This is a genomic window from Tsukamurella conjunctivitidis (assembly GCF_007858475.1).
Classification (GTDB): domain Bacteria; phylum Actinomycetota; class Actinomycetes; order Mycobacteriales; family Mycobacteriaceae; genus Tsukamurella; species Tsukamurella conjunctivitidis.
Window position 1 is genome coordinate 1 of the sequence record NZ_VIGX01000024.1, and the last position, 52,693, is coordinate 52,693.

The window sequence follows — 52,693 nt, forward strand, 5'->3', positions numbered from 1 at the left end:
GAGGCCGAGCTGCAGCCGGCCGCGTTCGCGGGGCGCGAAGCCCGCGAACAGTGCGTCGGCCAAGCCCGGGCCGTCGTCCCCGCCGAGCAGCGCCACGACGCCGCCGGCGCGCTCCGCGTCCGCGACGAAGACCGGGCGGCCCGCGTCGTACAGCGCCGCCCGGACTCCGGCGACCACGACGTCCGGGTCGCCGCCGCGGATCACCAGCGCCCGCACGCCCGACGGGTCCGCCGCCTCCGCCACGAGCTGCGCCGCCTCGTCGAGCTCCGCGCCCGCGGACAGCACGAGACGCAGCGCCGCCGCGTTCATCCGCCACTGCGCGAGCCGCAGCCGCAGAGGCCGCTCGAAGTCCAGCGCCAGCAGCGAATTGGCGTGGCCGATGAGCACGTGGTCGGTGGCGAGCGGCTCGTGGGGCAGCACGACGCCGAGGTGGCCGTGCCCGCGGTCGCCCACGCGGATCGGCTGGGTCACGATCGTGCCGCGCCCGCCGGAGGTCACGGGCCCGACGGCCGACGCGGCGAGGTGGGCCCGCGCCTGCTCGCCCACCTCGCGCGAGGCGCCGGGGTCGACGTCGGCGGGGTGCGACTGCACGACCCGCCCGCTGCGGTCCAGGAGCAGCGCCGCGCCGCCGCAGCCCACGGCCAGTTCGCGCAGCATCGCCGACGGTCCGCCCGCGACCGCGGCACGGGTCATCCGCTGCTGCGCGCGGCCAGCGGCCACCTGGGAGCGGTTCGCGCGCCGGGCGATCTCGTCGATGACGGTGCGCGCGACGGCCACGAAGGGCGTGGGCAGCGGCACGTCGACGAGGGCGAGACCGACCTCGTCGGCCGCCGCCACCAGGGCCGACGGTGCGCTCGCCCGCGAGACGCCGACGCCGAAGCCCAGCGCCGAGACACCGCGCCCGATCAGCCGGCGCACGTAGTCCCGGCAGCCCTCGTCGCCGGGCGGGATGCCGATCCCGGTGGTCAGGAGCATCTCACCGCCGGTGAGCCACGGCGTCGGATCCGAGAGCTCGGTGGTCATGACGAAGGTGATCGGCACGTCGATCGCCGCTGCCCCCGCACGGAGCCCGAGGCCGAGGTCGCGCTGCGCGAGCAGCCACCGCACCGTGACCGCCATGTCGCTCCGTTCCGTCGAATCATGACCGATGATTTCGCCATTGTGGCAGATGCGACCGTCAGTGACCCAGCGCACAGTGAGAAGACCCGCCCGCCGACCGGAACGAGCCCCGATGTCCGACCGCCTCCAGAACTTCATCGACGGCGCCTTCGTCGATTCCGCCTCCCCCGACTCGATCGACATCGTCGACCCCGCGACGGAGACCGTGGTCGCCGTCTCCCCCGTCTCGACCGAGGCCGAGATCGCCGCGGCGGTCGCCGCCGCGGAGCGCGCCTTCCTCACCTGGGGCCGCACCACCCCGAGCGCGCGCCAGGCGGCCCTGCTGAAGCTCGCCGACGCCATCGAGGCGCACGCCGACGAGATCGTCGCGGCCCAGGTGCGCAACACCGGGCAGATCGCGGCCCTGGTGAAGTCCGAGGAGGTGCTGGTCTGCGCCGATCAAGTGCGCTTCTTCGCGGGCGCCGCCCGGATGCTCGAGGGCCGCTCGGCGGGCGAGTACATGGAGGGCTTCACCTCGTACGTGCGGCGCGAGCCGATCGGCGTCGTCGGTCAGGTGACCCCGTGGAACTACCCGTTCATGATGGCCATCTGGAAGATCGCCCCCGCCCTCGCCGCGGGAAACACCGTGGTGCTCAAGCCCTCCGACACCACCCCCGAGTCCACCCTGGTGCTCGCCCGGCTCACGCAGGACGTCCTCCCGGCGGGCGTCCTCAACGTCGTCCTGGGAGACGGTGCCGTCGGCGCCCGACTGGTCGGCGACCCGGCGATCGGCCTCGTCGCCATCACCGGCTCCGTCCGCGCGGGCATGGCCGTCGCGACCGCGGCCGCCGCCGACGTCAAGCGCGCCCACCTGGAGCTCGGCGGCAAGGCGCCCGCCGTCGTCTTCTCCGACGCCGACATCGCCCGCGCGGCGGAGGGCATCGCGCAGGCGGCCTTCTTCAACGCCGGCCAGGACTGCACCGCCGCGACGCGCGCGATCGTGCACGAGTCGGTGCACGACGACTTCCTCGCCGCCCTCGTCGCGCAGGCGCAGGCGCTGCGCCCCGGCGCCCCCGACGATCCGGACGCCTTCTACGGCGCCCTCAACAACAGCCGCCACTTCGCCGCCGTCCTCGACAAGCTGGCCGCGCTCCCCGCGCACGCGAGCGTCGCGACCGGCGGCGAGCGGGTCGGCGACGTGGGCTTCTACGTCGCGCCGACCGTCATCACGGGAGTGCGGCAGGACGATCCGATCGTGCAGGAGGAGACCTTCGGGCCGATCATCACCGTGCAGTCCTTCGCCACCGAGGACGAGGCCGTGGCCCTCGCGAACGGCGTGCGGTACGGCCTCGCGTCCAGCGTGTGGACCACCGACCACGCCACCGCCAACCGGATGAGCATCCGGATCGACGCGGGCGCCGTGTGGATCAACTGCCACATCCCGCTCGTCGCGGAGATGCCGCACGGCGGATTCAAGCACTCGGGTTACGGCAAAGACCTCTCGGCGTACGGCCTGGAGGACTACACCCGAATCAAGCACGTCATGAGCAGCAACGACTGACCGCCGCCCGACCGCCGATCACCGACCGCCGAGAAAGGCCCTCCCGCGATGCCGACCCCCGCTCCCACCCATCCTCTCGACCCGCTCTCCGCCGACGAGATCCGCGCCGTCACCGCCCTGCTCGCGCGGGAGCACGGCGTGAACGACGACTGGCGCTACGCCTCGATCGAGATGTTCGAGCCGAGCAAGGCCGAGATCACCGCCTTCGACACCGACGGGACGCCGTGCGAGCGCGTCGCGGTCGCGGTGCTCTTCGACCGCACCGCGAACCGCACCTACAAGGCCCGCCTGTCCCTGACCGACGGCGCTGTCACCGCGTTCGAGCACATCCCCGACGTGCAGGCGAACGTCACCGTCGACGAGTGGGACGAAGCCGATCAGGCCCTGCGCGCGCACCCCGACGTCATCGCCGCGCTCGCCGCGCGGGGCATCACCGACATGTCGCTGGTCTTCATGGACACCTGGACCTACGGCGCGGTGCTCATCCCCGAGGAGTTCGCGGGGCGCCGCATCGGCTGGTCCGACACCTGGGTCCGGGCGTCCGACGGCGCCAACCCCTACGCCGGGCCGGTCAACGGCTTCCACTGCGTGATCGACCTGAACACCATGGAGCTGCTGAAGATCGAGGACGTGTTCCACGTGGAACGGCCGCAGATCATGGGCGAGTACGTGCCACGGATGCTGCCCAGGGAGATCCGCGAGGCCTCCACCCGCCCGGAGCGCACGCCCCTGGAGATCACGCAGCCCGAGGGCCCCGGGTTCACCCTCGACGGCAACAAGCTGACGTGGCAGAACTGGTCGCTGCGCGTGGGCTTCAACTACCGCGAGGGCATGACCCTGCACGCGATCACCTACAACGACAACGGGAACGTGCGCAAGATCGCGCACCGCCTCTCGTTCGCCGAGATGATGGTGCCGTACCGCGATCACTGCGAGGACCACTACCGGCGCACCGCTTTCGACATCGGCGAGTGGGGCCTCGGCTTCATGACCACCTCGCTCGCGCTGGGCTGCGACTGCCTCGGCGAGATCCGCTACCTGGACGCCACCCTCCACAACAGCAAGGGCGAGCCCTACGACATCGCCAACGCGATCTGCATCCACGAGGAGGACAACGCCGTCCTGTGGAAGCACGTGGACCACCACGCCGGTGCCGAGGTGCGCCGCATGCGCCGCCTGACGGTCTCCTTCCACGTCACCGTCGCGAACTACGAGTACCTCACCTACTGGCGGTTCTACGAGGACGGCAACATCGAGTGCGAGGTGCGCGCCACCGGCATCATGGTGGTCAGCCACTTCCCCGAGGGCGGCTCGCACCCGCACGGCACCCTCGTGGACGAGCGCACGTACGCGCCCTTCCACCAGCACTTCATCGTCGCGCGCATGGACCTCGACGTGGACGGGGAGAACAACACCGTCTACCAGTCCGAGACGCGGATGGTGCCCACCGGGCCCGACAACCCCTACGGTCTCTCGCTGCAGCAGGTGAACACGCCGCTGCGCACCGAGGCGGAGGGCAAGCAGGACCCGCACTACCCGACGCAGCGCTCGTGGAAGGTCGTCAACGACAACGTGAAGACGGGCCTCGGCACGTCCCCGTCGTACAAGCTGGTCGCCTCCGCGAACGTCCCCGCCATGTTCGACCCGGCGTCCCCGATCCTCGACCGCTGCCGCGCCATCGAGCACACCCTGTGGGTCACCCCCAACGACCGCGACGAGCGCTGGCCCGCCGGTGAATTCGTCAACCAGGGCGGCGGCGGCATGGGCCTGCCGGCGTGGACCGCGCAGAACCGCTCGATCGAGAACACCGACGTAGTGCTCTGGTACACCTTCGGCATCCACCACATCACCCGCCCCGAGGACTGGCCGATCATGCCGGCGGACACGGTGAGCTTCTGGCTCAAGCCCTTCGGCTTCTTCGACCGCAACCCGTCGATCGACGTGGCGCCCACGCCCGCCACGACCGGGTCCTGCTGTTCCACCGAATCCGACGGCGCCGCCGCCGGTTCCGCCTGCTGTGAGGGAGAGAAATGAAGGTCTACGTCGCCTACCTCGCCACCGACGGCGGCCGCGACGCGGTCGCCCTCGGCGTGCAACTCGCCCGGACGATGGGGGCCGAGCTCGCGATCGGCATGGTCGTGCCGCCGGATCAGACCGGCGCCTTCGTCTCCGGCGACCTGGTCGATCAGGTCCTCACGGCGCAGGCCAGGACCTGGCTGAAGCAGGCCCGGGACCTCGTGCCGGACGACGTGGAGGCCTCGACCCACATCGGCGTCTACGACTCGATCGCCGGCGGCATCATCGCCGAGGCCGAGCGCCTCGACGCGGCCGTCGTGGTCGTCGGGGGCTCGGGCGGCGGCCTGCTCGGCCGCCACTCGCTCGGCCCCGTCGTCAACGCCCTGATCCACTCCTCGCCGGTCGCGGTCGCGTTGGCCCCACGCGGACAGCGGCACACCAAGGCCGCGCGCGTGCGGTCCGTGACCTGCGCCGTCGGTACCCGCGCGGGCGCCGACGAATTGCTCGACGCGGCGATCGCCGGCGCCGAACGCGCCGGGGTCCCGCTGCGCCTGGTCTCGCTCATCGCGGTCGACCTGATGCCCGGCGTGCACCAGGCCGACCAGGAGGCCATCGAGAAGGCGCGCGCGCATTCGGCCGCCGTGCTCGAGGAGGCCACCAGCCGCCTGTCGGGCACCGTCGAGGTCACCTCGGTGGTCGTGCTCGGCGACACGGTCGAGGACGCGGTGAACGGCCTCGAGTGGCAGCCGGGCGACCTCATCATGGTCGGCTCGAGCCGGCTCGCCGCGCCGAAGCGCCTCTTCCTCGGTTCCACCGCCGCCACGATGCTCCGCGTCCTCGACGTCCCGATGGTCGTCGTCCCCCGAGCCGGCCTCGCATGACCACCGCCGGCACGGGCCGCGAGGACCCCGGGGACGCGACGCCCGCGGGCGAGACCGACATCGTCGACAAGGGCCTCGCGCAGGGCAGCATCGGCACGCTCGCGGGCGCGATCCTCGGCATCTCGACGGTGGCGCCCGGTTACACGCTGACGGCGAGCATCGGCCTCATCGTCGCGTCGGTGGGCCTGAAGATGCCGGCGATCTTCATCGCCGGGTTCATCCCGATGTTCCTCACCGCGTACGCCTACCGCGAGCTGAACTCGCGGGTGCCGGATTGCGGCGCCTCGTTCACGTGGTCCACCAAGGCCTTCGGGCCGTACATCGGCTGGATGTGCGGGTGGGGCATGGTGCTCGCGACGATCATCGTGCTGTCCAACCTCGCGGCGATCGCCGTGGACTACTTCTACCTGTTCCTGGCGCAGGTGACGGGAAAGGAGTCCCTCGCGGACCTCGCGGCGAACAAGCCCGTGAACATCGCGACGACGCTGCTCTTCCTCGTCGTCGCCACGGTCATTGCGGGCCGCGGCATCACCACCAGCGCCAAGGTGCAGTACGCGCTCGTCGGCTTCCAGATGGTGGTCCTGGTCACCTTCGCCGTCACCGCGATCGTGCGGTCCGGCGGCGTGCCCACCGGGCTGTCCTTCTCGCTCGACTGGTTCAACCCGTTCACGGGCATCACCATCGCGGCCTTCGTCGTGGGCCTGACCGGATCCATCTTCGCCTTCTGGGGCTGGGACACCTGTCTCACCCTCGGCGAGGAATCGAAGGACCCGACGAAGGTCCCCGGCCGTGCCGGGCTGCTCGCAGTGGTCTCGATCCTCATCACCTACCTGCTCGTCGCAGTCGCCGTGATGATGTACGCGGGCGTCGGCACCGAGGGTGTCGGCCTGGGCAATCCGGACAACTCCGAGAACGTCTTCCGCCCGCTGGCGACGCCGGTCCTCGGCGAGGCGGGCGGCCTGCTGCTGTTCCTCGCGATCTTCGCCTCGTCGATCGCGAGCCTGCAGACCACCTTCCTGCCCGCCGCCCGCACCATGCTGGCGATGGGCTCCTACGGCGCCTTCCCCGCGAAACTCGCCGCGATCCACCCCCGGTACCTGGTGCCCACCTACGCGACGGTGGTCTCCGGCATCGTGACCGGCGTCTTCTACGCCGTGGTCAAGCTGCTCTCGGACCGCGCGCTGCTCGACACCATCGCGGCACTGGGCATCATGATCTGCTGGTACTACGGGATCACGGCCTTCGCCTGCGTCTGGTTCTTCCGCCGCGAGCTCTTCACCGGCCCGCACAACATCGTCTACAAGTTCCTGTTCCCCCTGCTCGGCGGAACGATCCTCGCCGTGGTCTTCGTGATCTCGGTCCAGGAGAGCCTCGATCCCGAGAACGGCAGCGGCTCCTCGCTGTTCGGCATCGGGCTCGTCTTCTACATCGGCTTCGGCCTGCTGCTCCTCGGCGCCGTCCTGATGCTCATCCGGCGGGCCACCCACCCCGCCTTCTTCCGCGGCGAGACCCTGCGCCGCACCACCGCCCCCGTCGACGTCGACAAGGAGACCCTCCAGTGACCACCCCGAGCTACCGCCTCCCCCAGGTGCGCAACCTCGTCACCGCCCTTCCCGGCCCGGAGTCCGCCCGGCTCGCCGAGCGCCGGCGGTCCGCCGTGGCCGGCGGCGTCGGCTCCTCGGTGCCGGTCTACGCCGCGGACGCCGACGGCGGCGTCATCGTGGACGTCGACGGCAACTCGCTGATCGACCTGGGCTCCGGCATCGCCGTCACCAGCGTCGGCGCCTCCGACGCACGGGTCGCGGAAGCCGTTGCCGCACAGGCCGGGCACTTCACCCACACCTGCTTCATGGTGACGCCCTACGAGGGCTACGTCGCCGTCGCGGAGCGCCTCAACGCGCTCACCCCGGGCGATCACGACAAGCGCACGGTGCTGTTCAACTCGGGCGCCGAGGCCGTGGAGAACGCGATCAAGGTCGCACGCCTCGCCACCGGCCGCGATGCGGTCGTCGCCTTCGACCACGCCTACCACGGCCGCACCAACCTGACGATGGCGCTGACCGCCAAGACCATGCCGTACAAGAAGGACTTCGGCCCCTTCGCGCCGGAGGTCTACCGGATGCCGATGTCGTACCCGTACCGCGACGCCGCCGCGGGCCTCGACGCCGACGGCAAGGCCGCGGCGGCCCGCGCGATCAGCCAGATCGAGAAGCAGATCGGTGGCGACGCGGTGGCCGCCGTCATCATCGAGCCGATCCAGGGCGAGGGCGGCTTCATCGTGCCCGCACCGGGGTTCCTGCCCGCCCTCGCGGCCTGGGCGAAGGAGAACGGCGTCGTCTTCATCGCCGACGAGGTGCAGACCGGCTTCGCCCGCACCGGCGCCTGGTTCGCCTGCGAGGACGAGGGCGTCGTGCCCGACATCATCACCATGGCCAAGGGCATCGCGGGCGGCATGCCGCTGTCGGCGATCACCGGCCGCGCCGACCTGCTCGACGCCGTGCACGCCGGCGGCCTCGGCGGCACCTACGGCGGCAACCCCGTCGCCTGCGCCGCGGCGCTCGCCGCGCTGGACACCATGGAGGACCTCCGTCTGCCGGCGCGCGCCCGCGCCATCGGCGAGCGCGCGGTGACCCGGCTGCGGGCCCTCGCCGAGGAGACCGGCGTGATCGGCGACGTCCGCGGCCGCGGCGCGATGATCGCGATCGAGCTGGTCCACCCCGGCACCTCGGAGCCCGACGCCGACCTGACGAAGGCCGTCGCCGCGAAGGCCCTCGCCGCCGGCGTCGTGATCCTGACGTGCGGCACCTACGGCAACGTCATCCGCCTGCTGCCGCCGCTGGTGATCGGCGACGAGCTGCTCGACGACGCCCTGTCGGTGCTCGAGACCGCGGTCCGCGAGGCGGCGGCGTGAACCTCACCGACCTCCGCACCGCCGTCCCGACCGGACTGTGGCAGGGCGGCCGCTCGACCCCGAGCGAGTCCGGCCGCACCTTCGACGTGGTGAACCCCGCCACCGGCGAGGTCCTCACCGCGGTCGCGAACGCCACGCCCGCCGACGCCCGCGTCGCCCTCGATCGGGCCGCCGCGGTCGCCGACGAGTGGGCCGCTACCCCGCCCCGCCGCCGGGCCGACATCCTCCGCGCCGCGTTCGACGCCGTGACCGCCCGCGCCGACGACTTCGCCCTGCTCATGACGCTCGAGATGGGCAAGGTCCTGCCGGAGAGCCGTGGCGAGGTCACCTACGGCGCCGAGTTCCTGCGCTGGTTCTCCGAGGAGGCCGTACGCATCGGCGGCCGCACCACGACCGCCCCCGCCGGCACCGGCGAGATCGCCGTCGTCAAGGAGCCCGTCGGGCCGTGCCTCGCCATCACCCCGTGGAACTTCCCCTTGGCCATGGGCACGCGCAAGATCGGCCCGGCGCTGGCCGCCGGCTGCACCGTGATCGTCAAGCCCGCCGAGGACACCCCGCTGACGATGCTGCTACTGGCGCAGGTCTTCGCCGAGGTCGGCCTTCCCCCTGGCGTCCTGGCCGTGCTCCCGACTCTCGACGCGCCCGCCGTGGTCGCCGAGCTCATGACCGACCCCCGCCTGCGCAAGGTCTCCTTCACCGGCTCCACCGGTGTCGGCAAGATCCTCCTCGCCCAGGCCGCGGAGAACGTCCTGCGCACCTCGATGGAGCTCGGCGGCAGCGCGCCCTTCCTCGTCTTCGACGATGCCGACCTCGACAAGGCCGTCGACGGCGCGATGCTCGCCAAGATGCGCAACGGCGGCGAGGCCTGCACCGCCGCCAACCGCATCCTGGTGCAGAACGGCATCCGCGAGGCCTTCACCGCGCGGCTCACCGAGCGGGTCGCCGCGATGCGGGTCGGCCCCGGCTGGGACGCCGACTCGGCCATCGGCCCGATCATCAACGCCAAGCAGCGCGGCTCCATCGCCGCGCTCGTCGACGAGGCCGTCGCCGCGGGCGCCACGGTGCGCACGGGCGGCGAGCAGGTCGACGGTGCCGGCTTCTTCTACCGGCCCACCGTCCTCGACGGCATCCCCGACAGCGCCCGCATCCGCCGCGACGAGATCTTCGGCCCCGTCGCCGCGATCGTCGGCTTCGACACCGAGGAGGAGGGCGTCGCCATGGCCAACGACACCGAGTACGGCCTCGCCGCGTACTTCTTCACCGAGAACGTCGGCCGGGCGCAGCGCGTCGCGCGCAGGCTGCAAGCGGGCATGGTCGGCGTGAACCGCGGCGTCATCTCCGACCCCGCCGCCCCCTTCGGCGGGATCAAGCAGTCCGGCCTCGGTTCCGAGGGCGGCAGCGAGGGCATCGAGGAGTACCTGAACACCAAGTACATCGCGCTCCCGCCCGTGTGACGGCGGCCCGGCGCCCCGCGGCTCGGCCGCGGGGCGCCGGTAGGGTGGCGGCGTGCCGCGACTGCAAAGACTCCTCTGGGGCGTGACGCTCGTCGTGGTCCTCGTCCTCGCCGCGGTCGGCGGCGTCGGCTACGCGATGTTCGGCGTCGATCGCCAGGACCCGCTGCGCAAGGTCGACGCCATCATCGTGCTCGGTGGCGAGCACGACGGTCGCGAGCAGTACGGCATCCGCCTGGCCCAGGAGGGGTGGTCGACGAACCTCGTCCTGTCGAACCCCTACGGCCACTCCGACAGCACGATGCGCGATCTGTGTAGTACCCGGATCGACGGCATCAGCGTCACGTGCCAGGTCCCGGCCCCGAGCACGACGCGCGGCGAGGCGATGTTCACCGAGAGCCTCGCGAAGCAGAACGGCTGGGCCTCGGTGATCGTCATCAGCTGGGGGTACCACCTCGCGCGATCGCGCTACATCTTCGACAACTGCTACTCGGGCGAGACCGTCATGCGGGCGGTGCCCCGCGAATACGACTACGGCCCCGCCGATTGGGAGCTGATCTATCTCTACCAGTTCTTCGGCACCGCGAAGGCCGTGGTCCAGGGCTCCTGCGGCTGACCCGAAGACCGCCGTTCCGCTTTCCCCGCACGCGTTCGGGCGTTAAGATTGCGTCAAGATCGCAGTAAGAGGTGAAAGGCCGGTACGGTTATGTCAGACGAGGCGGTGTTCCCTCGCGTCCAGATCGAGCAGGCCCGGAGCTGCGCGTGGGCGACCACGCTGGACCGGGCCCGCGTCATGGTGCCCCCGAACCCGGCCGACGCCAGCCTGGCGGACGCCGTCGACACCCTCCGTCGCCGCGGCATGACGGTGACCGACGCCCTCGCCCCACACGTGGGGCCGGAGGAGCTGGCGGCCGCCGACGTCTACGTGATCCCGCACCTCGCACGGCCCGGCGTCGAGCGGGTGACGGGCGACCTGCCGCCCGTGTACGCGCCGGACGAGCTCGACGCGATCGAGCGGTACGTGCGCGCCGGCGGCGGGCTCGTCGTGCTCGCCGAGTGCGACACGGCGACCTCGGGCAACAACCTCGACGAGCTCCTCGGCCGCTTCGGCGTGCACGTCGAGTCGGTGGTCGTGCAGGAGGCCGCGGGCGAGCGGCGGCACGGCGGTAACGCCACCTGGGTCCGCTCGGTGATCGCGCCCGAGCTCGACGGCCAGGGCATCGTCGCCGCCGTCGACGGTGCGTGCTTCTACCGGACGGGCGTCCTCGACCTCGGCGCAGCGACGGACGCCACCGTCCTCGCCCGCACCAGCGACACCGCCGCCCCCGCGGACCGCGCGCTGGCCGCCGCACTGCAGGTCGATCGCGGCCGCGTGGTGGTCTTCGCCGACTCGGACCTCTTCGGCGACGACTCGATCGACGACCTCGACCAGCGCACGCTGTGGACCAACGCGGTGACCTGGGCGGCCGGCACGCACGAGGACGCCCCCACCGAGTCCGATGCGGGTACGGCGGGCAGCGCCGACTGGATCGCGCTCAAGGGCGCGGTGGAGGACCTGCGCGGGCTCCAGGCCGAGGACGGCACGGTTGCGGAGGCCGACGACCGCCCCCGCGCCGCGGAACTGGTGGACGAGATCGTCGCCCGCATCGCAGCGCTGGCACCGCGCTTCCCGCACGACGCCGCGTACCTCGCGGCGCTGCCACGGGACTTCCGGCGCTGGGCCGACAGCGGCTTCGGCCGCCCCGAGTTCGACGAGTCGCTGGCCGCCTTCCGGCCCGACCTCGAGCGCGTCGAGGGCGCCGAGCACCTCGTGGTCTTCCCGATGTACACGCAGAACGGCAACGCGGGCAAGGTCTTCGAGGCGGTGCTGCTGCGCGTCGTCTGGCCCGAGTGGCTCGCCGAGACGGAGCGCACCTTCGACAACCGGCAATTCCTGGCCGTCGCCTTCGAGGACTTCACCCCCGGCTACGACACCCACTCCGCGGTGCTCTTCCCGGAGACCGTGACCGTCGCGCAGACCCCGGAGTTCCACTGGGGCGCCATCTTCTGCGACCGCGAGGCCGCCCGCTTCCGGCGGGTGACCGGCGCCGCCGCCGAGATCCTCTCGCTGCGTCTCCCGCCCGACGGTGATCGGCTCGTGGCCTCCCAGGGGCTGGCGCAGTCGACCTTCGCGCTGTGGGACCTGATCCACGACCGCACGCACAGCCGCGGCGACCTCCCCTTCGATCCGTTCATGATCAAGCAGCGGATGCCGTACTGGCAGTACTCCCTCGAGGAGCTGCGCTGCGACCTCACCACCTTCCGTGAGGCCCACCGGCTGCAACAGGAGGGCCACCCGTACGGCCTGCCCGTGCAGCTGGCGATCCTCTGCGACCGCCTGTTCCGGTTCCCGATCACGGGCGACCGGGTGCGCAACTACGACGGCCTCGGCGGACAGCTGCTGTTCGCCTACCTGCATCGGCACGGCGCCCTGCGGTGGCGCGACAACCGGCTCTCCTTCGACTGGAAGGAGCTGCCGCTCCAGGTGATCCGGCTCGCCGAGGAGATCGAGGAGCTGTACCGCACGGGGATCGACCGCTCCAAGGTGGGCCAGTGGCTCGCGAGCTACGAGTTCGTCTCCGGGTACGTCGCGCCCGGCCCCGGATCGACCTGGGCGAAGGGCCCGTCGGCCCTGCCGCTCGACGGTCCTCCCAAGGCCCTGGTGGACCTGGTCCTGCCCGACGAGTTCCCCCTCAACATGTTCTACGAGGCGCTCCGGCGCAAGATGGGTCCGGTGATCGAGAGCGCGAAGGGGATCACCGCGGCGACGGCGACGGAGGTCCCCGCATGAGCGGAGTGACAGGGCGCACCGTCGTGGTGACGGGCGCGAACGGGGCCCTGGGCCGCGAGGTCGTGCGGCGACTCGTGGACGCCGGCGCGAGGGTCGCCGTCATCACGCGCGGCGCCCCCGCGGAGGAGATCGCCGCCCTCGACGGCGTCAGCGCCTACCGAGCGGACCTCTCCGACCGCGCCGCGACGACACAGGCCGTCGAGCGCATCGTCACGGAGCACGACGGGGCCGACGGCCTGCTGCACCTGGTCGGGGGCTGGCGGGGCGGCACGCCGATCGCCGAGGCCGACCCCGCGGACTGGGACTTCTTGGAGGCGGGCCTGATCCGCAGCCTGCAGAACGTCTCGCAGCCGCTGTACCCGGCGCTCGCGGCGAGCGAGGACGCCCGCGTGGCGGTGATCTCCTCAGTCTCGGTGGCGAAGCCGACCGCGTCGAACGCGATGTACTCCTCCGCCAAGGCCGCGGCCGAGGCGTGGACCCTTGCGCTCGCCGACGGTTTCACCGGGACCGGGGCCGCCGCGTCCGTCCTGCGGGTCATGGCGCTGCTCACCCCGCAGATGAGGGCCGACGCCCCGCAGCGGAAGTTCCCGCGCTACACGCCCATCGGCGACGTGGCCGACCGACTCGTCGCGCTGTGGGACTCCCCCGCGGCCGAGGTCAACGGCACCGTCGAGACCCTGGTACCGGAGGTGACCGCATGACCCGCCTGCACGACCCCGCCCGCCGCGGCTTCGCGAGCGACAACTACGCCGGCGTGCTGCCCGAGGTCCTGGAGGCGATCGCGGAGGCGAACCTCGGCCATCAGGGGGCCTACGGAGCCGACGACTACACCGCCGCGCTCGGCGAGCGCGTCGTCGAGCTCTTCGGCGACGACGCCCGGGCCTTCCCCGTCTTCAACGGCACCGGCGCCAACGTGGTCGCGCTGTCCGCGGTATCCGACCGCTGGTCCGCGGTGGTCTGCGCCGACACGGGCCACATCCATGTGGACGAGGGCGGCGCGCCGGAGAAGCTCGCCGGCCTGAAACTCCTTCTCGTGCCCACCACGGAGGGCAAGCTGACGCCCGCGGCGATCACCGCCGCCGTGCCGGACCGCGCCGGCGACGTGCACTGGGCGCAGCCGCGCGTGTTGTCGGTCGCACAGTCCACCGAGCTCGGCACCGTCTACACCCCGGACGAACTGCGCGCCCTCGCCGAATACGCGCACGAGCGGGGTTGGCTGCTGCACATCGACGGCTCGCGCCTGGCCAACGCCGCGGCGAGCCTCGGGGTGAGCCTGCGCGCGATCACCACCGACGTCGGCGCCGACATCGTGAGCGTCGGCGGCACCAAGAGCGGCCTGCTCGGCGCGGAGCTCGTGGTCGTGCTCGGCACCGACGCGGCGCCCGGTATCGAGTACGTGCGCAAGCTGTCGATGCAGCTCGCCTCCAAGCAGCGCTTCCTGGCCGCGCAGTTCCTCGCACTGTTCGACGGCGACCGGTACCTGCGGGTGGCCGGCCAGGCGAACGCGATGGCCCGGCTGCTCGCCGACCTCACCGCCGGGATCGACGGCGTAACGATCACCCAGCCCGTGCAGTCCAACGCGGTCTTCGCCGAGCTTCCGCACGCCGCGGCCGAGGCCCTGATGGCACGCGTGCCCTTCTACTTCTGGGACGAGATCCGCGGCGAGGTCCGCTGGATGTGCGCCTGGGACACCACCGAGGACGACGTGCGCGCCTTCGCCGCGTCGGTCGCGGAGGAGCTCAGCCGAACCGCGGGAATTTGATGTAGGCGAGGCCGAGCAGGTCGATCGAGAGGTAGCCGAGGATCGCCGCGGCGACGCCGCCCCCGACCACGAGGACGGCGCGCCACCCGTCGCGGCGCGGCGCGGCCGTGAGCCACCAGCCGATCCCCACGAACGTGACGATCGGTCCGAACAGTGCGATCGGGAGCGTCGACCAGCCGGTGTCTCCGACGATCCGCGCCATGCGGGCCACGCCGCCCAGCACGACCGAGACGGCGATCGTCGCGCACAGCATCCGCGTCCAGTTGGGCCCGCCCGCGAGCAGCCGGTAGCCGAGCAGCGAGCCGCCGGCGCCGGCGAGGGCGACGAGCAGAGTCATCGCCGCGCCCTCCGGACGATCGCCCACCCGCCCGCGATCCCGAGGCCGGCGACGACGGGCGCGGCGAACAGGAACCGCACCCCTGCCGACGGGGGCATCGCGAGCAGCGACACGAGACCGTAGACGCCCACCGAGCTGAAGCCGGCGAGGACGCCGAAGACCAGGAATCCGAACCAGCGGTCGCCGAGACGGTCGCGGAGGACGAAGAGCGCCCCCGTCACGAAGGAGAGGAGGGCGAGGCCGACGATCCGGACGTCGAACTCCATCGCCCGCCATGCCGACGCCGACGAGATCCGGCTGGTGAGGACGGCGGCCAGTGCGCCGCCGAGCGCGACGCAGGCGAGGGTACGGCGATCGGTGGGCAGCCGCGCACCGTCGGGAGCCGGTCGATCGGGGGAGGTCTCCTGCACGCCGTCGACGATACGGCCCGTCAGTACGCGCCGTCGGAGGTGAGCACCGTGCGCACCGTCCGCGCGATGATGCCGACGTCGGCACCCAGCGACCAGTTCTCGACGTAGCCGACGTCGAGCCGGATCGACTCGTCCCAGCTGAGGTTCGACCTGCCGCTGACCTGCCACGCACCGGTCACCCCCGGCTTGACGAGCATCCGGCGGAGCATGACCGGCGGATACTGCTCGACCTCGTGCGCCAGTGCCGGGCGCGGCCCGACGACGGACATCGACCCGCCGAGGACGTTGAAGAATTGGGGGAGCTCGTCGAGGCTGTACCGCCGGATGAACCGGCCCACGCGGGTGACGCGCGGGTCGTTCTTCACCTTGAACAGCGGTCCGGCGCCCATGTTCTCGTCGGCCAGCACCGCCCGCCGGGTGTCGGCATCGACGTACATGCTGCGGAACTTGATCATGTCGAAGGCCTCGCCGCCGGCCCCGACCCGCTGGGCGCGGTAGAGGACGGGGCCACGGCTGTCGATCTTGACGGCGACGGCGATCGCGAGCATCACGGGCGCCGCGACGAGCAGGCCGGCGCCGGCCACCACCAGGTCGAGGGCCCGCTTGCCCGGGCCGTGCGAGCGCGCGGGACGCGGCGCGGCGACGTGGGTCATCGGGGTCCGGCCGACGGAGCCCGTGACCATGCGCGAACCCGCCACGTCGGGCAGGCCCGGGGCGACGACGAGCTCGACGCCCTCCGCCGCGAGCTGCCACATCAGCTCGCGCAGATCGTCGGGCCCGAGCGAATCCGTGGCGGTGAGGACCACGAGTCCGGAGCCGGTCTCCCGCACCGCGTCGAGCACCGTGCGATCCGTGCCCACCACGGGGATCCGGACGCCGGCGATCTCGAGCGCGTCGACGACGACGGCGTCGTTCGCGGGAAGGCACACGCCCACCACCCGCGCCCCCGCGGTATCGGCCCGGAGCAGGCTCCGCGCGGAGGCCGTGGCCGAGGCGAAGCCGCCGACCACGAGGGTGGGGACAGCCGCGGCGGCGGCCGCACTGCGCCGGAACCGCAGCCGGACCAGAAGCGCACCCAGGACGCCGACGGGCGCGGACGCGACGAACAGCGCGTGCGGCAACAGCTGCGGGAAGAGGAGTTCGAGGACGACCAGCGGGCCGTACACGAGCTGCGCCGTGACGAGGACGCGGCGCAGCTCGGGCGAGCCGAGGCGCAGCAGGGGGACGGCCATCGGGCGCGAGCGCCAGAGGCGGAGGAACCAGAACAGGTTCACGCCGACCACCAGCGCCGTCAGCTCGGGGACGCTCTCACCCTCGGCGTACCCGACGAGCAGGCCGGCGGCGGAGGCGATGATCGCCACGATCGCGTCCGCGACCGCGATCCGGCGCTCCAGGCGGGCGCGGTGGGATTCCGCGACGGCGCGCGCGGACGGCACCGCGGGGCGGGCGACGACCGGTTCCTCGGCGACGGGCGCGGCAGATGGAAGGGCCGCCTCCGGCGGAAGCACCGGCTCCTCGACGACGGTGACGGGACGCGGCTGCGCCGGGGCGGCCGGGGGCGCCGCCCAGGTGTCGATCGACAAAGATCCGCTCCTCACATCCGTTCGCCGCGATGAGACCCGGATGCGACGTTCCCACTGGGTCGGAATCGACAAATCTACATATTGCAGTTGCGAATATCCAATTCCGTGAGCTTCGTCTCATGCGGTGACCGCACTCGCGCGCGCACCGCCGCACCGGTCGGCGCGGCAGCACTGCCGGCGGCCGTCGGATCGGGCCGCGGAGCACGCGCTCGGTACACCGTCTCCGCTGTTCACGGCGCATGATTCCGCATTCCGGTCCGGTCTCGCCCGCGCTCGCGATCCCGGTGTGCCGGAGTCGCCGAGCAGCGGAGTACGAGCGGCCGCCGGTTGCCACGGTAGACCGCCGACATTGCAATCGCAAGATGATTGGCCGTTTGCAACCAGAAAAGATGTGAGGTCTATGCTCAATCCTTGAAGCCCCGTCGAGAGGTACGGAATACACCCATGAAATGCCGTCTCTGCGGCTCGCCGCAGCTGCGAAGTGTGGTCGACCTCGGCGCCACGCCCCCCTGTGAGTTGTTCCTCACGGAGGCGGAGCTGGACGGGCCCGAACCCACCTACCCGTTGCACCTGCGCATCTGCGAGGACTGCCTGCTGCTCCAGATCCCGGCACTGATCCTCCCGGAGGAGACCTTCTCCGAGTACGCCTACTTCTCGTCGTACTCGGCCAGCTGGGTCGAGCACGCCCGGCGGTTCGTGTCCGACTCGATCGAGCGCCTGGCACTCGACGGCGACAGCCTCGTCGTCGAGGTCGCCAGCAACGACGGGTACCTGTTGCAGCACGCCGTCGCCGCCGGGGTGCCCTGCCTCGGCATCGAACCCTCGGTCAACGTCGGGCAGGCCGCCCGCGACCGCGGTGTTCCGACGGTGACCGCCTTCCTCGGCCCGGAGACCGCCGCGCAGGTCCGCGCCGAGCACGGCCCCGCCGACCTGGTGGTCGCGAACAACGTCTACGCCCACATCCCCGACCTGCTGGGCTTCACCCAGGGGTTGCGCGGACTCCTCGCCGACGACGGCTGGCTGAGCATCGAGGTGCACCACGCGCTGGCGCTCGTCGCCGAGGGCCAGTTCGACACGATCTACCACGAGCACTTCCAGTACTACACCGTGCTCAGCGCGCAGCGGGCCCTCGCGACCGCGGGCCTGACGGTGGTCGACGTCGAGCTCATCCCCACCCACGGCGGCTCCATCCGCGTCTGGGCCCGCCCCGACGGAGTGGCGCAGGCACCGTCGGACCGGGTGCGCGAGGTCCTGCGGATCGAGGAGGAGGCCGGGCTGCACGCACTCTCCGGCTACACCGGCATGCAGTCGCTGGCCGACCGAGCCCGGCAGGACCTGCTCCGCTTCCTGCTCGAGTGCCGCGCCGCCGGTAAGCGCGTGGCCGGCTACGGCGCCCCGGGCAAGGGCAACACCCTGCTCAACTACTGCGGCATCCGCCCGGACCTGCTCGAGTACACCGTGGACCGCAACCCGTACAAGCACGGCCGGTTCACGCCCGGTACGCGCATTCCGATCCACGCGCCCGAACGCCTCGACGCCGACCGCCCCGACGTGGTCGTCGTGCTGCCCTGGAACCTCGAGACCGAGATCACCGAGCAGCTGCGCCCCCTGATCGAACAGGGCACCGAGGTGGTCTACCCGATGCCCCAGTTGCACACCGCGCGGCCGGTCGCCGCCACCACGGAGGTCTGAGCGATGAAGGTTGTCCTGTTCTGCGGCGGCTACGGCATGCGCATGCGCAACACCGCCGACGACATGGTGCCCAAGCCCATGCAGCTCGTGGGCCCGCGCCCGCTGATCTGGCACGTGATGCGGTACTACGCCCACTTCGGCCACACCGACTTCATCCTGTGCCTGGGCTACGGTGCCCAGCACATCAAGAATTACTTCCTCAACTACCGCGAGACCGAGTCGAACGACTTCGTCATCCGGGGAGGTGAGGTGGAGCTGCTCGGCGCCGACATGCGCGACTGGTCCATCACCTTCGTCGACACGGGACTGGAGTCCGCGATCGGCGAGCGCCTCCGGCGCGTGCGCCCCTACCTCGGCGACGACGAGTACTTCCTCGCGAACTACGCCGATGTGCTCAGCGATGCCCCGATGAACACCATCATCGACCGTGTCCGGGAGACCGGCTCCGCCGCGTCGATGCTGCTGGTACCGCCGCAGTCCTCGTTCCACTGCGTGGACGTGGACGGCGACGACAAGGTCACCGGCATCACGCCCGTCTCCGAGTTCCCGATCTGGGAGAACGGCGGCTACTTCGTGCTCACCCAGCAGGTGTTCGACCACCTGCCGCCCGGCGGCGACCTGGTGGCCGACGCCTGCACCGCCCTGTCGAAGCAGGGGAAGCTGCTGGGCTACAAGCACAGTGGTTTCTGGAAGCCCGCCGACACGTTCAAGGAGCGGGCCGATCTCGACGCCGGCTACGCCCGCGGTGACCGTCCCTGGATGGTCTGGAAGGACCCGGTCGGATGATCGGGCTGTCCGCCGGCCGGATCTCGGAGATCGCGGTGCTCGGGGCGCATTGCGACGACATCGCGATCGGCATGGGCGGAACGCTGCTCCAGCTGGCGGAGGCCAACCCTGGGCTCCGGGTCCGGGCGTTCGTCGGCAGCGGCGCGGGCACGCCCCGTGAGGCCGAGGAGCGCGCGGCGCTCGCCGCCTTCGCGCCCGAGGCGGAGCTGCACATCACCGTCCTGGACCTGCCCGACGGCCGCGCACCCGCGCACTGGCAGCGCGAGAAGTCCCTCCTGGCGCAGTTCAAGCGGTCCGCGTCACCCGATATCGTGTTCGCTCCGCACCGCGGCGACGCGCATCAGGATCACCGCCAGCTCGCGGAACTGGTGCCGCAGGAGTTCCGGGACCACCTGATCCTCGGCTACGAGATCCTCAAGTGGGAGACCGACACCCCGCGGCCGACCGTCTTCAATCCGCTCTCGGCGTACGCCGCGATGGCGAAGACCCGGCTGCTGACGGAGCACTACCCCTCACAGGTGGACCACGACTGGTTCGACGACGAGTCCTTCCTCGGCCTGGCCCGGCTGCGCGGTATCCAGTGCCGCGCCACCTACGCCGAGGGTTTCATGCTGGAAAAAGCGATCGTAGATCTCGGAGGAAATCGATGAAGGTCCTGCTCACGGGGAGCCAGGGGTACCTGGGAACGGTCATGGCGCCCATCCTGCGCGCCGCGGGGCACGAGGTGACCGGCCTCGACTCCGGGCTCTTCGCCGACCGGGTGCTCGGGCCCGCGGTGACCGATCCGCCGACCATCACCACCGACCTGCGCGACGTCACGGTCGAGGAGCTGCAGGGCTTCGACGCGGTGATCCACCTCGCGGCCCTGTCCAACGACCCGCTGGGCTCGCTGGCGCCGGAGATCACGTACGACATCAACCACGCCGCGTCGAGCCGCCTCGCGCGGCTGGCGAAGGAGGCGGGCGTCGCCCGATTCCTGTACGCATCCACGTGTTCGGTGTACGGCGCGGCCGGCGACGGTCTCGTCGACGAGGAGGCCCCGCTCAACCCGATCACGCCCTACGCGATCAGCAAGGTGCGGGTCGAGGACGACGCCGCCGCCCTCGCGGACGCCGACTTCACGCCCGTCTTCCTGCGCAACGCCACCGCCTTCGGCTTCTCACCGCGCCTGCGCGCCGACATCGTGCTGAACAACTTGATGGGTTACGCCGTGCTCACGGGCGAGGTGCTCGTGCTCTCCGACGGGACGCCGTGGCGCCCGCTCGTCCACGCGCAGGACATCGCCCACGCCTTCGCCGCGTGCCTCACCGCACCGAAGGAGACGATCTCGGGGCGCGCGTACAACATCGGTACCGAGCGCAACAACGTGACCGTCGCCGAGATCGCGCAGGCCGTGGTCGACGTGGTGCCCGGCGCCGCCGTCCGGATCACCGGCGAGGCCGGCAACGACCCCCGCTCGTACCGGGTCGACTTCTCCCGCGCCCGTGACGAACTCGGCTTCGAGGCGCAGTGGACGGTGGCGGACGGCGCGGCCGAGCTGCACCGGGCCTACACCGAGTACGGGCTCTCGGAGCGCGCCTTCCACGACGACTTCACGCGCCTCGCCGTGCTCAAGGACCTGCAGGCCCGGGGCACCCTCGACGAGTCGATGCGCCGGCGATGAGCCGCTCAGCCCAGGCGGGACCGCAGGTCCGCCCAGGAGCCGGCGGCCCGGTCGCGCGCCGAGACGATCGTGGCGGCCAGCGGCCACTGCAGCGCCAGCTCCGGATCGGCGTGGTGCACCGCGAGATCCTCGGCGGGGTCGTGCGGGCGGTCGATCCGGTAGCAGACGTCCGCGACGTCGGTCAGCGCCTGGAAGCCGTGGAGGAAGCCCGGCGGCACGTACAGGGTGCGGAACGCCTCGTCGTCCAGCCGGAAGGCCTGGCTCCGGCCGAAGGTCGGCGAGTACGGGCGCGCGTCCACGAGCACGTCGTGCACGGCACCGTGGGCGCAGCGGACCAGCTTCGCCTCGCCGCGACCCGAGCGGCCGTGCATCCCCCGGAGCACGCCCCGCACCGAGCGGGACTGCGAGTCCTGCACGAATCGCGCTGCGGCGCCGGGCTCGCCGAGGTACTCGTCGAAGATCTCCGCATCGAAGGTCCGGGTGAACAGGCCCCGGTCGTCGGCGTGCGGGGTGGGGACCAGCAGCAGGACGTCGGCCAGGTCGGTCTGCTCGATGCGCATGGGGACATGCTGCCATGAGACATGCGCGTGCGTGCCGCGGCTGCGGCTCCGTCAAGCTCACCCGGGTACTGGACCTGGGCCGGGTTCCCGCGGCGGACTTCTTCCCGCCGGCCGGGTCCCCGGTCGACCCGGGCGAGTCCAGTCATCCCCTCGCCATGGACCTTTGCGCGGCGTGCGGACTCGCCCAGCTCGCCGACGACGACACCGTGGCGGACGAGCCCCGCGGCGTGGAGCCGCGGGCGTTGCGCGAACAGGCCGCGGACGCGGTGGCGCGCGTGGCCGAGGCGGGCCTCCTCCGCGGTACGACGGTGCGCGAGTTCGGCAGCCCGCACGGCGGTACCTGGCTGCCGCTCCTCGCCGACCGGGGCTTCCGGGAGGCGGCGGGGGCGGCCGACGTCGTGCTGGACAGCTTCGGGATCATGCACGAACCGGACCAACACGCCGCCTTCGCGGCGCGCGCTGCTGCGGTCGCGCCCGGCGGGGTGCTGCTGCTGCAGTACCAGCCGCTCGGCGGCATCGTCGAACACCTGCAGTGGACGGCGTTGCGGCACGGTCACTTCGGCTACTACACGCTGACCGCGCTGCTGCGGCTGCTCGCCGCGGCCGGCCTGGAGCCCGTGCGTGCCTTCGAATTCGACCTGTACGGGGGCACCGTGCTGCTCGCGGTGCGGCACGCGGGCGCGGCCGACGTGGTGCCGGGACCGGGCACCGCCGACCCGACGGTCCGCCGGATCCTCGCGGCGGAGGCCGAGGCGGGCCTCGGCACCCCGGCGGGCGTGCGCGCCCTCAGCGCGGCCCCCGCCGATCAGGCCCGCGCCCTCCGGGAGTGGGCGCAGCGGCACGCCGCCGCGGGACGCACCGTCGCCGCCTACGGCGCCGCCTCCCGCGCCGTCGCCCTCTTCGCGCTCGCCGGCCTCGACACGGCACTGGTCACGTGCGTGGCCGACGCGTCGCCGTCGAAACAGGGGCGCCGCATGCCCGGCACCGACATCCCGATCGTCGCGCCCGACCACCTCGGCACGCTCGACGGACCCGTCCTGCTGACCCTGCCCGACCTGCACGACGAGGTGCTCGAGGCGTGGCCGGCCCTCCGCGGAAGACTGGTGACCCAGCCATGACCGAACCCGATTTCACCCGCTCCCGGGCCCTGCAGGGCCGCCTGCACCACCTGGTGCCCGGCGGCGCCCACACCTACGCCCGCGGCGCCGACCAGTACCCCGAGTACATGCCGCCCGTCCTCACGCGCGGCCGGGGAGCGCGGGTCTGGGACGCCGACGGCAACGAGTACATCGAATACGGCATGGGCCTGCGCGCCGTGACCCTCGGCCACGCGTACCCGCCGGTCGTCGAGGCCGTACGGGCGTGCCTCGACGACGGCCTCAGCTTCAGCCGCCCCACGACCACCGAACTGGCCGCCGCCGAGGACTTCCTCGACCTCGTCCCCACCGCCGACATGGTGAAGTTCGGCAAGAACGGCTCCGACGCCACCACCGCGGCCCTGCGCCTCGCGCGCGCCGCCACGGGGCGCGACCTCGTGGCGGTGTGCGACCAGCCCTTCTTCTCCGTGGACGACTGGTTCATCGGCGCCACCGACATGGCCGCCGGGATCCCCTCGGCCAGCCGCGAACTCACCGTGCGCTTCCACTACAACAACGCGGACTCCCTGCGCGCCCGGTTCACCGAGCATCCCGGCCGGATCGCGGCGGTCTTCCTCGAGGCCGCGACGGCGCTCGCCGAACCCGAGCCGGGATTCCTGGAGACGGTGCGGGCGCTCTGCGACGAGCACGGCGCCCTGCTCGTGATCGACGAGATGATCACCGGCTTCCGGTGGTCGCCGCACGGCGCGCAGTCCGTGTACGGCGTGACGCCCGACCTCTCGTGCTGGGGCAAGGCGATGGGCAACGGCTTCCCCATCTCGGCGCTGGCGGGCAAGCGCGAGTACATGGAGCTCGGCGGCCTGAACACCGACGCCGAACGCGTCTTCCTCCTCTCCACGACGCACGGCCCGGAATCGGTCTCGCTCACCGCGTTCCGCGCCGTCGCGCGGGCCTACCGCGAGGGCGACCCGGTGGCCGCGATGGAGCGGGCCGGACGCCGCCTCGCCGACGGCGTGAACGCCGCCGCCGAGTCCGCCGGCGTCGGCGACGCGGTCCGCGCGATCGGACGGCCCTCATGCCTGGTCTTCACCACCCGCGACGCCGAGGGCGCGCCGTCCCAGCCGTACCGGACCCTGTTCCTGCAGGAGCTCCTCCGCCGTGGCGTGCTCGGCCAGTCCTTCGTCATCTCCGCCGCGCACACCGACGACGACGTCGACCAGACCGTCGACGCCGTGGCACGCGCCCTCGTCCCGTACCGGAAGGCGCTGGAGGCGGGCACCGTCGACGGACTGCTCGAGGGACGACCCGTGGCGCCCGCGCTGCGCCGGACCGCCGCGCCACGGCGCCTGCCCGGGTAGCGGGCGTCAGGGGAATCTTCAGGCTCGGAGAGTCGTGAACATCCGCGACTCGCCCGTCCCGTGGACCGGGGCGGCCCAGCCCTCGTCGACGAATCCTGCCGCGACGAGCGCGGCACCCAGCGGATGCCCTTCGGGGATCGTCACACCCACGCGGCGGAGCTGCGGAGCCCGGTCGAGCAGGCGCGCCGCGATCGCAGCCAGCGGCACCGCCGCCGCTGCTCCCTCCGGAACAGCGCCGCGGGGGCTCAGATGCAGCTCGGCGCTGGCGGTGCCTTGGTCGATCCGGCAGAGGAGCGCCACCGGAGCACTGCCGGGCACGAGCACCGTCAGGCCCGTCAAGACGCCCTGCGCCCACGCCTCATCGGCTTCGGCGCTCGTCAGCCCGAGCCCGCGCGCGATCGCCGTGGCACCGGACCGCGCGAGGACGAGCACCGCGCCGGCGCCGGCCTCGATACGGGATCCCGGCGCGAGTGGAGACGCGATCTCGGTGCGCCGCACGGCAGCACGCGACCTCCGAAGCCCGAGCCGCGCCGCGGCCGAGAACAGCGGAAGGGCGTCTGCGAAGCGAATACGAGTCACCCCGATATTGTAGATGTGTGACTGCAAACATCCGCATCCTCGTCGTGGGTCCCGCACCCCCCGGCCCGGCGAGCCGCGGCGGGATGGCCACGGTGATCGGTCACATGGCCGATCACCCCGATCCGTCGATCGAGGTGCGGCTACTGACCACCTACGTCGACGGGTCCCGTGCCGACAAGCTGCGCGCCGGGATCGCGGGAATGGTGCGCGGCACCCTCGCCGTGCTGCACGGCGACGCGGACGTGCTGCACGTGCACCTCTCGCACGGCGGCAGCGTGGTGCGCAAGGCACCGATGCTGTGGGCGGCGCGACTGCGCGGCGTCCCCGCTGTGGTGCACGGGCACAGCTACGACTTCGGCGGGTGGATGGCCCGGCTGCCCGCCCCCGCGCGGGTCCTGGTGCGGGCGGCACTGCCGGCGGATCGCTGGCTGGTGCTCGGCACCGGGCTCGCGGCCGAGTACGCCGACGCCCTGCGACTCGATGCCGCACGGGTCGAGGTACTCCACAACCCGGTGCCCGCCGCCGCCCTCGCCCCGCCGGCTCCCCGCGGCACCGATGGCGCGCGGATCGAAGCCGTCGCGCTCGGCAGGCTCGGTACCCGCAAGGGCAGCTACGACCTGGTGGCGGCCATCGCCGCGCTGCCCTCCGCCGCTCGGGACCGGGTCCACCTGACCCTCGCCGGCGACGGCGAGGTCGACGAAGTCCGCGCCGCCGCGGCTCCGCTCGGCGCGGCGATCACCGTGCGGGACTGGGTCGATCCCTCCGAGCGCGACGCACTCCTCGCGGCCGCGGACGTCTTCGTCCTGCCGAGCCACGACGAGGGCCTGCCGATGGCTCTGCTCGAAGCGATGGCGGCGGGCCTCGTACCACTCACCACGCCCGTCGGTGGGATCCCGGAGGCGATCACCGACGACGTCGACGGCGTCCTGGTTCCGCCCGGCGACGTGCCGGCGCTCGCCGCCGCACTGACCCGGCTCGTCGAGGACCCCGCCCTCCGCCGGCGCCTGTCCGAGGGTGCCCGGGCCCGCGCCGCCGGCTTCGACATCGCCGACTGGCACGCCCGCCTCAGCGCGCTGTGGACCTCCCTCGCGCGGCGATGACGCGCTCCAGCTCGGCACCGAGGGCGGCAGCGGACACCGCCGCCGCGTAGTGCCGCTCGTAGTGCTCGCGCGCCACGCGTCCGCGCCGCGCGGCCGCCTCGGGATCGGCGAGCGAGTCGAACGCGCGGGCCAGAGCGGCGACGTCGTCCACACCGATCGGATGCTCGCCGGGGGGCTGGAACTCCGGCAGCGCGCCCTCGGGCGAGACGATCGGCGTGACCCCCGACTGCATGGCGAGCACCTGCACCCCGCTCTGCGTGGCACGGCGGTAGTGCACCACCGATCCCTTCGCGTGCGCCAACGGGTCGATCACGTCGACGTACGCGTAGGGGCCGCGCCGCCACCGCACGGCCGTGCCCAGCTCCCGGTCCGGCCCGTCGCCGATGAGCACGAGTTCGTCTCCGCGCCAGCCCGGCCCGGCCACGTGCCGGTCCCAGGCCGCAAGCGTCACGTCGAGGTTCTTGTAGGCGGTCAGGCGGCCCACGGCCAGGAAGTCCCGCCGCTCCGCCGCGGGAACGAGGGGCGGCACGAGCGCCTCGTCGAGGTCACTGGTCAGGGGCGCGACCGCCGACGCCCCCACGGCCTCGGCCACGTACCGACTGAACGCGACGGTCGACGCGGCGCGCGCGTTCCACCGGCCGAACAGGGCCCGCTCCCACCGGGGCAGCTCCTCGTCCGCGCCGTGCGGCCGGTCGTCGTGCACCAGGTTCACCCGCGGCGCACCGCCGGCGAGGCCGATCCACCGCGGGTCCCGGACGAGCTCCGTGACCACCACGTCGGGCCGGAAGGACCGCGCCCGGCGCAGCGCACCCGCGAACTCGGGCCACGTTCCGGGCGTCTTGGGGCGCGGATCCAACACCCACTCGTACGGCCGCTCGCCGTCGGACTCGGGGTGCCGATCGGAGGTCACCAGAGCCACCTCCCAGCCCGCGGCGATGAGACGTTCGCAGTAGACGCGCGCCAGCGGCCGCATCCACGGCGAGAGCCACAGCACCCGGCCCGTCACGGTCGCTTCCGTCCCAGGCTGGTGAACGCCGCCTCGTAGGCGTCGGCCATCGCCTCCACGGTGTAGTGCTCGCGCATCCGCTCGAAGCCGCGGTCGCCGAGCGCGGGCCAGTCCTCCGGGCGGGACAGGAGGGTGCGCAACGCCTCCCGCCAGCCCTCGACGGTGACATCGCGCACCAGGGCGCCCGCCGCACCGTCATCGAGCATGTCGGGGACCGCGCAGACGGCGGATGCGGCAACGGGCAGCCGCCGGGCCATCGCCTCGAGGATCACCATCGGGAAGGCCTCGGATCCGCTCGGAACGCACACCAGATCGGCGTCGGCGAACGCGTGGTCGGGTCCCGGCGACCAACCGCGCCACCGCACCCGCCCGGCGAGCTCCGGCGGGGTCAGCGCCTCGAGCCGCGCCCGGTCCGGTCCGTCCCCGAAGATGTCCAGCTCCCAGTCGAACTCGGTGAGGCCGGCCAGTGCCTCCACGAGCAGGTGCGGGTTCTTGTGCTCGACGATCCGCGAGAGCATCACGAGCCGCGGCACCGCGCCGACCGGTCGGCGGGCGGGCACCCCGTCGAGATCGGCGCGGCGTGCCACCCCGTTGGGTGCCACGGCGAACCTCCGGGCCACGTCCTGGTGCGCCCCGACGATGTCGCGGTGCGCGGGCGAGAGCGCGACGAAGCCGTCGGCGCGGCGCATCGCGGCGGCCAGCGGTGCGGAGTAGGTGGGTCCACCGGTCTCCGGCGGGATGTGCGCGCCCACCAGCCATGTCCGATCCCGGCCGCCGGCTCGCCAGAGCGTCGCGAACCCTGTCTCCGTGTTGGTGTCGCCACTGACGAGGATCGCCGGGCCGGGTGGCAGGTCCAGCAGCGGGCCCCACCACGGCTGGCGGACCACGCGCACGCCCGCGGGCGCCTCGGCGATCAAGGGACCGAACCGCTGCAGGCACACGACGGTCACGTCGTAGCCGCGACGCTGCAGTTCGCCCGCCAGCACCAGGTGATGCCGCTCAGCGCCGCCGAAGACCAACCGGTTCACGGTGAAGACGATGTTCGGGCGTTCGCCGCGCCGCAGCGCGCGGCGCGCGGCGCGCTTGCTGCGCTGGAGGCGATCGAGCAGCGAATCCCCGAGGAGGAACGCACCGGCCACCCGGGGGCCCGCCGCGTGCTCGATGTTCAGGGCCATGTTCGCGCGCAGCAGATCGTTCGAGCGGCGCCACGCCACGGCGTCGTCGCGCACCGTCCCATGACCCGAATGCTCCACGCCCTCATCGCCCGTCAGCTCCAGCGTCCAGCCCGCATCGAGCGCGCGGCGCTGCCAGTCCGTCTCCTCGCCGTAGAGGTAGAACTCCTCGTCGAAAGGACCCAGCGCCTCCCACGCGTCGCGGCTGATCGCCAGGCACGCGCCCGTCAGGTACGCGTCGACCCGGCCCGGGGCCGCGCGGTAGAGATCCGAGAACGGGGTCCCGCGCAGGTGCTCCGCGTAACCCGCCCGGGAGACGAGTCCGCGCACCAGCCCTCGCCGGCGATGCGCGACATCCCACGGACGACTCCGCCCACCGGTGTCCGCCGTGTCCCGGACGGCGGGGGCGGCGGCCGCGACCCCCTGCCGCCGTAGCGCGGCACGGGTCTCGTCGAGTCCGCCGCGGAGCACCGCGTCGGGGTTGAGCAGCAACAGGTCGTGCTCCGGGGCGAGGTCGGCGAGCCGGTTCACCGCCGCCGCGAAGCCCAGGTTGCGGCCGTCGCCGTGCCATTCGGCCCCGGGGAAGGCCTCCCGCACACGGTCCATGCCCGGGTAGTCGGCACCCGAGTTGTCCCACACCAGGACCGGCGCTCCGGGCAGGTGCTCCGCCACGGCACCGAGGCACGCTTCGACGTCGCGCGGCACCCGGTAGGCGACGACCAGCACGGCGAGGTCGCGGGGTGTCGGCGCCGCCGGCGGGGGCCCGTGCCGGAGCCCGCCCGGCAGCTGGGCGCGATCGGCGATCATTCGTCGGTTCCTCCCTCGGAGCTCAGCAGGCCACGGGCATCGCGCAAGCGCACGGGCCCGAGCACCAGGTTGACGGCCAGGTAGGCGACCGCCGCCAGCGCGCCGGTCACCAGCACCGGCAGGGAGCCCCCGGCGACGCATACCGCCGCGGCCGCGGCGACGGGCGGCACCAGGCGCACCAGGAACAGCCACTGCGTGCGGTACGGCGTCCTCCCGGTCAGCCGCCAGGTCGCGACGGCCAGCCCGAAGAGCTCGCTCGCCACGAGCGACACCGCGGCGCCCTTCGCGCCGAACTGCGGGATCAGCACGAGGTTCAAGCCGATGTTGAGCAGCAGGCTCACGATGTTGAGCCGCAGGAGGAAGACCTGGTCGTGCGCCGCGAACAGACCCTGACTGAGAGTTCCGGTGACCAGCCGGATCGCGACGGCGACGAACAGGAGCGCCAGCGTGGTGCCGCCGGCGGCGACGAAGTCCTCCGAACCGAGCAGCCGCACCAGGTCCGGCGCGAGCAGCACGCCGGCGACCGCCAGCGGGGCTGCGACGAACAACATGACCTGCATACTCCGCTCGGTGAATCGGGCGAATCCCTCCCGGTCGGTCGCGAAGAGGTTGGTCATCGTCGACAGCGTCGACCAGAGGAAGACGCTGGAGATCACCGTCGCGTTGAAGGCCACCGTGTACGCGAGGTTCCACGCACCCGTCTGCTCCTTCGTGCTCAGGACCGACAGCAGGACACCGTCCGAGCGCCAGTAGAGCGCCGCGATGATGAGCACTCCGGTCTGGGGGAGGCTCTCGCGCACCAGCTCCCAGCTTTCGCGGACCGAGAACACCGGCCGGATGTCGATGATCCGCCGAGCCACACCTCCCTGCACGGCCAGCACCACGAGCGGCGGCACGAGCTGCACCAGGGCGTACCAGTACAGGTCGGCCCCGATGTGCACCAGCACGAAAGTCAGCCCGAAGGAGAGCAGGCGACCGATAAGGTCCGACAACGCGACCGCGCCGAAGCGCACGTCGGTCACGAAGACCGGCTGCACGCAGCTGCCGAGCGTCGTGAGCACGAGGCTGCCGCTGATGATCGCGATCATCCCCACGACCAGCGGGTCGTCACGGTAGATGAGCCAACCGGTGAGCGAGGCCACAGCGCCGAGCGGAAGGCAGTACGTCAGCGAGAATCCGGCGTTCACCCGCACCAGGCGCGACAGATCACCGTCGCCGCCCGTCACGCGGCGAACGATCACCGCCCCGATACCGAGCTCGGTGAGGCTGCTCCACAGGCCGATGAACATGATCGCCGCGGACAACTGCCCGTACGGACCGGGCCCGAGGGACCGCGTGGTGAGCGCGACGGTGCCGATCGACGCCACGAGTCCGACGATCCGCGCGACGAACTGCATGCTGAACGCCTTGGCGATTCGGCCGCCGGAGGCACGTCCACGCAACGAGGGTTCCGCCTCGGCGTTAATCTCATCGCCGTGAGGAGGATCGGATGCGAGTAGTGGTTCCGCTGGCGGGGGGACTGTCCCCGGACGACTGGGCGGCCCGGCATCGGGCGGGCGAGGTTCCGGATCGTTCACCGTACGGCCTCCATCAGTTGGCCGACCACGGCCTCGACGTGCGCTTCGCCACGACGTCGCTCGGCGACCGGTCTCGTGCGCTGCGGCGAGTGGCACAGGCGGTGCGGCACCGCACCGACGGATACGAGCTCATCGGCGCGCCGGCGCTCGACGACGCCGACACGGTGCTCGCCTACGACGAACGGACCGGCGTGCCCGCGTTGCTCCGCGCCGGCGCTCCCGTAGCGGCGGGCATCGGATGGCTCACCACCCGCGCGGCCGCCGGCAGGGTGCACGGCGGTCTCGCGGCCCGCGCCCTTCCCCGCGCGGCTGCCGTGTGGGCGCAGTGCTCCGCGGTGCTGCCCGTGATCGAGAGCGAGTGGAAGATCGCACGGGATCGCCTGCATTTCATTCCCCTGGGGATCGATACCGATTTCTACGTCGAGCAGCCTGCGGCCGATGCGGGAACCACCGTGATGAGCGCGGGTGAGGATCGCTTCCGCGACCACACGACGCTGGTCGCCGCCGTCGAGGAGGTGCGTCGCACCGTGCCGCGGGCCACCCTGGAACTGGCGTCCAGCCTGCCCGTGCACGCGCCGGAAGGGCTCGTCACCGTGCACACCGAACGCCTCAACGGCCGAATCCGCGACCTGTACCGGCGCTCTGCGGTCGTCGCGATCGCCCTGCATCCGACCGTGACCGGCTCGGGCCTGACCGTCGTCCTCGAGGCGATGGCCAGCGGTCGCCCGCTCGTGGTCACCGACAACCCCGGCGTCTCCGACTACGTTCAGCACGGCGAGACGGGCCTGCTCGTGCCGCCCGGAGACGCCGAAGCGATGGCCGTGGCCATCCGCACCCTGCTGCTCGACGAGGACATGCGGACGGCGATGGGGCGCCGCGCCGCGGCAGTCGCACGCGAGAGCTTCACGACGAAGGTCATGGCGCGCCACCTGGCCGAGATGCTTCGGGCCATGTGACGCGATCGAGACGGGCGCGCCGCAGGCGCAGCACCGCCCTCGGCCCCTGCACCAGGTACCTGCGCCCGAGCCGACGGGGTTCCTGCAGCAGCCGGTAGAGCCATTCCGCGCCCATGCGCTGCCACGCGGACGGTGCCCGCGACACCGTGCCCGCGAGGAAATCGGCGGCGGCGCCGAAGGGGAGCAGAACGTGCGCCCCGGTTCCGGGCCCCGCCTCATCGATCCACTGCTCCTGCCGCGGTTTGCCCAGACCCACGATCAGCACTGCCGGCCGGGCCGCGCGGATCTCGGCCACCAGCCGGGCCGACGCAGCGGGATCGTCGAGCTCGACCCGTTCGGGTGCCCAGAATCCGGCGACATCCAGCGCCGGGTACCGCTCGGCGAGCACCGGGGCCAGCCGTGCATGCATCGCGGGCGTGCCACCCACGAATCCGATGCGCCAGCCCTCCGCCTCCGCCTTCGCGAGCACCTCGGGCAGCAGGTCCGCTCCGGTGACCCGCGGCCACGGATGGCCCGCGACCAGCGCGCCGCGACCGGCGACCGGGGCACCGTCGGCCACCGAGAGCCAGTCGACCTCCCGGCCGAGCCGGCGGCGACCGCGCCCGAAGTGATGGAGGTGATCGACGTTGATCGAGCAGACCGCGAGCGGCCGGCCGCCACCCTCGGCGATCCTGAGCCCGATCCGGCCGAGGACATCGGCACCGGTGACGCAGACGACCTCCTGACCGTCGAGCAGCATCGCGGTCCGGGTGCTCATGCCGCCAGCCCTTCCAGGCGGCGGCGCACCGCGGGAGTGTTCTCCAGTACCCAGACGCCGTGGTCGTGCGGTGCGCCCCCGTACTCGCGCAGCGCCAGCCGGTCGGCGGCGTGCCACCACTCCATCCGGCCCAGCGCGCGGACCGGCCCCGGGTTCGCGAGGGCGACGGGCGCGATCACACGGTCCAGCCCGAGCAGGTCGAATCCGGCGAGGATCATCGTGCTCGCAGCCCACGGCACCAGGCTCGCGGGCCGCGCCACGGACCACACCGACATCTCCCCCGTGGCAGTCACCGGATCCATCGCGCAGATGCTGCACTCGCCGACCACCCGCTCGCCGCCGGAATGCACTTCAGTGAGGATTCCCGGGAGGGCCCGACGGGCGTGGGACGCCGCCCGGAACCGTCCGATCGCCTCCAGCCAGGCCTCCGGGCTGCTGTCGACGGCCCACTGCAGTTCCGACTTCCCGAACGCCGGCGCCAGATGCGCGGCGTTGGCGATACGCGCATCGCGCCAGGTGGAGAAGTCGTCGACGCGCGGCGCTCGGAGTGCATATCTGCAGTCCCCGGCCACGTGCGACGCCCGCGGCAGCCCCGCCCGAGCGCGGGGTCCGCGGCGATTCAAGATGCTCACCACACCATAGTATGATGAAGCCTCGGATTGCTGTTGATGCAACTACACACACCACGCGGTCGGCAACGGTGCCGCGCCGACTCACGAAACGGGGTAGTACGGATGAATGTGGCAGCGTTCCTCCGCTGGGTGCTGACGAAGCCGGCTGTCATCGTGGTGGTGCTCGTGTGCGCAGTGGGCGGCGGGCTCATCGGCTACCGCACGGCGACGGTGCAGTACCAGACCCAGGCCGCGGTCCTGGTGATCCCGCCGTCGATCCCCTCGACCCCGGGCGCCTCGGACGCGATGCTCAACCCGTTCACCAACCTGTCCGGGAGCACCACGCAACTCGCGTGGGTCCTGGCCAGCGCCGCACAGTCGGTACAAGCCCGGGAGATGGTCGAGCGGACGGGCGCCTCGCCGGACTACACGATCGGCTCCGTCGCCGGTGACTCCAGCTTCTCCCAGCTCTCCCCCCAGGTCACGATCACCGTTTCCGCCGCAGACCCCGAGGCGGCGAAAGCCGGGGCAGCGGCCCTCGTCGGCTTCATGCACGACCAACTGCGCAGCATCCAGAAGGACGCGGGCGTCGCGCCGAACGTCTACGCCGATCTCCGCACCACGACCGAGCCCCAGGCCGGCACCCAGGTCGGCAGCACCGCTCTGAGCAACGCCGGCGGACTGGCCATGGGTGCCGGGCTGGCCGGACTCCTCGTCAGCCTGCTCGTGGTGGCGGGCCTCGAGGCCCGCCGCAAGCGACGCCCCGCCGCGGAGGCGGAGACTCCGGAGGAGAACCCGCTGAGCGGCGTCGCCGTCGGACCGGCCGACGGCGTCTCGACCGCACCGGCCGCCGAGACGGGACCGGTACCTCCGGCTCGGCTCGAGATCGCTCGCCCGCCCGCGGACGACGAGGCGCGGCCGGCGGCGCCCCGTCCCGCGCGCCCAGCGGGCCGCGCGCAGCAGCGCGCGATGACGCGCTGGCGCGATCACGTCGAGGTGATCTCCGAGGAGTCGGAATTCCCGCTTCCCACCATCGATGACGACGCCGAGGACGGACGTCGCCTCGGCACCTCGGGGTGATGCGGGCGCGCTCCGGCGTCGTGCCGAAGCGCGTCGTCGCCCTCGCCGTCGTGGGGAGCATCCTCGCCGGATGCACGTCCCCACCGCCGGAGCCGGGCACCGTCGACTACGACGGGCCGGACCTGGTCAATCCCATGCGCGGCCAGTACGAGAACCTCCTGACGGAGCTGTTCCCCCAGGCCAGCGACCTCAACCGGGACCGGCCCGCGTGGCCCGGGACGCGCTTCGAGAGCGTCCGGATCCCGTGGCGGATGCTACAGCCGAAGGATCCGGCTCGGGTCCCCGCGAATGCGCCGGACACCGAGCGCTACGACTTCCGCCGCCTGGACGACGCCATCGCCGCAGCTGCGGCGAAGGGACGCCAGTTCGGGTTCCGGATCACCGCTTTCGACTCCTGCTGCGATGCGACCGAGCCGGGCCAAACGGTCTCGATGGTGCCCGACTGGCTCCGGGCGACCCCCGGAGCGACGACCACTCGCAGCGCGGACGGTGTGAATTACGTCCTGCCGGAGTGGAACAATGCCTCCTATCTCGACAGATTCACCGCGCTCATCGCCGCACTGGGGCGCCGGTACGACCGGGACGAACGCGTGGCGATGTACGAGATGTCCGGTTACGGCGACTTCAGCGAGAACCACGTGGCGTTCGCGCGGGATTCGCTGCAGGTGGCAGCACCGTCGCCCGAGACGAGCCGCGCCACGCTCGGCTACTACAGCCAGTACCGGGACCAGTACCTCACCTACGCGTCGGCGGAACGGCTGGTCGGGACCACGCTGCGGGCCTTCCCGTCGACCCAGATCGTGTCCACCATGGGCAACCCCGCGATCGCCGGCCTCCTGCTACGCGACAGTCCCGAAGTGCGGAACCTGCGCCGGCCCGTCGGCATCCGTTCGGACTCACTCGGCGCGCTGCCCATCCTCCCGACATGGGCGGAGAACCGCTGGTCGGAGTATGTGAAGAACCGTGACCCCTTGATCGGTGTGCTCGCGGAACGGTTCCGCTCTGCGCCGGTCATCACGGAGTGGCCGCCACAGCTGCTGTCCGGCGGCACGGTGCTCGACTACTACCGACGCGGACTGTCGGACGTCGTGAACGGGCACGTGTCGCTGGTATCGAGCACCGGCTTCCCCGCGCAGAGCCGGCCGGAGCGCATGACCGACGAGCAGTACGCGCTGTGGCAACGGGCGACGAAGTACGCGGGCTACCGGTACGCGGTGGACCGGGTGAACGTCACCGCGGCTGAGTCCGGCCTGCGCGCGACGGTGCAGTGGGTCAACCGCGGATCCGCACCCACCTACGAACGCTGGCGGGTCTCCTACGAGGTGGTCACCGAGTCGGGGCGCAGTGTCGCCCGGGTGGACGGCGCCCCGGACCTGCGGTCCATGGTGTCCACCCGGCCGTACCGGGACCTGACCGCATCGCCGCCGGAATCGGTGTCGACGGACACGGTGGAGCTGCCCACGCTGAAACCGGGGCGGTACATGCTGCGTGTCGTCGTGACCTGGGACGAGCACAAGCCCGGCGGCACGCACCGGGTGACGATGCCGCCGATGCAGTTGGCGATGCAGGGGCGCGGTGGGGACGGGGGCTACTCAGTCGGTTGGTTCCGAGTGGACTGAGCTCGCTCGGTGGCGTGCCCGATACGCTGAACGCATCGTGCCCTCGCGCCCCGGCCTCCGCACCACGCTGCCCGCACTGCTGTCAGCGTGGTGGTCGGACGCGCCCACGTACGACGAGCGGATCACCTACCTGCGCAACCGCTCCCTGCTCGGACTCGTGCGCACGGTCGTGAGCATCTGCGCGTCCCTGCTCGGGCTGATGTCCTTCGCCCTCATGCTCGACATCGAGCCGCTGACCACACTGACCGTCGTACGACTGATCGTCTGCGGCGTCGTGGCGGTCGGATGGGCGGTGCGCTGGCAGGTGGGCCCCGTCCCCACCGCGCGAGAGGCCGGCGTCTTCGTCGCCACGGCGATCATCGCGATCTACGTGGCCAGCTCCGCCCAGACGGACCCCGTCGCGGCCGCGCTCGGCATCGCGAGTCTCGCGATGATCGCAACCTTCGGCGCGCTCATCCTGTCGACCCGCGCCTTCGTTCTGAACTCCCTGCTCGTCGCCGCCGCGATCGCGGCATCGGCGCCGCCGGTGGCCGCGGAGCACGGTGCCTTCCTGACCACCCTCGGGACGGGGATTCTCGTCGGTGCCACCATCGGCGTACCGGCGACGATGCAGTTCGGTATGTCCTTCTCCTGGCTCGACACCGCCGAGGCCGGGACGGACCAGCTGACCGGCATCCCCAACCGGCGCGGCCTCAGCACCCGCTGGGCGACGTGGGCGATGCGCCGCATGCCGGCCGCGGCGCACGTCGGCGTCCTCGTTCTCGATCTCGACCGCTTCAAGGACATCAACGACCAGCAGGGCCACGCCGCCGGCGACGAGGTGCTGGTCCGGGTCTCGCGCGTCCTGCGGGTCGAGGGCGCGGCCGACGACGCGATCGTCGCCCGCCTGGGCGGCGACGAGTTCGCACTGCTCGTGATGGGTCGGAGCACGCCGGCCTGCATCGCGCTCGGCGAGCGGATCCGCCGCGGGGTGGCCTCCCTCCCGGCATCAGACGGGATCGTCGTGACGGCGAGCGTCGGGGTCGGCGTCGACGAGCACCCCGTGGTCGACGCCTCGCTGCTCGACACGCTGCTCGCCGACGCCGACCGCGCGATGTACACCGCGAAGCGGACCGGCGACGCGGTGGCCCTGGCCTCCTGACCCGGCGGTGCGGCACCGTCGGGCCCGCGGAGCCGTCAGTCGCGGACGAGGCCCGGGAGGCGGCGGGTCATGATCTGCTCCGCCTCGGCGACGACGGTGCCCACCACACCGGCGACCGTGTCCACGGAGTCGATGAGGCCCTGAGTCTGGCCGGCCCACCACATCCCGTCGTCCATGCGGCCCTCGCCGAGGACGTTGGCGCGGCCGCGGGCACCGGAGGCGAGCTCGGCCACGTCGTCGAAGGTCGCGCCGGGGCGCTCGCCGATCTCGACGATCTGCTCGGAGACCGTGTTCCGCACGACGCGCGCGGTGTTGTGGAAGTTGCGGAAGACGAGCACGGTGTCGCGCTCGGAGTTGGCGACGATCTGGTTCTTGACGTTCTCGTGGATCGGCGCCTCGGCGGTCGCCATGAACCGGGTACCCATGTTCACGGCGTCGGCGCCGAGGGCGAGCGCCGCGGCGAGGCCGCTACCGGTGGCGATGCCGCCGGAGGCGATGACCGGAATGGACAGCGCGCGCACCGCGGCGGGGATCAGGATCAGGCCGGGCACGTCGTCCTCGCCCGGGTGGCCAGCGCACTCGAAGCCGTCGATGCTGATCACATCGACGCCCTTGCGCTCGGCGGAGAGCGCGTGGCGGACGCTGGTGGCCTTGTGGATCACCTTGACGCCGGCCGCCTGGAAGTCGGGCAGGTGCGGCGCGGGGCTCGACCCGGCGGTCTCGACGATCGTGATGCCGGATTCGACGATGACCGCGCGGTACTCGTCGTACGGGACGGGGTTGATCGTCGGCAGGATCGTCAGGTTCACGCCGAAGGGCTTGTCCGTCAGGTCCTGCGTGCGCTTGATCTCGGCGGCCAGCGCCTCCGGACTCGGCTGGGTCAGCGCGGTGAGGAAGCCCAGCGCGCCGGCGTTGGCGACGGCGGAGATGAGCGGCGCGGTGCCCAGGCCCGTCATGCCGCCGCAGACCACCGGGTGGTCGATGCCGAACATCTCCGTGATGCGGGTGCTGATCATGCTGTGTCGTGGTCCTCTCGGGTGGCCGGTACTCGGCTCCCAGTGTTGCCGACGGGGCCGGGCCGTGCGGATCAGGCCTCGGCGGCGCGGGCGGCGGGCGACGTGGCGAGGTACGCGACGGCCTGTGCCGTGGAGCCGATCGACGCGGGGTCGAAGCTGGGCTTGAAGTAGAGCAGCGTGAACTTGATGACGTGCCGGATCTTGGGCAGCAGGTTCTTGTGCGAGGCCTTGAGGTACTCCCACCACAGGCGCGGGTAGGAGTAGCTGAAGTTCGGGTCCTTGCGCAGCAGGAAGCCCGACGAGCGGTGCAGGGTGAGGCCGAGGAAGAAGACCACGGTGAGCATCGCCCGGACGCGGTGGAGGTAGCTCGGGTCGAAGTAGTTCGCCACGTCGTGCGCGACGGACCGGTGCTCGACCTCTTCGGCGCCGTGCCAGCGGCAGATGTCGGCCATCACGGGGTTCACGTCGTAGCGGTCCCAGGCGTTGTTGAGCGCGAAGACGCCGAGAATCGCGGTGTAATGCTCGATGCCGGCGATGAGCCAGAGCCGCTGGACCATGTCGTTGTACTGCGCGCGATCCGAGCGGTAGCGTCGCGGCGCGAGGATCCGGCGGAAGATGTACTCGGCCTGCCGGGCCATGGGTGCGGTGTCGATCCCGCAGCGCTCCAGGTACTCCGCAAGGGCCCGGTCGTGCGATTCGGCGTGCATCGCCTCCTGGCCGATGAAGCCCCGCATCGTCCGGGCGAGGTCCTCGTCCTTCACGTACGGCAGCGCCTCGGTGTAGACCTCGCAGAACCAGCGCTCGCCCTCGGGGAGCACCGCGTGCAGGACCGAGCTGACGATGTCGCTGGCGACGGGCTCGCCGGGGATCCACTCGAGGGGAACGTTCTCCCAGTCGAATTCGACGTTGCGGGCGTGGATCTCCACGCCGACCGGCTCCGTGCCGGCACTCGCCGCGGACGACCTGTCATTGAGGGACACCATTGCTCGGCTCCAGCCTGTCGGAACGATTCGTACACGGGTGTAGGAACTGGTTCCGAAGTCTGCTGCGCCCGCAGTGATATGTCAAGCGGTAGTTTCTATCACTCCTGGGCGTCGGCCGTCAGATCCGCGGAGTCCGCGAAGACCAGCGCGCCCGCCTCGGTGAGCACCGCCCACCGTCGGGCGGGCTCGGCGATGCGCTCGCCGTCGTACTCCGTGGCGACGGGGGTGAACTCACCGAAGTCGTCGACGATGCGGCCCCGGGCCTCGCGGTCCGAGCCGGCGAAGGCGACGACCGTGGTTCCGACCTCCAGGGCGGGGCCGGATTCCGAGGTGCTGTCGGTGCGCGTCGTGCTCATACGATTCGTGCCTTCCGTGGGGCTGCTCCCCGCCGGCTGCTCGACGGAATGGCGATCAGTACAGGCTGACAGTCGCTGACAGCAATCTTGTTCGTGATCTTCGGGAGAAGGATAAACACATCCAAGAGGGTCCTAGGAATGCATGCACCAGCGGCGCGGGAAATTCCGACTTTCCCGCAGGTTCCGGTCTCCATCACCGACGAGTGTTCTCCCGGGGATGCGATCGCGCGCCGCACGGAGGGCCTCTTGCGGAATTGTCGGCCCGGTGGTTCGCTGGTCCTCGGCGCACGATGCGCCGCGGTTCCTGTTCCGTCCGGGGGTCGCTCTCACTCCCGTCAGGGCGGCCACGAGGCCGCATGTTCCGACGCACTCCTAACTCCGCACGTCCTGTTCTCGGGCTCTGGCTCGTCTACTTCGTCAACGGGGCGGTGCTGTCCAGCTGGGCGCCACGGATTCCAGAGGTCAAGGACCGCCTGGGGCTCTCCGACGCCGCGCTGGGTGCTGCGCTGTTCGGAGTCGCCGCAGGCTCGGTACCCGCGCTCCTGCTCACCGGTCGGCTACTGCACCGGGTCGACGGCGGGATCGTCTGCCGGGGATCCGCCGCCATCTTCGCGGCGGGGCTACCGGCAATCGCGACCGCGACCGGGCCCGTGAGCCTGGGCCTGATACTCGCCGCGCTCGGCGCCGCGTCGGGGGTGCTCGACGTCGCGATGAACACCACCGGAATCGAATTCCAGAAGCGGCGCACGGGCGGGCCGGTCCTCTCCCGCCTCCACGGCGGCTACAGCCTCGGGACTCTATGCGGAGCCGGGGGTGGAGCGGCGGCCAGCGGCGCCGGTATACCCGTCTCGATGCAATTCGCCGGCACCGCCGGAGTACTCCTCCTGCTCCTCGTCTGCGCGGGTCCGCACGTTCCGCGCACCGTCGAGCCTCTCGCCGGTCTCGCCCCGGCGCCGCGGGTGTCCCTGGCACGGGCGATCACGCCCGCGATCGCGGCCGTGGCCGTGGCGGGCCTGCTCCTCGAAGGAGTTCTCACCGACTGGTCGGCGCTGCTCGTCGCGCGGGACCACAACGCGGGCTTCGCAGTCGGGTCGACGGTGGTCGTCGCGTTCAGCGCTGCGATGTTCGTCTCCCGGTCGGGGGGCAACGGCATCGTCTCGCAGCTCGGGCGCGGGCGCTACCTCGTACTCGCCGCAGTGACCTCGACCGTCGGTACGGGCATCGGCGTGGTCGTCCCGGGTTGGCCGGCCACGTACGCGGGGGTCGTCATCGTCGGCCTGGCGCTCGGACCCGTGTTCCCCATCGCGCTCGAAGTCGCGACGGAAGGCACCCCCGGGTCGGTCGCGGGGGCGACGGCGGCGGTGAGTGCGGTCGGCTACCTCGCGCATCTCGGCGGCCCGCCACTGGTCGGCAGCCTCGCACAGCCCCTCGAACTGCCGGTCGCCATCGCCGTCCTGGGGACGGCCGCGAGCGCGGCGCTCACCGCGGGCGCATTCGCGGTCAGCCGACCCCGGCGTCTACCCGTGGACGGGGACGGAATGCGCGATGATCCGTAGGAGCTACCCGGGCCGTGCACCCTCGGTCCGGACCCCACCGGCGAACGGACGTCCGATGAAACCTCACTGGATGGTGCTGCCCGCCGTCGTCGCGACCGTGACGGCTGTGCGGAGGACGCGCGCCCTGCGCGCCGTCGCGCCCGGGTTGCGCAAGCCCGCCGCGGCCCTCCTGCCCTCGCTGGGGCCGCTCACCCTCAGGGTGGTCCGCGCGATGCCGGCACCGCCCGCCGCCGCACCGACCGGGGGCGGCGTGACCGTGCGCAGGGAGGCCGTCGACGGCGGCCAGGACGTCTACGTCTACACGCCCGTCGAGCCGAACGGCGGTGCGCTGCTGTGGATCCACGGCGGAGGTACGATCATCGGCTCCCCGGAGGTCGATCATCGGCGGTGCGTCCGGATCGCCCGCGACAACGGCGTCGTCGTGGTCAGCGCGCGATACCGGCTGGCGCCGGAGCACCCGTTCCCCGCCGGCCACGACGACTGTTTCGCCGCGCTGCGTTGGCTGCACGACGCCGCGGCGGACCTCGGGATCGATCCGGCACGCGTCGCGGTCGGCGGGGCGAGCGCCGGGGGCGGGCTCGCCGCCGGCGTCGCCCAGCGCGCCGTCGACGAGGGCGTCCCCGTCGCCTTCCAACTGCTGATCTACCCCATGCTCGACGACCGCACCACCATCCGGCCCGCGGATCACCGCGGTGCCCTGACGTGGACCCGGCGCTCGAACGCCTTCGCGTGGGACGCCTACCTCGGTGCCGGGCACGCCGCCCGGGAGGTGCCCGCCTACTCCGCGCCCGCGCGGCGGACGGATCTCAGCGGCCTGCCGCCCGCGTGGATCGGCGTCGGCGAGCTCGATCTCTTCCACGACGAGGACCTCGACTACGCGCGCCGGTTGGAGGCGGCCGGGGTGCCGGTGGAACTCGTCGTCGAGCCCGGGATGTACCACGCCGCAGACCTGTTCGCCGCCCGCACCACGTCGATGCGGGCCTTCACCACCGCAGCGGTCCGGGCGGTCGGACGGGGCGTCGGCCCGCGGAAGTGAGCCGCGCCGGCGCTACGTCGCCGGCCGGTCCTGCGCGGCGATGAGGTCGAGGTCGCGGACGCAGAAGCGGTGGTGCTCGAAGGTCTCGTTCAGGACGGTGCCGAGGCACTGTCGTACCGTCCGCCCGCGCGCGTAGGGCGGCCAGACGTCGTCGCCGGGCACCGGCGCCGGCGCGGCGAGTTCTTCCGGCGCGGCCCGCTCGAGCCAGGCCTCGAGCTCGGCAGCCTGGGCGGCGCGCGCGGCGACGACCTCGTCGAGTTCCGGATCCGCCGTGAGATCGAGCCCGTGCGCTCCGCGATAGGGCTCGGCGTCCGGGCCCAGGCCCATCGGCGTGAAGAGGTCCGTCGAGCCGAGGCAGCACCGCCGGAACCAGGAGTCGTGGACGAAGACGAGGTGGCGCAGGGTCTGGATCGCCGACCACTCATGGTTGACGGTGCGGCGCTCGCTGCCGGGGGTGCGGCGGATCCGCTCGATCGTCGCCACCCAGGCGCCGTGGAGCATCCGCGCCGCACGGGCCAGGTCCGCAGTACTCTCGGAGCGGATCAGCGGTCGCACCGGATGGCGCCGGTCGAGCTCCGCCTCGACGTACCCGCCGACCTCGACACCATTGACCACGAGGCCGGTGACGAGGCCGTCGATCACGGCGTCACGCATCACCACGCCGACCAGGCGCGCCCCGGACAGGTCGCACTCGCGGAACTCCACTCCGCGCAGATCCTCGTCGACGTACCGGGCCATGCTTCGCATACTAGGTCGGTGCACGCCCGACGGTGTCCGCGTGCGCGGGCCCGGCAGGGCTCAGCCGCTGGGCGACCGCCGGCGCACCCGAGTGAGCCGTCCCGAGAGGTAGCTCTCGATCGTCTCCGCCACGGACGGCCCCGCGGAATCGCCGCCCCGGCCTCCCGCCTCGCGTGCGCCGACGCCGGCGGGCACCGGCGAGGATCGCATCACGGCCTCGCCGAGCGCGATCCGCCAGATCCCGCGCACCGTCTCGGCCGCCTCGTCGTCGTCGAACCCGAGATCGCGGACGCTCTCCGTCAGGACGAGCGCGTGGTTGCGGGTGAGCTCCTCGATCCCGACGTGACCGTCCAGCACTCCCGAGAGCGCCCAGGAGTGGACTTCCAGGAACTCGGCCACCGCCTCCGAGGTCCGCACGGCGCGCTCGAACGGGTCGAGCTTCTCGAGCTCCCCGGCGTCCCCCGCACCGTCGGACAGGCTGAACAGGAAGCCGAGCAGCTCGTTCTTCGAGGCGAAGTAGTAGTAGATGCCCATGGTGCTCGTGCCGAGTCGGTCGGCGAGGTAGCGCATGGAGAGGCTCGAGTAGCCCTCCTGGGTCACGATCTCGATCGCCATCTCGACGATCTTGTCGCGGTTCATCCGCGCAGGTCTGCCTTGGCGGCCCGTGGTGCTCATACGGTGCGACGCCTCCTCGGTCGGAATCATTGTCACCAGTCATTCGGAGCCGAAGCCCGGACGGATCGACTCCGACGAAGGGCGGCTCCTGTGCGCTGCGCTCAGGCCAGCTTCTCCAGGTGCGCCGACAAGCCCTTGGCCCCGTCGGCGAAGAGCTTGTTCACGGCGAGGGTCAGGACCGGCTCGAGAAGGCGGAAGACGCCGTGGAAGGCGAACTCCACGGCGTAGGTGACGGCACTGCCCGATCCCGTGGGCGCGATGGTGATGGTGTCGACCGCGGTGAGGGAGCTCTTGTGTCCCCGCAAGCGGATCAGCGAGGTGGGCTCGAGTTCGGTGAGTTCGTAGTCGAGGTCGGTCCGGGCGCCGGCGAACGTGCTCGTGACCCGGTAGGTCGAGCCCACGCCGCCGTCACCGGTGAGCCGCGCTACCGCGACGGCGTTGGGATCCCACTCCTGGGCGTTGGTGAAGTCGGCCAGGTATGCGAACACGGCGCTCGCGGGCGCCGAGGTGTGCACGGTCTGCTGCTTGGTGATCACGCGATGTGCCTTCCAGGTGTGAGGTGATACGAGAAGAGTTCGCGGCTAGGGTGCGATGCCCGCGAAGGAGCACACCCGACGCCAGACCGCCGCCCGATCGGTCTCGGTGAACTCGGTGCGTCGCAGGTAGCGCTCCGGCCGTGGGGCGCGATCGTGCCAGAACCGTCCGTTCTCGGGCTTCGGAGTGGTCGCCGCGAGCCAGACGGCGGTGTCGGCGCCCTGGTCCGCGTCCCGCAGCAGCGGACCGGTCACCTTGGTGAAACCGGGCAGGGAGTCGGCGACGCCGGGGGTGGCCACCCATCCGGGGTGCATTCCCGCCACGGTGACGTCCGCCGACGCCCACCGGCGCGCCAGGATCGGCACCATCGCCACCTGGACGCACTTGCTCCGCGCGTACGCGGTGGCGCCCTTGTACCGGCCGGCGCGGTAGTCGAGATCGTCGACGGGAAGCTCGGCGGTGTACATCCCGCCCGACGACATGAAGATCACGCGGGCGTCCTCGCTGTCAGCCAGCTGGGGCACCAGCAGATCCGTCAGGAGTACCGGCCCCAGGACGTGCGTGGCGAGGGAGAGTTCGTGACCGTTGGTGGCCGCGGTCCACTGCGGCGGCATCACACCGGCGTTGTGCACGATCACGTCGACACCGTGTGCCGCGAGCCGCCGCGCCAGATCGGGAACCGCGGCGAGATCCGAGACATCGCCCAGTTCGACGGCGACGACGCTCCCCGGATGATTCCGGAGGATGCGGGCACGCACCTCATCGGCACGCGCACCGTTGCGCCCCGTGATCACGACCTTCGCCCCCAGGCCCGCGACCTGCTCGGCGATCGCCGCCCCGATGCCCGAGGTGGCTCCGGTGACGACGACCGTGCGCCCGGCCAGGGAGCCGGGGCGCGGATCGTCCGTGCCCCATCGAGCCCTGCGCAGCGCGAAGCCGATCTTCGAATAGCCGAACACGATGGATCGGTCCACGACCGCGTCGAGCAATCCCGTCCGTCTGTCTGTCACCGGAACTCCCTCGTCGGCCTACCTGGACATGAGGTATTCGGCGCGGAGAGCGATCCGGATGGGATCGGATCAGAACGTGCCTGAGATCGTTCGGCCGCCACAGCGGTCCTCAGGCGTCGCTAGCGCGACGGGATGAACCGTGCCGCGGTCGTGCCGGCGGCGGCGTCGACCTCCGGGTGCGACGCCAGCACCTCCTCGAGCGAACGGTGGCGTCCGCCCTGCTCCGGCTTGACCAGAGTGTGCTGTCGGACGTCGATCAGACCGCGGCGGAACGCATCCGCACAACCGGTCAGGTACGTCATGTACGTGTCGTACACGGCCTGTGGATGAATCCGAAGGGCCTGCTCGCGCGCCGCCTCCAGGTTCGCCGCCCAGATGTCGAGGGTCCTCGCGTAGTGCGGTTGCAGGCTCTGCACCTGGACCACGTCGAATCCGCCCATTTCGGCGAGAAGAGGGAAGTACTTGGTGATGGGGAGTTCGCCGCCCGGAAAGATCTCGGTGCGGATGAAACGGAAGAAGTCGAAATCGGCGCGGGTGACTTTGCTCCTACCCCGGAAAGTGTCCATTCCGAAGGTCATGATGGTGTGGATCATCGCCCTGCCACCGTCCGGGAGAATATCGAAGGCGCGGTCGAAGAAGGCGAGATGGCGCTCGTGGGTGAAGTGCTCGAAAGCCCCGATGCTGACGATCGCATCGACCGGAGCGTCGAACTCCTCCCACCCCTGCAGCCGTACCTCCGCGGAGCGATCGGACTTCAGGTCCGCCAGGCGGCGGCTGACCGACTCGTACTGGTTCTTCGACAGCGTCAAACCCACCACGTTGACATCGTATTTCTCCACCGCACGGATCAGCGTTGTTCCCCAACCGCATCCGACATCGAGCAGCGTCTGCCCGGGCGTGAGGCCGAGCTTGCCGAGGGACAGGTCGACCTTCGCGAGCTGAGCCTCCTCCAGGGTCATCTCCTCGCGCTCGAAGTAGGCGCACGAGTACGTCTGCGTCGGATCGAGGAACAGCCGGAAGAATTCATCCGACAGGTCGTAGTGGGCCTGCACATCCTCGAAGTGGGGATCCAGCTCAGGCATGGCGGCCTTTCGTTCGGCTACGGGTCTCCCGTGCGTTCAGCACGAGCATCAGCTGGAAAAGTAATGCAGAACACAGCGCCCCGCATCGCCGAACAATTAGATTTCGGTGTACATGAATTCCGAGCGGTTACCGCGCTCGGAAGAATCGAGTAAAAACGACTCGTGCCCTCACCGAACAGTCGTCAATCCGATGCTGCAGACGCCCCGTACGCCGACGGCTGGGACCTGTGGTTCCACGACGCCTACGAGGTCAGTTCCGAGGCCGTCAGGGCCTTCGCCCGGGCCACCCGCGACCCCCACATCGCCTACGCCGGGCGCGGCATCCTCGCCCCGGACTGCCCCGTACCGATCACCCTGCTGGCCGCACCCATGTTCGACGCCGCAGCGGCCCTCGTCAGTCGCGCGATCCCCAACTGCAATCTCTCCCGCATCGTCCATGCGGCACAACAGTTCACCGCTCTGGACGCACTGCGTATCGGCCAGCGGATCAGCATCGGAGCACGCCTGTCCTCGCACGTCGTCAAAGCGGGTACGGACATCATCACCATCGACACCACCGCCTACGCCGACGACGCCCCGCGGCTCGCCGCGGTCCTCACCATCGCCCACTCCGACAGCGCCGGACCGGCCGTCGACCTCGACTCCGTCGCGGACCACATCATGCTCACCGGAACCGGACCGTCGGACAGCAACGCCTACACCAGCAGCGCACGCTGACTCGAACACCTCCGCGGACACCGTGACTCGCGTGAACCGCCGCACCGCTGCCGGTGATCGCGCCCGCCCTCTTCAAAGGACGGTGGAGTCCGACGGAACGTCGGCAGAAACGACGAAACCCGGGGTACGGGCTCTTGAAGAGTTCGTACCCCGGGTCCAGCAGTTCATGGAACTGCTCTCTGTGAGCAGTTCCATAATTGCTGTATAGGGTCTGTTTTCCTGACGAGCTTTCCACCTCATTATCGCAGGAATTCCACCGCATTTTGGCGGCGACACGCCGGGTGTCGGAGGCCTTTGCACAGACCTGTGGTGGTTGGTGGATCGTCGCGGTCTCGTCGGCTTCGGATGTGCCGACCAGACCGGATGTTTGCCGCAGCAGCGGCCTGGGCCAGTGTCCGATTTTGGGCGGGAGATTTTCCACCACTTATTGGTCGTCTTGCGAAACGCCGGATGGCCGGCCCCGCGCTGTGCAGGGTCGGCCATCCGATCGGGTCGTTAGGTCAGGTTCGGGGTGGTGTCTTCGCCGGCGGGTGTCCGAGATCGGATTCGAGTAGGCGCATGCGGATATCAATGGATTCGGCTCGATGTTGTCGGCGGTCGTAGGCCTCTTGGGTTCGGTGGTTGAGGACCGCAACTGCCGCGGCGAGGGTGATCGCGATCAACGGCTCGCGTCGTGGTCCCTCGACCAACTCTTTCAAACCGGTGACGGCGTTCGACTTGAGTTGGCTAAATCGCTGCTCGGTCAGGGACCGGGCAGCCTCGTAGTACAGCGCGTGTTCCCACGATCCGGGAGTCATGCCCCATTGGGCGAGCCTGACCTGCGCGTCCGTCAGGGTCACTGTCAGCGATGCGTTCGAGCAGCAACCGTAGCGGTCTGCGGACCACGTCGGGTCGACGGCCGGGACGCTGGAATCTACCGACAGCGACTCGGGTTTGAGGGGACACCGGACGCGTCCCATGGCGGCGGGGCAGACCAGCTTGACGGTCAGCTGCTCGTCTCGGGAGCCTCCGATTCTGGGGCGTCCTCGGGTGACGTTGCGGTATTCGGGGCGCGAGTTTCGACCCATCAGGAGCGGGAGGACCTGCGCGAGGGCTCGATCGTGCTCGGCGAAACCCGATGGATTCGACTCGAGCATGGTCCGAGTCGGCCGCACCGTGAACTTATTGATGTGCGGCTGCACCGCGGGGCAGTAGAAGTCCCCGGCGACTTGCACAGGTCCGGGGTCGGTCTCCCGGCCTGCCGCGGGAGCGCTCGGATAGACCGTCTTCCAGTGACTGGGGTAACGGCCGACGTAGGCGTACTGCTCGCGGATCATCGTCTCGGCCCACGTGCGCTTGACGTTGTACCCCATGTCGACGGTCAGGAACGGCCACGCCGCCCGAGAGCTAGGGCTTCGACCGGTCAGGTCGTTTTCCTTAGCGCGGGTCAGCGCTTCAAAGAGGCCCTCGACGCTTCCGGAGGTGACCTTGCCGACGCTGATGCCGATGACGACGGGAGGTACGGCGTGCAGCTGGTGAGGTTCGCCGACTCGGGTCAGCGCAGTCAGACCGAGCCCGTACCCGGACTTGGTGATCTTGCCGTTCAGAGCCAAGGGCTCAGAGCCGGTGCTCACTGCATTGTCCTGCCCGCGAGCGTAAGGACTTCCTCCCGGGGTGGCGCCACGGAGCTTGTCGTCCTTGACGCCGAGACCGTACATGTGACGGGCGAGATCGAAGGTCGATTCATCGGTCACGAGATCGCCGCGACAACCCTGCGGACGTTTCTCCCATACCGAGGCGGCCACGATCCGGTTGATCAGGATGCTCAGTCGTTCGCCGGCGCGTTCTGCGGCGTGCCACTGCTCGGCAGTGCGGTCGCCCAGCAGTCGCTTGTGTTCCTTGTTCGAGATCCGTTGGGCTGGAAGGTCAGCGTGGGGATCGACCGGGGTGAACTGGCGGGTCAGCCAGGCGTGGAATCGGGTGTACTCACGCTTCGGCTGGTCGTAGATGGCCGAGGTGTTAGCGCCCGCCATACCGACAGCGGCGAGTTGCTCGTCCGTCATGTCCGCGATCGTGGCGAGGATCTGCCGGATCGTCACGGTGCGCTGGTGGAACGTCAGGATGAGGATCGCGGTCAAGACAGCCCGGCTCGTATAGACGAATCCGCTCGGCGGACGGCCACCGGCGCCCCGTTCCAGGGCATGCCAGCAATCGATCAGACTGTCGGCTTCGGAACGATCGACGATGCCGATGACCGTGTCGAACAAGCGCGACGCCACGGTCAGCGTGGGCTGAAAGGGAGTGATCATGCTGCCCGCACCCCCGCCACGTAGTCGAGAATCGAGTACATCCCATAGGTGGGTAGATCGGAGGTGACATCGCGGAGCGCTGTCAGCGTGGAGACGTCGGCCAGTTGCAGCCACAGAGCGGCCGGCACAGTCTCAGCGAGGTCCGTCAGCCACCGCATCCGCAGCGCATACAGGTCCAACGGTCGAAGTTTGTTGGCGCGCAAATCCTCATTGATCCGGTTCGTCATATTGCGTTCCGCCTGCGCCATCCCCGGCCGAAACAGCGACGCATCCCCCACCTGCTCCGCGCGCGTGAGCAACCGCTTCGACGCCGCGCGATCGGCGATAGGGACAGACCTGCGACCGCCACTGTGATTCGGGAGCGAGACGACGGCGTAGTCGCGGCCACCGCGGCGCCCCGCAGTGACATCGACACCGCGCAAGACCTTGAAGTCACTCGGTCGGGCACCAACTCCCAGACACAGGTCGAGCAACAGATACAGGCGAACCTGCAGCTCGCCCTCGAGTCGCGCAGCGGTGCCGTAGTGATCGGCGATCACATGATCACCTGCCGGTCGGTGCCGGCGTGGACGCGGCGAGATCGGCTGATTCGCCGGCGGGAACTCCCGCGGATGCACCAATCTGCCCACCGCATACAACTGGTACTTCACCTGGTGCATACCCTTATCCCGACCTCGCCGGCGACGATCCTCGAGATACTGGTCCACATTCGACCGCCGCAGCGCGACAGACAGATTCAGCGTCCCGCGGTCATCGACGTGGTCGACGAGGTATCGGGACACTTCCCGAGCTGCGGTCTCGACGGTGGGGCGGGCACGGACCGGCAGCCTCGTCTGCAACGCGGCCGAATACCGCGCTGCCGCATCCACCTTCCGCTTGCTGCGCCCGCGTACTCCCAGCGTTGCGAGCCGGTCGAAGAGCGCCTCCTGTCCCTCCGGGACCCAGGATTCTGGCGCGCCCAGCCACATCGCAGATACCTGCGGCTCGGGTGGGTGCGCACCTAGTTCCCGGACCGGTTCCGGCGGTACCGGCAGCTCAGTGACGACCGACGCAGCAGGGGGCGTGGCCGCCACCGAGGCTACCAGCGTCTTGGCGGAGCGATGGTGACCGGAGAAGCGGGCCATCAGCGGATCACCTCCGCCGACACACGTGCCGCGACGTCCTTGACATCGACTTTTGGGTACGACAAACTCATGACAGATCCCCTTCCCAGGACGATCTAGGTTCGAGACCAATTGGCGTTGGTCTAGTGCGCAAGGCCTGCGAGTTGGCGCTCGTAGGCCTTTTGCGTGTGCGAGGTAAGACGAGAAGTACGGCGTCCCGTCAGGTTGGTGTGGTTACTCCGTACGCGCTCCTTCAGACTCGATCGTGTTCAACCCCGTCTCGATCACGCGAGCAGCCGCGTCCGAGAGCCGCATGCGCCGCTCAGAGGCGAAGTCGTACAGCCGCTCAGCGAGCTCGGACTCGAGCCGCACCTCGACCCGAACACGGTCGAGGTGCGGCAGGGCACGGCGCTCGGACATCGCGTCTCCGATCGGTGGAGGCACCGGTGAACTACCGGCGCAACACAGACCCTAGCGGCGCTCGCACCCATGTGGCGGCGGCTAAGCACCTGGATGCAATTCTTCAGATCACTTGCGCCACAATATGATTTATCGCCAGCGGGAAGTCAAACTATGCATATTCAAAACGCCCGGCTGACCTGGGGAGATACACCCGACTCCCCTCGATAGCGGCCAGTGACGCACGCTAACTAATCTCGCGTGCGTCGGAATCTCGCTCCGGCGTGTCGCAGGCGGCGCGCGCCCCTCACACGAACCGCACCCTCGGCGTCAGCACTCGGTGGCACGATCGGACCGTGGACTCCCTCGAGCCGAAGCTGACCTACGAACTGGCTAAGCGGAACATCCCGCTTACCGCTCAGGAGTTCATCGATGCAGTCCTCGACGCGCTCGGCGAAGCCACGACTTCCTTGACGTCATGCGTGAACTGTGGTCCTAACTAACGGTCACTCAAATCTCGCGCCGGTTGTCGATGACAGCGTCCGCCAAGGTGATCGCAGGTGCTTCGAGCAAGGCGGCGAGCACCTCCCGGTGGTCGGTTGGGTCGAGCGCACCGACCTCGCCTGCCTCGATGAGCTCGCTCGCTCGTGCCACACTGATCTCCTGATTTCCGATTCGACAAGCGCACCGACGGGTGCGCGACAACCAGCTGCTGCGTCGCTTCTCAACCGACCGGAGGCCCTCGCGTACTCCCCTCCGTCGCGAACCGACTACGGCGAATCTCCCGTACATGAATCTGTCGCCGACGCAGCATATCTGCGCAAATCTCGCGACGGGGCTACGCTGAAGGGGCGCCGTGGTGCGCAGGTGACCTCCCAGGGCTCCGACCTTGGAATCGGACCCGGGACCGCCACGAGGCCCAGCCTCATGTCCTCCCCACTCTGATTTGAGGCTGGGTCTCCCCTCATCCTGCAAGCATCCCCAGAAGCGCAACACCGCAGCACCACCAGCTGCGCTAGAATACCAATTACGTTGGGACAGAATATGACCAGAGATGAGAACGCCGAACCCAAAGGGCGGCGCAAGTGGCCGTGGATTCTCGGAGCCGCGGTCGCCGCGTTACTTGCGTGGAGCATGAGCTAGACCCCTCGGTCGACTCAGAACGCTCTAGGCCTAGCCACCGACCGAGATGTCTGCTACTGTCAAATTGGTTGATTTTCTTGGTGGCTCGTTTCGCGAAGATTTTCCGCGGCGGACACATCCCAAACTCCGTGAGTAGTCCCGGTAGCTTTGTTTCTGCGTACCTCCGCACTACCCAAGATCGAAACACTCGGTCTTGCAACACCTTTGATACTCAGGAGAGTAATCGCATGGCTCAGCAGGGCACCGTCAAGTGGTTCAACGCCGACAAGGGCTTCGGGTTCATCACCCCGGACTCCGGCAGCAAGGACCTCTTCGTCCACTTCTCCGGCATCGTCGCCAATGGCGGCTTCCGCAGCCTCGACGAGAATGACCGCGTCAGCTTCGAGGAGCAGGCCGGCGACCGCGGCCCGCAGGCCGTCTCCGTGCAGACCATCTAAAGCCTCACAGCTCGCGTACCAGGAGGAGCTGGCGGGTCCGCGACAGGACCCACCAGCTCCTACTGCTTCGTTTCACCCGTGCAGAGCTCAGTCAGATAAAGAACCGGTGCCCGTCGACCATCAGCACCTCGTCCCGGCGCACCCACGGGTAGTCCTCGACCGCGGACTCCAGATCGACACTGCGACGCTGCTCCACGAGATCCGCAGGGTCTGCATGAGAGGCACTCTCACCGAGAAGCTGGGCAAGAGCACCACCGCTGAAACTAGACATTTCACGCCTCCTCGTCGCCTGCAACGCTGGAACCAACCAACGCCATCTGTCACCTGATCACCCGCGCCGCTCGCGAGTGGCCTCCTGTCTACCCCGACGACTGCCCTCGCGCCACCGTTTGAGTACCCCGGCTTTGCCGCTGATCTGCCTGGCTTGGAGAGAGTGGTGCACATCTTGGGCTACCGCGTCGGGAGCAGGATCCTTTGAGTGTTACGTGGTCAGAGGATCCAGGTCCTGGCCAGCGAGCGCGGAGTTCCGTGGACGATCGTCAACCCCTCCAGTGTCATCGGCGACAGCACGACCGGTGAGTCCGACCAGCACCTCTGCCTGGCCCCACCGTCGGACATATAAGGGACGGCAGCGCAGCCGCGCTGCCCGGCGGCGCATCGACCGTTCCTCCCGGTCGTCACAGTCGACCACCTCGCGGCCTTGATGGCAGCTACGGCGATCGATCCGGGTGCCGTAAACAAGGCCAGCGTTCGCCGCAGCCGCCGTGCGGCAGATGACTGGACATGCGCGGGCCGGGCGTACGCCCGGTGCGATGCCATCCAGAGGCACTGCGGCGCCGAATACTTGATAGCGGCGAACAGAGCGTCGCGCGTTGGTGCACCGAACCCGGCGCCCCAACGGCATACGACAACCCAACGAATGTGAGCTGATCTGCATGGTTACAGGAGCACCCCACCGCGAGAATCTCGCCGACCGCCGAGAATTCCGTCCCGTGGCCCTTGTGGTCTCGCTGCTGTGCGTCGGAATCGTTGCCGGCGTCGGTGGGGCGGCGTCAGCTGACGCGGCGTCAACCTACTCGCAACTCGCTCAACGGGACTGCTGCACGATCGGGTGACAGTGTCGGTGTCATGCCGCTGAGGCGGCTGTGTTGATGATCGTCTCGTATTCGACGGGCGTCAACCGGCCGAGGCGGACCTGACGGCGTCGGCGGTGGTAGGT

The 52,693-nt window shown here is 70.8% G+C and carries 50 protein-coding genes; 25 read left to right on the forward strand and 25 right to left on the reverse strand.

Features of this window, described 5'->3' with window-relative positions; genetic code table 11:
- A partial coding sequence (locus FK530_RS22255) for a PucR family transcriptional regulator ligand-binding domain-containing protein (protein WP_158645174.1) occupies positions 1-1,119 on the reverse strand: 1,119 nt, incomplete at its 3' end.
- Between the two features lie 112 nt (positions 1,120-1,231).
- Between FK530_RS22255 and FK530_RS22260 the strand changes: the two genes are divergently transcribed.
- From FK530_RS22260 to FK530_RS22305, 10 genes are all read left to right on the forward strand, one after another.
- Positions 1,232-2,659, forward strand: coding sequence for an aminobutyraldehyde dehydrogenase (locus FK530_RS22260; protein ID WP_146489159.1), 1,428 nt, complete (start codon positions 1,232-1,234; stop codon positions 2,657-2,659).
- A gap of 48 nt (positions 2,660-2,707) precedes the next feature.
- A complete protein-coding gene (locus tag FK530_RS22265) occupies positions 2,708-4,693 on the forward strand; it encodes a primary-amine oxidase (RefSeq protein WP_146489160.1) in 1,986 nt (661 codons plus the stop codon).
- Positions 4,690-5,556, forward strand: a complete 867-nt coding sequence (locus FK530_RS22270; protein WP_146489161.1) for a universal stress protein — start codon at positions 4,690-4,692, stop codon at positions 5,554-5,556. The genes FK530_RS22265 and FK530_RS22270 overlap by 4 nt, the downstream gene beginning before the upstream one ends.
- Positions 5,553-7,118: an APC family permease gene (locus FK530_RS22275; protein WP_146489162.1), complete on the forward strand. Its 1,566-nt coding sequence runs from the start codon at positions 5,553-5,555 to the stop codon at positions 7,116-7,118. The genes FK530_RS22270 and FK530_RS22275 overlap by 4 nt, the downstream gene beginning before the upstream one ends.
- Positions 7,115-8,467 (forward strand): 4-aminobutyrate--2-oxoglutarate transaminase, encoded by a 1,353-nt coding sequence (gene gabT, locus FK530_RS22280; RefSeq protein WP_146489163.1) that lies wholly within the window; start codon positions 7,115-7,117, stop codon positions 8,465-8,467. The genes FK530_RS22275 and gabT overlap by 4 nt, the downstream gene beginning before the upstream one ends.
- Entirely contained in the window at positions 8,464-9,921 is a 1,458-nt protein-coding gene (locus FK530_RS22285) for an NAD-dependent succinate-semialdehyde dehydrogenase (RefSeq protein ID WP_146489164.1), read from the forward strand. The genes gabT and FK530_RS22285 overlap by 4 nt, the downstream gene beginning before the upstream one ends.
- A gap of 52 nt (positions 9,922-9,973) precedes the next feature.
- Positions 9,974-10,534: a YdcF family protein gene (locus FK530_RS22290; protein ID WP_231706755.1), complete on the forward strand. Its 561-nt coding sequence runs from the start codon at positions 9,974-9,976 to the stop codon at positions 10,532-10,534.
- Between the two features lie 105 nt (positions 10,535-10,639).
- Positions 10,640-12,748, forward strand: a complete 2,109-nt coding sequence (locus FK530_RS22295) for a DUF6421 family protein (protein ID WP_231706756.1) — start codon at positions 10,640-10,642, stop codon at positions 12,746-12,748.
- Positions 12,745-13,449, forward strand: coding sequence for an SDR family NAD(P)-dependent oxidoreductase (locus tag FK530_RS22300; protein WP_146489166.1), 705 nt, complete (start codon positions 12,745-12,747; stop codon positions 13,447-13,449). The genes FK530_RS22295 and FK530_RS22300 overlap by 4 nt, the downstream gene beginning before the upstream one ends.
- Positions 13,446-14,510 (forward strand): threonine aldolase family protein, encoded by a 1,065-nt coding sequence (locus FK530_RS22305; protein ID WP_146489167.1) that lies wholly within the window; start codon positions 13,446-13,448, stop codon positions 14,508-14,510. Before FK530_RS22300 ends, FK530_RS22305 begins: the two co-directional genes overlap by 4 nt.
- On the opposite strand, the gene FK530_RS22310 is transcribed toward FK530_RS22305, so the two are convergent.
- From FK530_RS22310 to FK530_RS22320, 3 genes are read right to left on the reverse strand one after another with little or no spacing between them, the layout of a single operon-like run.
- Complete coding sequence (locus FK530_RS22310) at positions 14,488-14,847, reverse strand: hypothetical protein (RefSeq protein WP_146489168.1); 360 nt, start codon at positions 14,845-14,847, stop codon at positions 14,488-14,490. The two genes, FK530_RS22305 and FK530_RS22310, sit on opposite strands and share 23 nt — an antisense overlap.
- Positions 14,844-15,257: a hypothetical protein gene (locus tag FK530_RS22315; RefSeq protein WP_146489169.1), complete on the reverse strand. Its 414-nt coding sequence runs from the start codon at positions 15,255-15,257 to the stop codon at positions 14,844-14,846. The genes FK530_RS22310 and FK530_RS22315 overlap by 4 nt, the downstream gene beginning before the upstream one ends.
- Positions 15,258-15,277: 20 nt before the next feature.
- Positions 15,278-16,840 carry a sugar transferase gene (locus FK530_RS22320; RefSeq protein WP_146489170.1) on the reverse strand — a complete coding sequence of 521 codons (1,563 nt, stop codon included), beginning with the start codon at positions 16,838-16,840 and terminating at the stop codon, positions 15,278-15,280.
- A 444-nt stretch (positions 16,841-17,284) separates the two neighbouring features.
- Between FK530_RS22320 and FK530_RS22325 the strand changes: the two genes are divergently transcribed.
- The 4 genes from FK530_RS22325 to FK530_RS22340 are packed head-to-tail and all read left to right on the forward strand — an operon-like array spanning position 17,285 to position 20,981.
- Positions 17,285-18,532, forward strand: coding sequence for a class I SAM-dependent methyltransferase (locus tag FK530_RS22325; protein WP_146489171.1), 1,248 nt, complete (start codon positions 17,285-17,287; stop codon positions 18,530-18,532).
- Positions 18,533-18,535: 3 nt separating this feature from the next.
- A complete protein-coding gene (locus tag FK530_RS22330) occupies positions 18,536-19,318 on the forward strand; it encodes a glycosyltransferase family protein (RefSeq protein WP_126195610.1) in 783 nt (260 codons plus the stop codon).
- The gene (locus tag FK530_RS22335) at positions 19,315-19,968 is read left to right on the forward strand and encodes a PIG-L deacetylase family protein (protein WP_126195611.1); all 654 of its coding nucleotides are present in this window, start codon (positions 19,315-19,317) and stop codon (positions 19,966-19,968) included. The genes FK530_RS22330 and FK530_RS22335 overlap by 4 nt, the downstream gene beginning before the upstream one ends.
- The gene (locus tag FK530_RS22340; protein ID WP_146489172.1) at positions 19,965-20,981 is read left to right on the forward strand and encodes an NAD-dependent epimerase/dehydratase family protein; all 1,017 of its coding nucleotides are present in this window, start codon (positions 19,965-19,967) and stop codon (positions 20,979-20,981) included. Before FK530_RS22335 ends, FK530_RS22340 begins: the two co-directional genes overlap by 4 nt.
- 5 nt (positions 20,982-20,986) lie before the next feature.
- Here the strand turns inward: FK530_RS22340 and FK530_RS22345 are convergent, their stop codons facing one another.
- A complete protein-coding gene (locus tag FK530_RS22345) occupies positions 20,987-21,541 on the reverse strand; it encodes a dTDP-4-dehydrorhamnose 3,5-epimerase family protein (RefSeq protein WP_146489173.1) in 555 nt (184 codons plus the stop codon).
- A gap of 14 nt (positions 21,542-21,555) precedes the next feature.
- On the opposite strand from FK530_RS22345, the gene FK530_RS22350 reads away from it, so the two are divergent.
- On the forward strand, positions 21,556-22,659 hold the full coding sequence (locus FK530_RS22350; protein ID WP_146489174.1) for a class I SAM-dependent methyltransferase: 1,104 nt from the start codon (positions 21,556-21,558) through the stop codon (positions 22,657-22,659).
- Positions 22,656-23,996: a glutamate-1-semialdehyde 2,1-aminomutase gene (locus FK530_RS22355; RefSeq protein WP_146489175.1), complete on the forward strand. Its 1,341-nt coding sequence runs from the start codon at positions 22,656-22,658 to the stop codon at positions 23,994-23,996. Before FK530_RS22350 ends, FK530_RS22355 begins: the two co-directional genes overlap by 4 nt.
- An 18-nt stretch (positions 23,997-24,014) precedes the next feature.
- On the opposite strand, the gene FK530_RS22360 is transcribed toward FK530_RS22355, so the two are convergent.
- A complete protein-coding gene (locus FK530_RS22360; RefSeq protein ID WP_146489176.1) occupies positions 24,015-24,575 on the reverse strand; it encodes a hypothetical protein in 561 nt (186 codons plus the stop codon).
- 17 nt (positions 24,576-24,592) lie between these two features.
- Between FK530_RS22360 and FK530_RS22365 the strand changes: the two genes are divergently transcribed.
- Positions 24,593-25,675: a glycosyltransferase family 4 protein gene (locus FK530_RS22365; protein WP_231706757.1), complete on the forward strand. Its 1,083-nt coding sequence runs from the start codon at positions 24,593-24,595 to the stop codon at positions 25,673-25,675.
- Here FK530_RS22365 and FK530_RS22370 read toward each other — a convergent pair.
- From FK530_RS22370 to FK530_RS22380, 3 genes are read right to left on the reverse strand one after another with little or no spacing between them, the layout of a single operon-like run.
- Positions 25,641-26,669, reverse strand: a complete 1,029-nt coding sequence (locus FK530_RS22370; protein WP_146489201.1) for a glycosyltransferase — start codon at positions 26,667-26,669, stop codon at positions 25,641-25,643. The two genes, FK530_RS22365 and FK530_RS22370, sit on opposite strands and share 35 nt — an antisense overlap.
- A gap of 8 nt (positions 26,670-26,677) precedes the next feature.
- A complete protein-coding gene (locus FK530_RS22375; RefSeq protein WP_146489177.1) occupies positions 26,678-28,660 on the reverse strand; it encodes a glycosyltransferase in 1,983 nt (660 codons plus the stop codon).
- Complete coding sequence (locus tag FK530_RS22380) at positions 28,657-30,057, reverse strand: flippase (protein WP_146489178.1); 1,401 nt, start codon at positions 30,055-30,057, stop codon at positions 28,657-28,659. Before FK530_RS22380 ends, FK530_RS22375 begins: the two co-directional genes overlap by 4 nt.
- Before the next feature lie 92 nt (positions 30,058-30,149).
- On the opposite strand from FK530_RS22380, the gene FK530_RS22385 reads away from it, so the two are divergent.
- Positions 30,150-31,193: a glycosyltransferase family 4 protein gene (locus tag FK530_RS22385; RefSeq protein ID WP_146489179.1), complete on the forward strand. Its 1,044-nt coding sequence runs from the start codon at positions 30,150-30,152 to the stop codon at positions 31,191-31,193.
- Here FK530_RS22385 and FK530_RS22390 read toward each other — a convergent pair.
- Positions 31,153-31,950 carry a WecB/TagA/CpsF family glycosyltransferase gene (locus FK530_RS22390; protein ID WP_146489180.1) on the reverse strand — a complete coding sequence of 266 codons (798 nt, stop codon included), beginning with the start codon at positions 31,948-31,950 and terminating at the stop codon, positions 31,153-31,155. The genes FK530_RS22385 and FK530_RS22390 overlap by 41 nt on opposite strands.
- Entirely contained in the window at positions 31,947-32,582 is a 636-nt protein-coding gene (locus FK530_RS22395) for a GNAT family N-acetyltransferase (protein WP_146489181.1), read from the reverse strand. The genes FK530_RS22390 and FK530_RS22395 overlap by 4 nt, the downstream gene beginning before the upstream one ends.
- Before the next feature lie 102 nt (positions 32,583-32,684).
- Between FK530_RS22395 and FK530_RS22400 the strand changes: the two genes are divergently transcribed.
- The 3 genes from FK530_RS22400 to FK530_RS22410 are packed head-to-tail and all read left to right on the forward strand — an operon-like array spanning position 32,685 to position 36,401.
- Positions 32,685-33,641 carry a hypothetical protein gene (locus FK530_RS22400; RefSeq protein ID WP_146489182.1) on the forward strand — a complete coding sequence of 319 codons (957 nt, stop codon included), beginning with the start codon at positions 32,685-32,687 and terminating at the stop codon, positions 33,639-33,641.
- Positions 33,641-35,260, forward strand: coding sequence for a hypothetical protein (locus FK530_RS22405; protein ID WP_146489183.1), 1,620 nt, complete (start codon positions 33,641-33,643; stop codon positions 35,258-35,260). Before FK530_RS22400 ends, FK530_RS22405 begins: the two co-directional genes overlap by 1 nt.
- A 37-nt stretch (positions 35,261-35,297) precedes the next feature.
- The gene (locus tag FK530_RS22410; RefSeq protein ID WP_146489184.1) at positions 35,298-36,401 is read left to right on the forward strand and encodes a GGDEF domain-containing protein; all 1,104 of its coding nucleotides are present in this window, start codon (positions 35,298-35,300) and stop codon (positions 36,399-36,401) included.
- A 35-nt stretch (positions 36,402-36,436) separates the two neighbouring features.
- Here FK530_RS22410 and FK530_RS22415 read toward each other — a convergent pair whose 3' ends face one another.
- The 3 genes from FK530_RS22415 to FK530_RS22425 all read right to left on the reverse strand — a co-directional run bounded on the left by FK530_RS22415 (position 36,437) and on the right by FK530_RS22425 (position 38,756).
- Entirely contained in the window at positions 36,437-37,417 is a 981-nt protein-coding gene (locus FK530_RS22415) for an NAD(P)H-dependent flavin oxidoreductase (protein WP_146489185.1), read from the reverse strand.
- Positions 37,418-37,488: 71 nt separating this feature from the next.
- Positions 37,489-38,400, reverse strand: coding sequence for a metal-dependent hydrolase (locus FK530_RS22420; protein ID WP_146489186.1), 912 nt, complete (start codon positions 38,398-38,400; stop codon positions 37,489-37,491).
- A 98-nt stretch (positions 38,401-38,498) separates the two neighbouring features.
- Positions 38,499-38,756 carry a hypothetical protein gene (locus FK530_RS22425; RefSeq protein ID WP_146489187.1) on the reverse strand — a complete coding sequence of 86 codons (258 nt, stop codon included), beginning with the start codon at positions 38,754-38,756 and terminating at the stop codon, positions 38,499-38,501.
- A gap of 356 nt (positions 38,757-39,112) precedes the next feature.
- On the opposite strand from FK530_RS22425, the gene FK530_RS22430 reads away from it, so the two are divergent.
- Together FK530_RS22430 and FK530_RS22435 are read left to right on the forward strand one after the other, a co-directional pair.
- Entirely contained in the window at positions 39,113-40,312 is a 1,200-nt protein-coding gene (locus tag FK530_RS22430) for an MFS transporter (RefSeq protein ID WP_158645175.1), read from the forward strand.
- 55 nt (positions 40,313-40,367) lie between these two features.
- Positions 40,368-41,348, forward strand: a complete 981-nt coding sequence (locus FK530_RS22435; RefSeq protein WP_231706758.1) for an alpha/beta hydrolase — start codon at positions 40,368-40,370, stop codon at positions 41,346-41,348.
- A gap of 12 nt (positions 41,349-41,360) precedes the next feature.
- On the opposite strand, the gene FK530_RS22440 is transcribed toward FK530_RS22435, so the two are convergent.
- The 5 genes from FK530_RS22440 to FK530_RS22460 all read right to left on the reverse strand — a co-directional run bounded on the left by FK530_RS22440 (position 41,361) and on the right by FK530_RS22460 (position 45,387).
- Entirely contained in the window at positions 41,361-42,086 is a 726-nt protein-coding gene (locus FK530_RS22440; protein ID WP_166443336.1) for a DinB family protein, read from the reverse strand.
- 60 nt (positions 42,087-42,146) lie between these two features.
- Positions 42,147-42,725 carry a TetR/AcrR family transcriptional regulator gene (locus tag FK530_RS22445; protein ID WP_158645176.1) on the reverse strand — a complete coding sequence of 193 codons (579 nt, stop codon included), beginning with the start codon at positions 42,723-42,725 and terminating at the stop codon, positions 42,147-42,149.
- 137 nt (positions 42,726-42,862) lie between these two features.
- Positions 42,863-43,297, reverse strand: coding sequence for an SRPBCC family protein (locus FK530_RS22450; protein WP_146489191.1), 435 nt, complete (start codon positions 43,295-43,297; stop codon positions 42,863-42,865).
- 45 nt (positions 43,298-43,342) lie between these two features.
- On the reverse strand, positions 43,343-44,305 hold the full coding sequence (locus tag FK530_RS22455; protein WP_146489192.1) for an SDR family NAD(P)-dependent oxidoreductase: 963 nt from the start codon (positions 44,303-44,305) through the stop codon (positions 43,343-43,345).
- Between the two features lie 119 nt (positions 44,306-44,424).
- Positions 44,425-45,387 (reverse strand): cyclopropane mycolic acid synthase family methyltransferase, encoded by a 963-nt coding sequence (locus tag FK530_RS22460; RefSeq protein ID WP_146489193.1) that lies wholly within the window; start codon positions 45,385-45,387, stop codon positions 44,425-44,427.
- A 162-nt stretch (positions 45,388-45,549) separates the two neighbouring features.
- Here FK530_RS22460 and FK530_RS22465 point away from each other — a divergent pair, with 162 nt between their 5' ends.
- Positions 45,550-46,104 carry an FAS1-like dehydratase domain-containing protein gene (locus tag FK530_RS22465; RefSeq protein ID WP_146489194.1) on the forward strand — a complete coding sequence of 185 codons (555 nt, stop codon included), beginning with the start codon at positions 45,550-45,552 and terminating at the stop codon, positions 46,102-46,104.
- 500 nt (positions 46,105-46,604) lie between these two features.
- Here FK530_RS22465 and FK530_RS22470 read toward each other — a convergent pair whose 3' ends face one another.
- The 5 genes from FK530_RS22470 to FK530_RS27030 form a co-directional block, all read right to left on the reverse strand.
- Complete coding sequence (locus FK530_RS22470; RefSeq protein WP_146489195.1) at positions 46,605-48,392, reverse strand: hypothetical protein; 1,788 nt, start codon at positions 48,390-48,392, stop codon at positions 46,605-46,607.
- Entirely contained in the window at positions 48,389-49,516 is a 1,128-nt protein-coding gene (locus FK530_RS22475) for a hypothetical protein (protein WP_146489196.1), read from the reverse strand. Before FK530_RS22475 ends, FK530_RS22470 begins: the two co-directional genes overlap by 4 nt.
- A gap of 213 nt (positions 49,517-49,729) precedes the next feature.
- A complete protein-coding gene (locus FK530_RS22480; RefSeq protein ID WP_068526538.1) occupies positions 49,730-49,915 on the reverse strand; it encodes a hypothetical protein in 186 nt (61 codons plus the stop codon).
- A gap of 489 nt (positions 49,916-50,404) precedes the next feature.
- Complete coding sequence (locus FK530_RS25980; RefSeq protein WP_156508256.1) at positions 50,405-50,548, reverse strand: hypothetical protein; 144 nt, start codon at positions 50,546-50,548, stop codon at positions 50,405-50,407.
- A 373-nt stretch (positions 50,549-50,921) separates the two neighbouring features.
- Complete coding sequence (locus FK530_RS27030) at positions 50,922-51,155, reverse strand: transposase (protein WP_369123353.1); 234 nt, start codon at positions 51,153-51,155, stop codon at positions 50,922-50,924.
- A 109-nt stretch (positions 51,156-51,264) separates the two neighbouring features.
- Between FK530_RS27030 and FK530_RS22490 the strand changes: the two genes are divergently transcribed.
- Positions 51,265-51,474 (forward strand): cold-shock protein, encoded by a 210-nt coding sequence (locus FK530_RS22490; protein WP_146489198.1) that lies wholly within the window; start codon positions 51,265-51,267, stop codon positions 51,472-51,474.
- Between the two features lie 91 nt (positions 51,475-51,565).
- Here FK530_RS22490 and FK530_RS22495 read toward each other — a convergent pair whose 3' ends face one another.
- A complete protein-coding gene (locus FK530_RS22495; RefSeq protein ID WP_141661161.1) occupies positions 51,566-51,745 on the reverse strand; it encodes a hypothetical protein in 180 nt (59 codons plus the stop codon).
- Positions 51,746-52,693: the final 948 nt, after the last annotated feature.

What these genes read in the sequence shown, in the direction of transcription:
- FK530_RS22415 (WP_146489185.1), bottom strand. Translation starts at nt 37,417, where the DNA reads ATGATCAGCACCCGCATCACGGAGATGTTCGGCATCGACCACCCGGTG.
- FK530_RS22445 (WP_158645176.1), bottom strand. Translation starts at nt 42,725, where the DNA reads ATGAACCGCGACAAGATCGTCGAGATGGCGATCGAGATCGTGACCCAG.
- FK530_RS22345 (WP_146489173.1), bottom strand. Translation starts at nt 21,541, where the DNA reads ATGCGCATCGAGCAGACCGACCTGGCCGACGTCCTGCTGCTGGTCCCC.
- FK530_RS22470 (WP_146489195.1), bottom strand. Translation starts at nt 48,392, where the DNA reads ATGATCACTCCCTTTCAGCCCACGCTGACCGTGGCGTCGCGCTTGTTC.
- FK530_RS22310 (WP_146489168.1), bottom strand. Translation starts at nt 14,847, where the DNA reads ATGACTCTGCTCGTCGCCCTCGCCGGCGCCGGCGGCTCGCTGCTCGGC.
- FK530_RS22475 (WP_146489196.1), bottom strand. Translation starts at nt 49,516, where the DNA reads ATGGCCCGCTTCTCCGGTCACCATCGCTCCGCCAAGACGCTGGTAGCC.
- FK530_RS22335 (WP_126195611.1), top strand. Translation starts at nt 19,315, where the DNA reads ATGATCGGGCTGTCCGCCGGCCGGATCTCGGAGATCGCGGTGCTCGGG.
- FK530_RS22265 (WP_146489160.1), top strand. Translation starts at nt 2,708, where the DNA reads ATGCCGACCCCCGCTCCCACCCATCCTCTCGACCCGCTCTCCGCCGAC.
- FK530_RS22305 (WP_146489167.1), top strand. Translation starts at nt 13,446, where the DNA reads ATGACCCGCCTGCACGACCCCGCCCGCCGCGGCTTCGCGAGCGACAAC.
- FK530_RS27030 (WP_369123353.1), bottom strand. Translation starts at nt 51,155, where the DNA reads ATGTGTCCGCCGCGGAAAATCTTCGCGAAACGAGCCACCAAGAAAATC.
- FK530_RS22435 (WP_231706758.1), top strand. Translation starts at nt 40,368, where the DNA reads ATGAAACCTCACTGGATGGTGCTGCCCGCCGTCGTCGCGACCGTGACG.
- FK530_RS22425 (WP_146489187.1), bottom strand. Translation starts at nt 38,756, where the DNA reads ATGAGCACGACGCGCACCGACAGCACCTCGGAATCCGGCCCCGCCCTG.
- FK530_RS22400 (WP_146489182.1), top strand. Translation starts at nt 32,685, where the DNA reads ATGAATGTGGCAGCGTTCCTCCGCTGGGTGCTGACGAAGCCGGCTGTC.
- FK530_RS22405 (WP_146489183.1), top strand. Translation starts at nt 33,641, where the DNA reads ATGCGGGCGCGCTCCGGCGTCGTGCCGAAGCGCGTCGTCGCCCTCGCC.
- FK530_RS22460 (WP_146489193.1), bottom strand. Translation starts at nt 45,387, where the DNA reads ATGCCTGAGCTGGATCCCCACTTCGAGGATGTGCAGGCCCACTACGAC.
- FK530_RS22275 (WP_146489162.1), top strand. Translation starts at nt 5,553, where the DNA reads ATGACCACCGCCGGCACGGGCCGCGAGGACCCCGGGGACGCGACGCCC.
- FK530_RS22355 (WP_146489175.1), top strand. Translation starts at nt 22,656, where the DNA reads ATGACCGAACCCGATTTCACCCGCTCCCGGGCCCTGCAGGGCCGCCTG.
- FK530_RS22350 (WP_146489174.1), top strand. Translation starts at nt 21,556, where the DNA reads ATGAGACATGCGCGTGCGTGCCGCGGCTGCGGCTCCGTCAAGCTCACC.
- FK530_RS22340 (WP_146489172.1), top strand. Translation starts at nt 19,965, where the DNA reads ATGAAGGTCCTGCTCACGGGGAGCCAGGGGTACCTGGGAACGGTCATG.
- FK530_RS22495 (WP_141661161.1), bottom strand. Translation starts at nt 51,745, where the DNA reads ATGTCTAGTTTCAGCGGTGGTGCTCTTGCCCAGCTTCTCGGTGAGAGT.
- FK530_RS22325 (WP_146489171.1), top strand. Translation starts at nt 17,285, where the DNA reads ATGAAATGCCGTCTCTGCGGCTCGCCGCAGCTGCGAAGTGTGGTCGAC.
- FK530_RS22375 (WP_146489177.1), bottom strand. Translation starts at nt 28,660, where the DNA reads ATGATCGCCGATCGCGCCCAGCTGCCGGGCGGGCTCCGGCACGGGCCC.
- FK530_RS22260 (WP_146489159.1), top strand. Translation starts at nt 1,232, where the DNA reads ATGTCCGACCGCCTCCAGAACTTCATCGACGGCGCCTTCGTCGATTCC.
- FK530_RS22330 (WP_126195610.1), top strand. Translation starts at nt 18,536, where the DNA reads ATGAAGGTTGTCCTGTTCTGCGGCGGCTACGGCATGCGCATGCGCAAC.
- FK530_RS22385 (WP_146489179.1), top strand. Translation starts at nt 30,150, where the DNA reads ATGCGAGTAGTGGTTCCGCTGGCGGGGGGACTGTCCCCGGACGACTGG.
- FK530_RS22430 (WP_158645175.1), top strand. Translation starts at nt 39,113, where the DNA reads ATGTTCCGACGCACTCCTAACTCCGCACGTCCTGTTCTCGGGCTCTGG.
- FK530_RS22490 (WP_146489198.1), top strand. Translation starts at nt 51,265, where the DNA reads ATGGCTCAGCAGGGCACCGTCAAGTGGTTCAACGCCGACAAGGGCTTC.
- FK530_RS22390 (WP_146489180.1), bottom strand. Translation starts at nt 31,950, where the DNA reads ATGAGCACCCGGACCGCGATGCTGCTCGACGGTCAGGAGGTCGTCTGC.
- FK530_RS22480 (WP_068526538.1), bottom strand. Translation starts at nt 49,915, where the DNA reads ATGTCCGAGCGCCGTGCCCTGCCGCACCTCGACCGTGTTCGGGTCGAG.
- FK530_RS22440 (WP_166443336.1), bottom strand. Translation starts at nt 42,086, where the DNA reads ATGGCCCGGTACGTCGACGAGGATCTGCGCGGAGTGGAGTTCCGCGAG.
- FK530_RS22380 (WP_146489178.1), bottom strand. Translation starts at nt 30,057, where the DNA reads ATGCAGTTCGTCGCGCGGATCGTCGGACTCGTGGCGTCGATCGGCACC.
- FK530_RS22270 (WP_146489161.1), top strand. Translation starts at nt 4,690, where the DNA reads ATGAAGGTCTACGTCGCCTACCTCGCCACCGACGGCGGCCGCGACGCG.
- FK530_RS22300 (WP_146489166.1), top strand. Translation starts at nt 12,745, where the DNA reads ATGAGCGGAGTGACAGGGCGCACCGTCGTGGTGACGGGCGCGAACGGG.
- FK530_RS22420 (WP_146489186.1), bottom strand. Translation starts at nt 38,400, where the DNA reads ATGGTGTCCCTCAATGACAGGTCGTCCGCGGCGAGTGCCGGCACGGAG.